This is a genomic window from Pantoea sp. EKM20T (assembly GCF_011800485.1).
GTDB classification, from domain to species: Bacteria; Pseudomonadota; Gammaproteobacteria; order Enterobacterales; family Enterobacteriaceae; genus Pantoea; species Pantoea agglomerans.
On the sequence record NZ_JAALFW010000013.1, the window covers coordinates 56,940 to 114,296 of the forward strand.

Below are 57,357 nucleotides of genomic sequence, written 5' to 3' on the forward strand. Positions count from 1 at the left end.
AACTTGGTGCCATCCTTCAGATTATCCACCACCAGAATGTCGGTGTGACCGCGATCGTTCAGCGCTTTGACGATGTTGCTGCCAATCATTCCTGCGCCGCCAGTTACGATAATCATGTTGTTACCTTCAACGTTGTGGGGTGAAACAGGAGGTTTCACACACGAATACCTCACATCATAACATTTCATCAGGGTGCAGACAGCCAGATGACTCTGTAACGCTTTGTGCGTACATCCTTGTGGCGTGAACTATGCTGCAAAAATGACATTCTGTTGGGCGATTTATCGTGAAGAAGCGGCCTGTTCAGTAAGATATGCCAGATTTTTGCCATCTGAGGAGAGCAATGATGCCTGCGCAATTTTATCAACAACTTCGTCAGCAACTTGATGATGCACGTCAGGAAGGACTGTTTAAACAGGAGCGGATCATCACCTCTGCCCAGCAGACGGAGATCGCGGTTGGCGGCGCTCCGGCGGTGATTAACTTCTGTGCCAATAACTACTTAGGTTTAGCGAACCATCCGGCGCTGATTCAGGCGGCGAAAGAGGGGATGGATTCGCATGGTTTTGGTATGGCGTCGGTGCGCTTTATTTGCGGCACGCAGGATAGTCATAAGCAGCTGGAAAAGCGGCTGGCAGACTTTCTCGGCATGGAGGATGCCATTCTTTACTCCTCCTGTTTCGATGCCAATGGCGGCCTGTTTGAAACCCTGCTTGATGCGCAGGATGCCGTCATCTCTGATGCGCTGAACCACGCTTCCATTATCGATGGCGTCCGGCTGTGCAAAGCGCAGCGTTACCGCTATGCCAATAACGATATGGCGCAGCTGCGCGCCTGCTTGCAGGAAGCGCGCGCTAAAGGCGCGCGTCATATTCTGATCGCCACCGATGGGGTCTTCTCAATGGATGGGGTGATTGCGAATCTGCCCGCTATCTGCGATCTGGCCGACGAGTTCTCTGCGCTGGTGATGGTGGATGATTCCCATGCGGTGGGCTTTGTCGGGAACGCCGGACGCGGAACCCATGAATATTGCGACGTCATGGGCCGGGTCGACATCATTACCGGCACGCTGGGTAAAGCGCTGGGTGGCGCCTCCGGTGGCTACACCGCAGCAAAAGCAGAAGTGGTGGAGTGGCTGCGCCAGCGTTCCCGTCCCTATCTGTTCTCTAACTCGCTGGCCCCGGCCATTGTTGCCGCCTCGCTGCGGGTGCTGGATCTGCTCAGCGAAGGCGACGGGCTGCGTCAGCGTCTGTGGGACAACGCCCGTTACTTTCGGGAGCAGATGACGGCGGCGGGCTTTACGCTGGCGGGAGCCGATCACGCCATTATCCCGGTGATGCTGGGTGAAGCCAGCGTCGCCCAGGAGTTCGCCCGCCTGCTGCAACAGGAAGGCATCTACGTTACCGGCTTCTTCTATCCGGTGGTGCCAAAAGGTCAGGCACGCATTCGCACCCAAATCTCTGCGGCGCATACCCAGCAACAGCTGGAACGTGCGGTGGCGGCCTTTACCCGTATCGGCAAACAACTGGGCGTTATCGCCTGAGGAGTCCGTCATGAAAGCACTCGCCAAACTGAAGAAGGAAACGGGCATCTGGATGGTGACCGATGCGCCGGTTCCGGAGCCGGGCCACAACGATTTGCTGATTAAGATTCGCAAAACCGCTATCTGCGGTACCGATGTCCATATCTACAACTGGGATGACTGGTCGCGCAAAACCATTCCGGTACCGATGATTGTCGGTCATGAATATGTGGGGGAAGTGGTTGCGATAGGACAGGAAGTGAAAGGCTTTACGATTGGCGATCGGGTCTCGGGCGAGGGGCACATTACCTGCGGACATTGCCGCAATTGCCGTGCCGGGCGAACGCATTTATGCCGTAACACAATGGGTGTAGGCGTTAACCGCCAGGGCTGCTTTGCGGAGTATCTGGTTATCCCGGCCTTCAATGCGTTCAAAATTCCCGACAACATTTCCGATGAGCTGGCGGCAATCTTTGATCCATTCGGCAACGCCGTGCATACCGCGCTATCGTTCGATCTGGTGGGTGAGGATGTGCTGATCTCCGGCGCGGGTCCTATCGGCATCATGGCCGCCGCGGTCTGTCGCCATGTCGGCGCACGTAACGTGGTGATCACGGACATCAATGAGTATCGTCTGTCACTGGCGCGCAAAATGGGCGTCACGCGCGCGGTCAATGTGGCGAATGAGGATCTGCGAGACGTGATGCACTCGCTGGGCATGACGGAGGGATTTGATGTCGGACTGGAGATGTCTGGTGCACCGCCTGCCTTCCGTTCATTGCTGGAGGTAATGAACCACGGAGGGCGGATTGCACTGCTGGGCATCCCGCCGGGTGAAATGGCGATCGACTGGAATCAGGTAATCTTCAAAGGGCTTTTTATAAAGGGCATTTATGGCCGGGAGATGTTTGAAACCTGGTATAAAATGGCGGCGCTGATCCAGTCCGGGCTTGATTTAACGCCGGTTATTACCCATCGCTATGGAATCGACGATTTCCAGCAGGGCTTTGATGAGATGCGTTCAGGACGCTCGGGAAAAGTGATACTGAGCTGGGATTAAAACAACGGCCGCCAGGGCGGCCGCATGATTAGCTTTGTTTTTTCTCTTCATCGGTCAGGTAGCGCACTTTGCGCGTGTAGTCCTGACCTTTAAAGTTCAGCGGCTGTTGCGGATCGGCGAGGTATTTTTGCCATTCCGACAGCGGAAAGCCGCCATGTGCACCTACCACTTCAGGCGGGATCACCGCCGACTGACCGCCAATTTTCTTTGAGACCGGCCAGTTAGCCCATTCGCCCAGATTGACGGTTTTAATATCCAGCATGTCCAGCAACACCGCGAGCGGCAGCTGGTCAGTAGGCGGCTGGCTGTCGTTCATTAAATTCCAGGTATCATTAAACAGCGTCAGCCACAGCGGCGAAATGCGCTGCCAGACTTCACGGGTGGCAGCCAGGTAAGCCCCATTCACGTGATCCACCAGCCAGGGCCGGATACTGTGCGGGTAGTAGGCGGGAATCGCCTCTTCCGGCGCATCAGCCAGCTTGGCAATCATTTTCCCCTGACGAAAACTGGAATAGAGATGGCCGGGCTTCATCATAATCTCCGGCATCTTAAGCAGATTGAGGTCGGAATCGATCATCAGAATGCCGTCGCCTTTTGCCTGTAAGGGCGCCTGCAATTTAATCAAACGACTGCGATAGATCTGCTTGTAGCGATAGCTCTCTTCCCGATGCGGGACATCCAGCGTCGCGACGCGGGTTTTTACTGGCAGGCTGCCAAAGGCGTGAGCCGGCTGATCGCTGACAATTACGATCTCTTCAGCCTCTGTCGCAAAGCGCGCTGCAAAATCGGCACTGAGCAGGGCTTCTTCGATATAGTCCGCGCCGGTGCAGGGGATCACGACAGAAGTGACCGGTACAGTGCCCTGAACCTCTTTATGCGAATAAGGCAGGTTATGACTCGCCCTGATATGGCGATAACGGGGATTTAAAAAATTAAGCATGAGGTTTCTTTTTCACGACGCTTTGCAAAATATTCTCGACGCCGCTGATATAAGTTTCAATAGCGTACTGTTCACGTACGCGTTTCGCTGCCGCATTGATCAGGCGTTGACGTAAATCCGCATCCTGCCACAGCGCGGTCAGATGCTGGGTCAGTTGCACCACGTTGCCATAATCAAACAGCAGCCCGGTTTCGTCATGACTGATCAATTCGGCAGTGCCGACCACGCGGGATCCCACTACGGCGGTATTCACCAGCATCGCCTCCAGCACAACCCTTGGTAATCCCTCACTGCGTGAGGCAAGAATAAACGCATCAAAGGCGGTGAGGTAATCCAGCGCGTTGTTCTGAAAGCCCGTAAAGACCACATGCTGCTGGATGTTCTCTGCGGTAGCGAGTTGCAGCAGATGCTGAAGTTCCGGACCCGCTCCGACCACCACCATCTTCCAGTCGGCATCGGGATTAGCACGTTTAAAACGGCCCAGTGCCTGCAGAATATGGTGATTAGATTTACGCAATATCAGCGAGCCGATCGTGCCGAACACAAAGGTCGAAGGGGAGAGTTTAAAGCGCTGGCGTACTTCAAGGCGGTCGGGCAGAGGCTGGTGGATGTCGATAGCATTATTGACGGTAAAACAGCGTTCCGCATCAACACCGTGGCTGCGCAGGGTGTTATTCACGCCCTGCGACACCGCAATGATCGCCTGGCAATCCTGATTAACCATGCTGACCAGCCGCGGTTCCAGAACCGGATCGATACGGCAGTGTTGCACTACCGCAACATCCAGGCTGCGCGCCGCCAGATAACCTTCCACATTGGTGCTGGGCTGGTTATTCATATAGAGCGTGTCAAACTTCCCCAGCTGCAGCAGTGAATTGATTTTGCTGGCATTGGGCATAATGCGCCAGTGTGTATCAATCTGATCGATGGCGCGCTTCTTGAGCTTTTTATTAAAAAACAGCAGTGCCCGCGCGACTTCTTTAACAAACTTTGCCCAGCGTGGCTGCCTGATTTGCGGAATAAAAAAGACCGGGATAGCCAGCGCATTCAGCGTGGCCTCAATGGTTTCGTCGTTGCCACGGCTGTAGTTGTGATAGAAGCAGCAGGTGATATCAAACTTTTGACGATCGATACGCTTCAACAGCTCCAGCATACTGTTGGTGCCGCCGCCCCACTCTCTGCCGTTATCCAGCAGCAGGATTTTTTGTTTAATAATCGTCATCCCTATCACTGTTCCCGCACAGCACGTTATCGCCCGACCCAGGATTATAGTAATTTCTGCGTATAAATGAACGCTAAGCTGAACACTTAGCATTCATAGCAAATTCAGAACAGATTTTTTAGCGTGTTAAACAGCGGGCTGTTATTCACACTTTCAGCTATTACCGTTAAGGCTCGGGTGGCAGGAACCGGCGCCAGCGGCTGTTTCGGTTTACACAGGTCTGCAGGCTGGAAGCGCGGTGTCACCGGTTTTGCCGGCGCCACAGGCGGCCGTGAGCCGCTGTGCAGTGATTCGTTCAGCAGCTGACTGGGACGAACCAGCGTAACGTCGGCTGGCAATGTGGGTAACATCTGCTGCAGCACCCGCACTGTGTTAGGGTGGGGATGACCAATGGCAATGGCGTAACCGTCGCGCTGCGCCAGTTTCACCGCCCGACTGAACTGCTGGCGGATGGCATTAATATCCTGGCTGTCATCCAGAAATACCCGACGTTTTAATACCCTGACCTGGGTGCCCTGCGCGGCAGGAACAGCCTGACTGTTAGCGATGGTCATGCTATCCAGAAAGTAGAGATTGTAGTGGTTCAGCGCCTGCATCACTTTCTGCATGCCGGGCAGGCTGGAGGTCATCCTGCTGCCCATATGGTTGTTCAGACCTACGGCATAAGGCACGTTGTTAACCGCATTGCGCATGATGCGGGTAACTTCTTCGCTGCTCATATCCGGCGTTAAGGTATCTTTTTCCAGCGGCTGTTTGCTCAGCGGTGCCATGGGCAGATGGATCAACACTTCGTGACCACTCTGGTGCGCTTTGGTGGCCATTTCACGGGCATGTGGCGCGTTGGGCAAAACCGCCACTGAAATGGCCTGCGGCATCTGCAGGACCTTGTTCTCTTCGGCAGGGCGATAGCCTACGTCATCGATGACAATGGCCAGTTTGCCCGCCTGCGCAGCGTAGCTGAACAGCAGGGCGCTCAACAGAACGGGGATTTTTCGAAGTTGCAGCAAAACCTATTTTCCTAACCACGGGAGTGGATTGACGGCCTGTCCCTGACGTCGGATTTCAAAATAGAGCGACGGAGTACCGCGGCCACCACTGGTGCCCACCAGTGCGATAGGCTGTCCTGCCTTCACCTGCGTACCCACGCTCACCAGCGCACTTTGGTTGTAGCCATACAGGCTCATATCGCCTTTACCATGTTCCAGCACGACCACCAGGCCGTAGCCCTGTAACCAGTCGGCCATCAGCACGCGGCCATCGGCGATAGCTTTCACCTCGGTACCTTCGCGCGCATCAATCACCAGTCCTTTCCAGCGCAGTTCACCCTGCAGCTGTTCACCAAAGCGATGTTCAATGCGTCCGCGTACCGGCCACAAGGCCTGCCCGCCCGCGCGACCGAGTCCACCGGTGCGCGCCACCAGTTCGCGTTCGCTCTGGGTCGGCTGATAGCTGGAGCCTTTGGCTTTCGCCTGCGCCTGACGCTGACGCACTTTTTCCGCCTCACGCGCTTCACGGGCGGCGCGCTCGCGCGCCTCGCGTTCCGCACGGGCGATCTTATCCTGCAGACGGCTTTCGTTCTGACGCATCTCGACCAGATCGGCCTGATCTTTTTCCAGCGCGCTTTCCAGTGTCGTCAGGGTTTTTTTCCGCGCTTCGCTCGCCTGTTGCAGCTTCTGCTGCTGGCCCTGCTGCTGCGCTAATAATCCTTTCTGCTGCTGTTGCTTCTGCTCCAGCGTGGCGCGTTGCTGAGCTAAGTCCTGACGCGTCTGTTGCAGCGATTCGATACTTTTCTGGCGCGCCGCATTCAGATAGCCGAAATAGGCCAGAATACGCTCGCTGCGCTGGCTCTCTTCACCGCCCATCAACAGCTGTACACCGTTGTGCTTACCCTGACGAAACGCCGCATCAAGCTGCTCTGAAAGCAGGTTTTCCTGTTGGGTTTGCTGTTTTTCAAGGCGGGCGATGGAGGTGGCAAGCTGTTTGATTTCGTCATTCAGGGCGTTGAGGCTATTGCGGGTGTCACGCAACTGACGGCTCGCCTGAGCGATGATTTTTTCCTGGCTCTGCAACTGATCCAGTAATTTGCTGCGCTGCAACTTTTGCGCTTTAACGCTTTTCTCTTTTTCAGCGATGTTTTGCTGAATAGATTGCAGCTGAGATTTGCTGTCTTCTGCACTAACGGCGGCGGCAGGCAATAACAGTGCCCCCGCACAAAGCAGGCTAAGGGAGAGGCTGGACAAGTGTGTGAACAACGGCAGGTTATCGCCGTTGGGACGGGTCCTTGTGTGCGAAACGGTTGTTTTTCCCTTCATAGGCCAATGATTATTCCACGATGAACCGCCGCTTACCAGTGCTCCCCACTGGCATTTGCTTTTCCAGTTATGTCCACTTTCACAATGACATGGATTAAGCCTTACGCCATTTTTGCTATTCAGCCACTTTTTTTGGAAAATGAAGCACAAATCGATACTCTGGCCGCATAGCATCTGTACATGCGAAGTGGCGCAGGTATACTCAGAACCCTTGTTTTAGCTTATTAGCCCGGTCTGGAGTCGTTACCCCTCATGCAAGAAATTATGCAGTTTGCAAGCAATCACCCCATCCTGAGTCTGGCATGGGTCGTTTTACTCGTTCTGGTGATTGTGACTACCGTTAAAGGAATGTTCTCTAAGGTAAAAACGATCAGTCGCGGTGAAGCAACCCGCCTGATTAACAAAGAGGACGCGGTAGTTGTAGACGTGCGTTCGCGCGACGATTTCCGCAGAGGCCATATTTCAGGTGCGCTGAATGTCGCAGCCGCTGAGATTAAAAAAGGCAACATCGACGAACTGGCAAAGCATAAAGCGCAGCCCATAATTGTGGTGTGTGCAACCGGACAAAGCGCGGGTGATTCTGCTGCGCATCTCAGCGCGGCCGGCTTTGAGCGGGTTTCAGTGCTGAAAGATGGTATCAGTGGCTGGAGCGGCGAAAATCTGCCGTTAGTTCGCGGCAAATAATCTTACAGAGGTGCTGATCATGGCAAATGTTGAAGTTTATACCAAGGCGACCTGTCCTTACTGCCATCGGGCGAAGGCGCTGTTAACGCAAAAAGGCGTATCGTTTCAGGAGATCCCCATTGATGGAGACATGGCGAAACGCGAAGAGATGATCAAGCGTAGCGGCCGCACCACCGTGCCTCAGATTTTTATTGATGCGCAGCACATTGGTGGCTGCGACGACTTATTCGCACTCGATAATCGCGAAGGTTTAGATCCCTTACTGCAGGCGTAATTTTACGCCGGACAATCTCATACATAGGATTTGGTCACATGTCAGAACATAACACCAACGAAATGCAATTCCAGATTCAGCGCGTATTCACCAAAGACATCTCTTTTGAAGCGCCAAATGCACCACAGGTTTTCCAGAAAGAGTGGGAACCGGACGTTAAACTGGATCTGGACACTGCATCTTCTCAGCTGGCTGACGAAGTTTACGAAGTGGTACTTCGTGTGACTGTAACCGCCACCGTGGGCGAAGAAACCGCTTTCCTGTGTGAAGTTCAGCAGGCCGGTATTTTCACCATCAGCGGTATCGAAGGAACGCAGATGGCACATTGCCTGGGCGCATACTGCCCGAACATCCTGTTCCCGTACGCACGCGAATGCATTACCAGCCTGGTATCACGTGGTACCTTCCCGCAGCTGAACCTGGCACCGGTTAACTTTGATGCGCTGTTCATGAACTACCTGCAGCAGCAGCAAGGTGAAGAAGGTGCTGAACCACATCAGGATGCCTGATGACAACTCACGCTTCGATTAGCGTCATCGGTGCCGGTTCATACGGCACCGCTTTGGCGATTACGCTGGCCCGCAACGGCCATCCGGTGCTGTTGTGGGGACATAACCCGGCGCATCTGGCGCAGCTTCAGAGTGACCGTTGCAACACCGCTTTCCTGCCTGATGTCCCGTTCCCCGACCATCTTTCTCTTGAACCTGATCTGACCAAAGCTATTGCTGCCAGCCGCGATTTATTAGTTGTGGTGCCGAGTCATGTCTTTGGCGAGGTGCTGCAGCAGATCAAGCCTCATTTGCGGTCCGACTCGCGTATTGTCTGGGCGACTAAAGGGCTGGAAAAAGAGACCGGACGTCTGCTGCAGGATGTGGCGCGGGAAATTGTCGGCGATGCTATTCCGCTGGCCGTGATCTCCGGGCCGACCTTTGCGAAAGAGCTGGCTGCCGGATTACCGACGGCTATCGCGCTGGCCGCAACGGATGCGCAGTTTGCTGAGGATCTGCAGCAGAAGCTGCACTGCGGTAAGAGCTTCCGCGTTTATAACAACCCTGACTTCATCGGCGTACAGCTGGGCGGTGCGGTAAAAAACGTGATTGCTATCGGTGCCGGGATCTCTGACGGGATTGGTTTTGGCGCGAATGCGCGTACCGCACTGATCACCCGCGGTCTGGCTGAAATGAGCCGGCTGGGCGCCGCGCTGGGTGCCGATCCCACCACCTTTATGGGGATGGCGGGTCTGGGCGATCTGGTGCTGACCTGTACCGATAATCAGTCGCGTAACCGTCGTTTTGGCATGATGCTGGGCCAGGGCGAGGATGTAGATAGCGCGCAACGCATTATCGGACAAGTTGTAGAAGGCTACAGAAACACCAAAGAAGTCAAAGCATTGGCAGCCCGTTTTGGTGTGGAAATGCCGATCACCGAGCAGATTTATCAGGTGCTGTATTGCGAAAAGCCGGCGAGAGATGCAGCATTGAGTCTGCTGGGACGAACAAGGAAGGACGAAAACAGCACTGGCTAACGCAGGACGCGTAGCATCATCACCTGCAGCGCCCATTCAGGCGCTTTTTTTATCGGGAGAAAACAGCAATGTCGTCTGATGAGTTAGAACTGGTCTGGAATAATATCAAAGCAGAAGCGCGCGCCCTGGCTGATTGTGAGCCGATGCTGGCCAGCTTCTTCCACGCGACATTGCTCAAGCATGAAAATCTCGGTAGCGCACTGAGTTATATGCTGGCCAACAAGCTGGCTAACCCGATTATGCCCGCCATCGCCATTCGTGAAATCGTTGAAGAAGCCTACCGTGAAGATCCGTCGATGATTATGTCAGCGGCGTACGATATTCAGGCGGTGCGCCAGCGTGACCCGGCAGTCGATAAATACTCCACGCCGCTGCTCTACCTCAAAGGTTTTCACGCCTTACAGGCCTACCGCATTGGCCACTGGCTGTGGAATGAAGGCCGGCGCGCGCTGGCGGTTTATCTGCAGAATGAAATCTCCGTCTCCTTTGCCGTCGATATTCATCCCGCCGCCAACATCGGCCACGGCATCATGCTCGACCATGCCACAGGCATTGTGATTGGTGAAACCGCTGTGGTTGAGAATGATGTCTCGATCCTGCAATCGGTTACGCTGGGCGGAACCGGCAAAACCAGCGGCGATCGTCACCCGAAAATCCGTGAAGGGGTGATGATTGGTGCCGGTGCGAAAGTCCTGGGCAATATTGAAGTTGGCAAGGGAGCCAAAATCGGTGCCGGTTCCGTGGTATTACAGCCCGTGCCGCCGCACACCACTGCAGCAGGCGTACCCGCGCGAATCGTTGGTAAGCCAGGCAGTGAAAAGCCGTCGATGGATATGGATCAGCACTTTAATGGCAGCCTGGCGGGTTTTCAGTTTGGCGACGGCATCTAGTCTTTAATCAGCGCGCCCGCATAATCAAGCTGGCGCCACGCTTCATAGACCACCACCGAGACGGCGTTCGACAAATTCATACTGCGGCTTTCCGCTTTCATCGGGATACGGATTTTCTGCTGAGCCGGTAACGCCGCTAAGATCTCAGCCGGAAGTCCACGGCTCTCCGGGCCAAACAGCAGATAATCGCCAGCCTGATACGCTACGGCACTGTGTGCGGGCGTACCTTTGGTCGTCAGCGCAAACAGACGCTCAGGCGACTCTGAGGCGATAAACGCCTGATAGTCGGCGTGGAATTTAATGGCAGTAAATTCGTGGTAATCCAGCCCGGCGCGGCGTAAACGCTTGTCATCCCAGGCAAAACCAAGCGGCTGAATCAGATGAAGCTGAAAGCCAGTATTGGCACACAGGCGGATGATATTGCCGGTATTCGGCGGAATTTCTGGTTCAAACAAGACGATGTTAAGCATAAGGCCCCCGATGACAGGGGCCGAAGCATAACAAATTATTGACGAGCGGAGGAGTAGAGCGGCAACCAGAGGGTCAGACGCAGGCCGCCCAATGGGCTGTCATCCGCTTTAACCCAGCCGCGATGTTGCTGCACTGCCGTTTCAACAATTGCCAGGCCAAGACCGGTGCCGCCGGATTCGCGATCGCGTGCTTCATCGGTACGGTAGAACGGCCGGAAAATCTGTTCACGATCTTCCGGACTCACGCCAGGACCATCGTCATCAACGTGTACCGTGATACCGGAAATATCCACGGAGAAGCTGACGCTGATATGGGTGTGTGAATAGCGCAGCGCATTGCGTACGATATTTTCCAGCGCACTCTCCAGCGCATGGGGGTTACCATAAAGCGGCCACGGGCCAGGCGGATAGGGAATATCCATCTTCTTGCCCATCTGCTCCGCTTCGAAGCGGGCATCTTCCAGCACCCCATTCCACAACTGATTCGCCTTCATCGCTTCGCTGACCAGCGCATTTTTATGCTGGGTGCGCGACAGCACCAGCAGATCGTTAATCATGCCATCAAGACGCTGTGCTTCCATCTCAATGCGGCCCAGCTCTTTGCCTTCACCCTGGCGCCGACGCAGCAGCGCGGTAGCCAGTTGCAGACGGGTGAGCGGGGTACGAAGCTCATGGCTGATATCTGATAACAGACGTTGCTGACCGGTCATCATCCGCTCCAGCGCACTGACCATCTGGTTAAAGCTGGAACCCGCCGCCAGAAACTCCTGTGGGCCCGATTCCAGTTCCGGATGCTGACGCAGGTTTCCGCTTGCGACTTCGTCGGCAGCATATTTCAGCTTACGAGCCGGACGAGCCAGGCTCCAGGCGAGCCAGAGCAGCAGCGGGGAGCTGATGAGCATGGTGACGATAAGCAGTAACAGGGGACGGTCAAACAGCAGATTCACGAAATCGAGCTGGGAACTGTTGGCGGGACGAATCATGTAAAGCTGGTAGTTATCTTCGCCATCCCGAACGGCGAAAGGCCCTACCAGCTCAACACGACCATATTTCTTCTTCTGCGGATGATCGGCATTGTCAGACTGGCCGATAAAATTGCGGATAACCTGCATTTCGTTATGTTGCGCGCCGATCACCCGACCTTCACTCGTCACTAACAGCAGCCGCTGACCCGGCGGTGCCCACTTTTCCACTGCCCGAAACAGACGACGCCACCACATCAGATCGTTAGGGGGATCCTGTGACAGCTCTGCTTCGACGTGTTGCTCAATCATGATGCCCTGCCGCTGTTCACTTTCCAGCAGCGAGGTCATCTGTCGTGAATCGAGCTTGGGCACCATTAGCACCAGCATCAACACCAGCGCCAGCGTCAACCAGAAGATGGCGAAGATACGGGTGGTCAGACTTCCAATCATGATGCCGAAACCATCAGATAGCCGCGGCCACGTAAAGTTTTGAACCAGGGATGACCGTCACGGCGTTCAGGCAGCTTGCGACGCAGATTGGAGATATGCATATCAATAGCGCGGTCAAAAGGCGTCAGGCGTTTGCCCAGCACTTCCTGACTCAGGTGCTCACGCGACACCACCTGGCCCAGATGCTGCGCCAGCAGATAGAGCAGGGTGAACTCCGTGCCGGTCAAATCCAGCGTGACATCATCAAAACTGGCCTCCTGACGGCCGGGATTGAGACGCAGGCAGTCCACTTCCAGCGTAGGCGAGCTATTGTCGTGTTGCTGCTGCTGTTCACTCCAGTTTGAGCGCCGCAGAATAGCGCGGATACGCGCCACCAGTTCACGATCGTTAAACGGCTTAGGCAGATAGTCATCTGCGCCCAGTTCGAGGCCCAGTACGCGATCCAGCTCGCTGCCGCGCGCCGTTAGCATGATGACGGGGGTTTGATGTTGCTGACGCAGTTCTTTCAGGGTGTCGATACCGTTTTTCTTCGGCATCATGACATCCAGTAAAAGCAGATCAATTGAGTTATCGAGCAGGTTCAGCGCTTGTTCACCATCGCTGGCTACCACCACTTCAAACCCTTCCATTTCTAACAGTTCTTTTAAAAGCGAAGTTAATTCGCGATCGTCATCTACCAACAGGATTTTATTCATTTTTGTAGCCCTCCGCAGGCAAAATACCGTGTTCCTGGCGCACCTATCCATCGCTTTACGTAGTTTTACACCCCCTGACGGATGTTTGCAGCTGTCGCCGTACACTGGCTCTCGTTGAATCGCAAAACGGAACGAACTGGAGTACACGATGCGCAAATTAACCGCCGTCGTCCTTGCCTCAGCGATGGCTCTGAGTGTCGCCAGCGCAGGTGCTAAAGATGCGACGACGATTGACGAGATGCATCATGGCGGATTGCCGACAGGCAGTATGACGCAAAATCCGCAAAGCCACATGTTCGATGGCATCGAGCTGACTGAAGAGCAACGTCAGCAGATGCGTGACCTGATGCAACAGGCCCGACATGAGCGCCCGGTCGTCCATATTGACGATATCGCAGCACTACATGAGTTAGTGACTGCAGACCAGTTTAACGAAGCGGCCATCCGCGAGAAGGCGGAAGTGATCGCCAGAGTTCAGGTTGAACAGCAGGTCGAGATGGCGCGGGTACAGAATCAAATGTTCCAGCTGCTAACGCCAGCCCAGCAGTCGGCGTTACAGCAGAATTACCAGCGGCGACTTAATGAGCTGCGACAGTTTTCGAATTTGCAGTCAGCGTCATCGCTGCAGGCAGTGAGTAGTACCAGCAGTAACCAGTAACATAGTATCCCTGTTTTCCTTGCCATAGACACATCCCTGTCTTCCCCCGCCATGATGGTGGGGGTTTTTTTTATCTTTTTTTCACTTTTTTTATTTTGACTGGAATCATCACCCCGCAATAAAACCCCTGTTTGATTATCGCTTGTTGAGCTTTTATGGGTAAGTCTCATCGATTTCTTACTATTCAGGTCATGACTTAAATTTAAGCGTACCGGTAAGGGTTTTACCGCCTGTTAAATATTATAACTCACTGAAAGTGAATGAATTACAGGCAGGCATAGAAAACTTTAATTATATTTTTCAATGAGATAAATCCCCCGCGTTACGCTTGCCGGTTCAGGCGCACCCTCTACACTTAATCCTGTCACTGCAGGGAAGTTAAGTGTCTTTGCGAAGTCTCAGGGAGCAGCAACCACATTATGTAGTCCTGAATGAATCTATTAACGGAGTAAGTTATGGCAGAGCATCGTGGTGGTTCAGGTAATTTCGCAGATAATCCGCAAAAAGCGTCTGAAGCCGGTAAGAAAGGCGGCCAGAGTAGCGGCGGCGGAAATTTCAAAAACGATCGTGAAAAAGCATCAGAAGCCGGGAAAAAAGGCGGCAAAAAGTAGTCGCCGCCTCTTTCTCAGCCCAGACCTGGGCCTGAATGTGGCCTGGTACTGATGTGTATGACACTTTGCCCCGTCCTCCCACAGAGGCCGGGGCTTGTTTTTTTGTACCTGTCGCGCCTTCCCAAAAAAGCCTGATCCGTTGATCGACCCGCTAAGCAGTGCCCGTCTCACGATGTTAAACTTGAGCCATTCATTCATTTTGGTGCGCATCATCACTGATGCCGCACAGGGAACCTGGCATGCAACCCTCTTATGGCCGACTGGTAAAGCGTGCTGCGCTCGGCGCGACCATTCTTGCGTCTGTGCTGTTGCTCGTGAAAATTTTTGCCTGGTGGTACACCGGTTCGGTGAGTTTACTGGCCTCTCTGGTGGATTCACTGGTGGATATCGCCGCCTCGCTGACCAATCTGCTGGTGGTGCGTTATGCACTGCAGCCCGCTGACGAAGATCATACTTTCGGGCACGGCAAAGCGGAGTCGCTGGCAGCGCTGGCGCAAAGTATGTTTATTTCCGGGTCGGCGCTGTTTCTGTTTCTGACCGGCCTGCAGCATCTGGCGACGCCCAATGAGTTGCGGGCGCCCGGCGTCGGTATTGTAGTGACCGTGGTGGCGCTGAGCTCAACGCTGGTGCTGGTGGCCTTTCAGCGCTGGGTGGTTCGTAAAACCCGCAGCCAGGCGATCCGGGCTGACATGCTGCACTATCAGTCCGACGTCATCATGAATGGCGCTATTTTGATTGCGCTGGTGCTGAGCAGCTATGGCTTTGCCCGGGCGGATGCCTTGTTTGCGCTGGGCATTGGTATTTTTATTCTCTACAGCGCACTGCGTATGGGCTACGAGGCGGTTCAGTCATTGCTGGATCGCGCGTTACCGGAAGAGGAACGGCAGCAAATCCTGACGCTTGCGACAAACTGGCCGCAGGTGCAGGGCGTTCACGATCTGCGAACCCGTCAGTCCGGGCCGACCAAATTTATTCAGCTGCATCTGGAACTGGAAGATCAGCTGCCACTGGTGCAGGCGCATCGGGTAGCCGATCAGGTTGAGAAGGCGTTACGCAAAGAATTTCCCGGGTCAGACGTAATTATCCATCAGGATCCCTGTTCTGTGGTACCGTTCGAGAGAGAGGATTCTTTAGGTTTTTAACTTAAATGAATCAAATCGATACGGCAGGGATGACGTAACGCTAACATTGCTGCAAAAAATAGTGAAAAGTTGTCTGACCTGAATCAATTCAGCAGCAAGCCTTTGATATACTATCTGCCATCACGTGTCGCGCGAGTCGTAAAATGAGCTTCAGCAGCGATCGACAGGCAGGATTAACCCTTAGTTTTGAACAATCCAGAGGTTGTCATGATCAAAAAAATTGGTGTATTAACCAGCGGCGGTGACGCCCCAGGCATGAACGCAGCTATTCGTGGCGTGGTGCGTTCCGCGCTGAGTGAAGGACTGGAAGTTTTTGGGATCTATGACGGTTACCTGGGATTGTACGAAGATCGCATGATCAATCTTGATCGCTACAGCGTTTCCGACATGATTAACCGCGGCGGCACTTTCCTGGGCTCAGCACGCTTCCCTGAATTCCGTAATGAAGATGTGCGTCAGGTTGCCATTGAGAACATGAAAAAGCGCGGCATTGATGCGCTGGTTGTTATTGGTGGTGACGGTTCCTACATGGGGGCTAAGCGCCTGACTGAAATGGGCTTCCCGTGCATTGGTCTGCCAGGCACCATCGATAACGACGTTGCCGGAACGGATTACACTATCGGTTATTTCACTGCGCTGGAAACCGTGGTTGAAGCGATTGACCGCCTGCGTGATACCTCTTCATCGCATCAGCGTATTTCGATTGTGGAAGTGATGGGTCGCTACTGTGGCGATCTGACACTGGCGGCCGCCATTGCGGGTGGCTGTGAGTTCATCGTACTGCCGGAGTTCCCGTATACCCGTGAAGAGCTGGTAGCGGAAATCAAAGCGGGCATCGCCAAAGGTAAAAAGCACGCTATCGTGGCGATTACCGAGCACATCTGCGATATCGACGATCTGGCGCGTTTCATCGAAACAGAAACCAAGCGTGAAACCCGTTCTACCGTTCTGGGCCACATTCAGCGTGGCGGTGCACCTTGTGCGTATGACCGTATTCTGGCCTCACGCATGGGGGCCTACTCCATTGAACTGCTGATGCAGGGTTACGGCGGCCGTTGCGTCGGTATTCAGAACGAGAAGATGGTGCATCACGACATCGTCGACGCCATTGAAAATATGAAGCGTCCGTTCAAACGCGACTGGCTCGACACCGCGAAAAAACTCTATTAATTCCTCTGCGGGGTGTGCGACCTGGTGCGCCCCGGCATCCCGCCTCTATATTCCCCATGGTTATAACAGCTTATTTTTAATTCTTTTAGCTCTGTATTGGTTTATGTCACGCTTAGCTCATAACGACATTGGGAGAGTGCGTAATGAACAAGTGGAGTATCGGCGTTACCCTGTTGCTGGCCTCAACCAGCGTTCTGGCGAAAGACATTCAGCTGTTAAACGTTTCCTACGATCCAACGCGAGAGCTGTACGAACAGTACAATAAAGCGTTCAGTGCGCACTACAAACAGGAAACCGGCGATAATGTCGTGGTCCGTCAGTCGCATGGCGGTTCCGGTAAGCAGGCGACCTCCGTGATTAACGGCATTCGGGCGGATGTGGTCACACTGGCGTTGCAATCGGATGTTGATGCCATTGCAGAACGCGGTCGTATTGATAAAAACTGGATTCAGCGTCTGCCGGACAACTCTGCGCCCTACACCTCGACCATTGTCTTCCTGGTTCGTAAAGATAACCCTAAAGGCATCCATGACTGGAGCGACCTGACGAAGCCAGGCGTATCTGTTATTACCCCTAACCCGAAAACGTCCGGCGGCGCACGCTGGAACTATCTGGCGGCCTGGGGCTGGGCGCTGGATCATAACAACGGCGATCAGGCTAAAGCGCTGGCTTACGTCAGAGCGCTGTTTAAAAACGTTGAAGTGCAGGATTCCGGCGCACGCGGCGCAACCAACACCTTCGTTGAACGCGGGATTGGTGATGTGCTGATCGCCTGGGAAAACGAAGCCTATCTGGCGGTTAACAAGCTGGGCAAAGACAAGTTCGAGATTGTCACTCCGAGCGAATCGATTCTGGCGGAACCGACCGTGTCGGTGGTCGATAAAGTGGTAGATGAAAAGGGGACGCGTAAAGTCGCCGACGCTTATCTGAAATACCTCTACTCGCCAGAAGGCCAGACTATCGCTGCACAGAACTACTACCGTCCGCGTGATGCTGAAGTCGCGAAGAAATTCGCCAGCACCTTTGCGCCAGTGAAGCTGTTTACCATTCAGGACAAGTTTGGTGGCTGGACACAGGCTCAGAAAGCCCACTTCGCCGATGGCGGCAGCTATGACCAGGTCATGAAACCGTAATGCGCTGCGGTCAGCGCATCCCTGCGCTGACCGCTTATCCTCCACAACCACGCCTTTTCTCCTTCTCCGCCCAGCCGCTGGGTTATCTGCCAGAATTCCCCGTGACATTTTTTTCTCGCCAGGCGAGGATGCAGGCTGCTAAGCCATTCAGGAAGCGTTGTTATGCCGACACATCGTCGTGCAACCCGCCTGGTTGCGGTTCTGCTGGTACTGGTCATTGCGGGGATGCTCGCTGCCGCACTGCATTTCAAAAAGAACAGTGATGCGTTGTGGCAGATCGTCAGCGAGAAATGTCTGCCTCACCAGCAGAGTGGTGGAGAACCTGCGCCCTGTCAGCGCGTCGATCAGCGGCATCGCTATGCCATGCTGAAAGATATGCACGGGCCGTTGCAGTATCTGCTGATCCCGCTCGACAGGATCACCGGCATCGAAAGCCCGCGGTTACTGCAATCCGCTACGCCCAACTACTTTGCCCTTGCCTGGGATGAGCGAACTCTGCTTGCGCAGCGACGCGGCTCACCTATTGATGATCGGGTCCTGTCACTGGCTATCAATTCACAGTATGGCCGCACGCAGAATCAGCTCCATATTCATATCTCCTGCCTGCGACCCGATGTGCGTCAGCAGCTTGATCAGTTGACGCCGCAGCTTAGCGGGCGGTGGCAGAGCATCACGCTGCGTAAGCACCGCTACTGGCTGCGTGCATTGACCCCGGACGAGCTGACCCGGCAGAGTGCGTTTATCCGACTGGCCAATGAGCGGCCACAGGCACGCAGCGAGATGGGGAAATATGGGCTGGCACTGGCTGAATTAAGTGATGGACGACTGGTGCTGATGGCGATAGAGCGAAACTGGCTGCTGCTGAACAGCGGTTCGGCGGAGGAGGTACAGGATCACGCCTGTCAGCTGATAGCGCCCATAAAAAAGGCGGCTTAAGCCGCCTTTAATCGGTACGTTTACTGCTTAGGCGCTTTTTGCAGCCGCTGCAGCTTTAACGATCACAGCGAAAGCGTCCGCTTTCAGTGAGGCACCGCCAACCAGCGCGCCATCGATGTCAGGCTGGGTGAAGAGCTCAGCCGCATTTTTATCGTTAACTGAGCCGCCGTACTGGATGATGACCTGTTCTGCGATAGCCGCATCTTTCTTCGCGATATGGTCACGAATGAATTTGTGAACGGCCTGAGCCTGAGCAGGGGTGGCAGATTTGCCGGTACCGATGGCCCAGACTGGCTCATACGCGATGACCGCATCTTTAAACGCTTCGGCGCCCTGAGTTTCCAGAACGGCATCCAGCTGACGAGCGCAGACTTCTTCGGTTTTACCCGCTTCGTTTTCCGCTTCGGTTTCACCAATGCACAGCACCGGTACCAGGCCCACTGACTTCAGCACCGCGTATTTCTTCGCGATGAATTCGTCGCTCTCTTTGTGGTAAGTGCGGCGCTCTGAGTGACCGATAATGATATATTTCGCGCCGATATCTTTCAGCATCTCTGCGGAAACTTCACCGGTAAACGCACCAGACAGGTTAACGTCTACGTTCTGCGCACCCAGTGCGATGTGGCTACCGGAGATGGCGTGTTTTGCCTGCTCGAGATAGAGAGCTGGCGGTGCAATGGCGACGCCACAACCCTCAACGCCAGACAGTTCCTTGCGCAGACCGGCGATCAGTTCAGCTGTGATCTGCTTGCTGCCATTCAACTTCCAGTTACCCATAACCAGTGGATGTCGCATTCTATCCTCCGCATAAAGCGATACATGAAAAATCGCTGCCAGCTGGCAGCGTTGTCTGCCAGACAGTATAGAGATCAAATGTAGCGATGGCTTTGCTTTTCGTCATTTTCGGCCTCATCATCAGGGGCTGGCGAGCGCCAGTTTGACCGGCTCAACGGCGAAGGTCAGCCCCTTGTCGCCGTTGTCAGCCACCACAAAACGCAACGCGCCCTCGACCTGCGCAAAGTAGGGTAAATCCTTACCTTGCTTCAGCAAACCCTCCAGCTTTTTACGTCCCTCATCGGCGCTCAGTCCCGGTACAAAGAAGCGCAACATGGCGGTCATGTAGGCCAGCGCTTTTTGCTGTGAGGCGTTCTGATCCGGGCCTGGCAACGGTAGCCAGGTAATCTGCAGCGTCTTAATTTTGCCGGTACCGGGCTCCAGCGCGGTAGACGCATAGAGAGTTTCATTGATTTTGCTGGCGGCGCGCGTCAGGGTGCTTTTGTCACCCCGATTATCAATGGCGCGATATTCCGGCAGCATCAGCGCCCCGTTGGCCTGATTATACTTTTCGCGGAACTGGCCGATAGTCATATCAAAGGTGGGAGCGCCCGCCAGCAGATAGGGGGCGGTGGGCAACGCATCGGCCCGATCCTGCGGTGGCGGATCGGCGGCAAAGACCGGAACCGTCAGCGCAAACGATAACAGCAGTGCGCCAGGCAAATTCTTCATTTTGTCGATCCTAACCCGTAAACTCAGGCGCAAATTAAAACGGTTTTTATCCGCGAGGTCAAAACCGCAGCGGTTCTCTTCTCTCTGGATGATAATGCATGACGTTACAACAATGGTGTTTTTCCTGGCGCGGCCGGCTGGGACGACGTGATTTCTGGATCTGGCAGGCGGTCTGGTTGCTGACAACAACCCTGTTATTCGCGTTAGCGGCTAACGACTGGCTTGATACTCAGATGGCGGCCTTTGGCGTGGTCTGCCTGCTGTGGCCCGCCAGCGCGGTTATCGTTAAACGGTTGCACGATCGTAATCGCCGTGGCTACTGGGGATTTCTGGTGATTGTTGCCTGGCTGCTGGTGGCAGGGAACTGGAGCATGCTGGACGGCATACTGCCCTGGCTGTTGGGTCGCGCCATTCCGTTTGTGTTACTGGCTGGCCTGCTGCTCGATCTCGGTCTCTTTCGCGGTACCCCCGGCGCTAACCGGTTTGGTACCGCGACTCAACCGGTGAGATACCGGCAAACGGCTCACCAGTAATGTTCGCTGGTGATATGGCCCGGCTTACGCTTCAGGTGCTTGCGCATCTCGCGCGTCTCTTTCAGTAATTGCTGGGTATCACGCACCATCTGCGGGTTGCCGCACAGCATCACATGGCTGCTGTCGGCATCCAGGCTTAACCCGGTGGCGCGCTCCAGCTCACCGTTTTCGATCAACGCCGGGACCCGGCCAGTCAGCGAACCGGCGATCTCTTCGCGACTCACCACCGTCTGGATGTGCAGCTTGCCTTGATAATGTTGTTGCAGTTGCTGCATCAGCGGCAAAAAGCTCAGATCGGCCGCATAGCGTGCAGCATGGACCAGCACGATGTTTTCAAAGCGATCCAGCCCTTCGCCCTGCTGTAGCATCGACAGGTAGGGGCCAATAGCGGTGCCGGTTGCCAGCATCCATAAGGTTTTGCATTCAGGGACCTCATCCAGCACAAAGAATCCTGCCGCTTCTTTGGTGACCATCACCTGATCGCCAGGCCGAAGTGCCTGCAGATGCGGACTCAGTTTGCCCTCTGGCACGGTGACCAGGTAAAACTCCAGCAGATCATCTTTCGGCGCATTGACGTAAGAGTAAGCGCGCTGTACCCGCTCACCGTCGATTTCCAGTGCCAGCTTGGCAAATTGCCCGGCGATAAAGGGATCGATGGGCGCTTTTACCCGGAGACTGAACAGCGCATCCGTCCAGTTTTTCACTTCCTTTACTTCAGCATTGACCCACTCAGCCATAATCACTCCCTGGTTGTTGATTATTCAGGCAGGTCACTATTTTCGCGGCTGCCCGGTGAGATTGCCAGCCTGCGCCGGGGCAAAGGCTCTAATCGACAAACTGTTACTTTGTCTTTACAGGCTGGCCCATAAACTTGACAGGCGCAAGCCGGGACCTTTTCGCTTACCTCTCGCTTTGTCATCTAATCCTGATATTTTGCCCGCCATAACAAGATGACTGGCGGGTGAACCGCTGTTTTAACCTCCTTTCACAGAAAGAAATTTTGCATAATCATGATGACTAAACTCGAAAATCGCCCGCTGCTGGTGATGCTCATTGTGCTGGTGGCAGTAGGGCAGATGGCACAGACTATCTACGTCCCGGCGATGTCGGTGATGGCGGATGCTCTGAATGTGCGGGATGGCGCGCTGCAGCGTGTGATGGCGGCCTATCTGATGACCTATGGCGGATCCCAGCTGATCTATGGCCCGCTGTCAGACAGCATCGGTCGTCGTCCGGTGATCCTGGCGGGCATGATGATCTTTATGATCGGCGCAATTACGGCACTGATGGCGACGTCGCTCGATATGCTGGTGTTCGGCAGCGCTGTTCAGGGACTGGGCACCGGCGTAGCTGGCGTGATGGCCCGCACCATGCCGCGCGATCTCTACGAGGGGCACGCACTGCGCCGCGCTAACAGCCTGCTTAATATGGGCATTCTGGTCAGCCCGCTGCTGGCGCCAGTGATTGGTGCACTGCTGACGCAGCTCTTTGGCTGGCACGCCTGCTTTGCCTTTCTGCTGCTGCTTTGTCTGGCGGTAACCGTCTCAATGGCACGCTGGCTGCCGGAGACCCGACCGCAGAGTGCGGAAGTGACCCCTTTCTTTAAACGCTACGCCCGCCTGCTCAGCGACGCGAATTTCGTTCGCTACATTGTGCTGCTGATTGGCGCGCTGGCCGGGATTGCGGTATTTGAGTCGAGCTGTGGCGTTCTGCTGGGCGGCGTGCTCGGCCTGCACAGCCTGACCGTCAGCATCCTGTTCATCCTGCCGATTCCGGCAGCGTTTTTTGGTGCCTGGTTTGCAGGTCGCGAGCAGGGTTCATGGCACAGTCTGATGTGGTGGGGCGTAAATAGCTGCCTGCTGGCGGGCATCCTGATGTGGATCCCGGCATGGTTCGGCGTGATGAATATCTGGACGCTGCTGGTCCCGGCTGCGCTGTTCTTCTTTGGGGCTGGCATGCTGTTCCCGCTGGCGACTTCAGGCGCGATGGAGCCTTATGCCTGGCTGGCGGGTAGCGCGGGCGCGCTGATTGGCGGGATGCAGAACCTGGGATCGGGCCTGGTGGCGTGGCTGTCAGCCATGATGCCGCAGCGCGATCAGTTCAGCCTTGGCATGCTGATGTTCTTCACGGCGCTGGTGATGCTGCTCTGCTGGTTGCCGCTCTCACGTCAGCCGGAGCGCGGCAACCAGCCGGTTACAGGATAAAGGGATGAAGCGCCGGATCTTTACGGTCGAGATAGTGAATCGACTGAATACGGCGGATGGTGCGTGATTTACCGCGAATCAGCAGGGTCTCGCTGGTGGCGATATTGCCCTGACGCGTAATGCCTTTCAGTAGTTCGCCACTGGTAATGCCGGTGGCGGCAAACACCACGTTGTCATTGCGTGCCATCTCATTCAGCATCAGCTTTTTGCCCGCTTCAATCCCCATCTCTGCGCAGCGCTGCAGCTCCTGCTCACCCAGCAGACGGTTTTCAGCGCTGTCGCCTTTCACGTGGTGACGCGCCAGTAACCGGCCCTGCATATCCCCATCCAGCGCGCGGATCACCGCCGCAGAGACCACGCCTTCCGGTGCGCCGCCGATGCCATACATCACATCCACTTCGCTGTCCGGCATGCAGGTCAGAATGGAGGCGGCGACATCGCCATCCGGGAAGGTAAACACCCGCACGCCCAGTTGCTGCAACTGACTGATCACTGCGTCATGACGCGGCTTTGCCAGAATCGACACGGTTAGCTGCGACAGCGGCTTATTCATCGCGATGGCGATGTTACGCAGGTTGGTTTCCAGCGGCAGGTCAAGATCGATCTCTCCACGCGCTGCGGGGCCAACAATCAGTTTTTCCATGTACATGTCGGGTGCGTGCAGAAAGCTGCCCTTATCGCCTACGGCCATCACCGCCAGCGCGTTAGCCTGGCCAAGCGCCGTCATGCGGGTGCCTTCAATCGGATCGACCGCAATGTCGACCGCATCGCCGCGGCCGGTACCGACTTTTTCACCGATATAGAGCATCGGAGCTTCGTCGATTTCGCCTTCACCGATCACAATCTGACCGTCGATTTCAATGGAGTTCAGGACATGACGCATGGCATGGACAGCCGCGCCGTCAGCCGCATTTTTGTCGCCGCGTCCTAACCAGTGATAGCCTGCCAGGGCGGCAGCTTCGGTTACGCGGGAAAATTCAATGGCAAGTTCTCGTTTCATGGCATCTACCTGACAAAAAACAGGCGGGCAGTGTAACACAGCGAGGCAGTGGAGCGGGGAAAAGGCCCGCGACAGCAAGGGTCGCGGGCATTGATATTACTCTTGTTCTTCCCACGCCTGGGCGCGGGCTACGGCTTTTTTCCAGCCAGCATAACGGAAGTTACGCTCGGTGGTTTCCAGGCTTGGACGGAATTCACGCTCAATAACCGCTTTAGAGCGGACTTCATCCAGATCCTGCCAGAAGCCGACGGCCAGACCTGCCAGATAAGCAGAACCCAGCGCGGTGACTTCACGCACTTCCGGACGCTCAACACGGGTGCCGAGGATGTCTGACTGGAACTGCATCAGGAAGTTGTTGGAAACCGCGCCACCATCCACACGCAGCGCCTGCAGGCGGGTGTTGGCATCGTTCTGCATCGCTTCCAGCACGTCGCGCGTCTGATAAGCGATAGACTCCAGCGTCGCACGGATGATGTGGTTAGCATTAGCACCACGGGTCAGGCCGAAGATAGCACCACGGGCATACGGGTCCCAGTAAGGAGCGCCCAGGCCGGTGAAAGCAGGCACCATGTAAACGCCGTTGGTGTCTTTCACTTTCATCGCAAAGTATTCAGAGTCAGCAGCTTCACTGATCAGCTTCATCTCATCGCGCAGCCACTGAATAGAGGCGCCACCGATAAACACAGCCCCTTCCAGTGCATAGTTCACTTCACCGCGCGGGCCACAGGCGATAGTGGTCAGCAGGCCGTGCGTCGAGGTTACCGCTTCAGTACCGGTGTTCATCAGCATAAAGCAGCCGGTGCCGTAGGTGTTTTTCGCCATGCCAGGCTGAACACAGAGCTGGCCATACAGCGCAGCCTGCTGGTCACCGGCAATACCGGCGATTGGAATACGTGTACCGCCTTTACCACCGATGTTGGTCTGACCATAGACTTCAGAAGAGGACTTCACTTCTGGCAGCATTTCACGCGGGATATCCAGGATATCCAGCATACGCTGATCCCACTCCAGCTTATGGATGTTAAACATCATGGTACGGGAGGCGTTGGTATAGTCGGTGATATGCACGCGGCCCTGGGTCATTTTCCAGACCAGCCAGGTATCGACGGTACCAAACAGCAGCTCGCCACGTTTTGCACGCTCACGTGAGCCTTCAACGTGATCCAGAATCCACTTCACTTTGGTTCCGGAGAAGTAAGGGTTAATCACCAGACCGGTGGTGTGCTGGATATACTCTTCCAGACCCTCTTTCTTCAGTTTGTGACAGTAGTCGGCGGTGCGGGGATCCTGCCAGACGATGGCGTTGTAGATCGGCTTACCGGTCTCTTTTTCCCAGACGATAGCGGTTTCGCGCTGGTTGGTGATACCGATTGCCGCAATCTCATCAGAGCGGATGTCGGCATGGGCCAGCACTTCAACCAGCGTTGAGCTTTGTGAAGCCCAGATATCCATTGGATCATGTTCAACCCAGCCCGCTTTCGGGTAGATCTGGGTGAATTCGCGCTGTGATACCGCGACGATATTAGAGTCGTGGTCGAGAATGACGGCGCGGGAGCTGGTTGTGCCCTGATCGAGCGCGACAATATATTTTTTATCTGTGGTAGTCATAAATTCTGTCCTGATGATAAAAGGTGAAACTTACGCTTTACGCTGCTGAGCGCGTGCAACCGGTTTGTCTGCTGGAACGCTTGCAGGTTCCTGGGCGGTACCTGGCAGGTAGCGACCAATCAGTGTGCGATAACCTACTGCACCCAGGCAGGCACCGACCAGCGGGCCAAAAATCGGCACGAGGAAGTAAGGGATGTCACGACCACCGGTAAAGGCAACGTTACCCCAGCCTGCCAGCCATGCGAAGATCTTCGGTCCGAAATCACGAGCCGGGTTAAGGGCGAAGCCGGTCAGAGGACCCATTGAGCCACCGATAACCGCAACCAGCAGGCCAATCAGCAGTGGAGCCAGTGGGCCACGTGGAATGCCGTTGCCGTCATCCGTCAGACCCATAATGACCGCCATTAATACTGCAGTGATGACCATCTCAACCAGGAAGGCCTGGCCGACACCGATATGTGGATTAGGGTAGGTTGAGAAGATGCCTGCCAGGTCGAGACTTTCAACCGTGCCGCGCACCATCTGGTGGCTCTGCTCATAATCAAAAAACAGGCTGTAGTAGAGACCGTATACCAGCGCCGCGGCACAAAAGGCACCGGCAATCTGCGATACGATATAAGGCAGAACTTTACGTCCTTCAAAATTAGCAAACAGGCAGAGTGCAACGGTGATTGCCGGGTTCAGGTGCGCGCCCGAAATGCCTGCGGTAAGGTAGGCGGCCATGGAAACGCCAAGACCCCAGATGATGCAGATTTCCCACTGACCGAAGGCGGCACCGGCGAGTTTCAGTGCAGCCACACAGCCTGCGCCAAAGAAAATAATCAAGCCTGTCCCCAGAAATTCGGCAATACACTGACCTTTGAGCGTGTTAGTTGTCTGACTCATAATAGTGGTTCCTGAAGCGAGGTTAAATTTTATCAGTTTTTGTTCTCATTCCATGAGGCACCCAGCTTTAATGTAGGGCTGGTGTGAATTTATCGTTAACGAACATAAACGAGAAATAGCGAAATCGTTTTTTGTGTACTGTGTCATAAAAATGCGCGTTTTCGCGTATTCTGGCTTTCCTTAGCCAATATTCGCGCCTGATGACGGGGATAACGGACCCGTACCAGAAAGCCGTCGCAGTAAGCGCAGCGTAAATTCAGGGATTGGCTGAAAAGTGTTACAGACTACGCCCGCAGCGGCCGCGTTGCTGGACTTGCGGGGTGAGGCTACATACAATCGGGACAACGTTGCTGGCTTAAGCTGGCATCATCAACGCCTTGCAGGAATTTAGGAGAGGTCAGAAAGATGTCATTTGAAGTGTTTGAGAAACTGGAAGCGAAAGTACAGCAGGCGATTGATACCATCACCCTGTTGCAGATGGAAATCGAAGAGCTGAAAGAGCAGAACAACTCACTGCGTAACGATGCGCAACAAGTCGCGGGCAACCACGATGCGCTGATGCGTGAAAATCAGCACCTGAAAGAAGAGCAACACGTGTGGCAGGAACGTCTGCGTGCATTGCTGGGAAAAATGGAAGAGGTTTGAAGCCTCAGCTGATGTGAAAAACGGGTGCTCAGGCACCCGTTTTCATGTCTGGCCTATTCGAGGTCCAGCGCATCCTCTGACAGAATGATACCGGTGTTGTCGGCATAGAGATGGTCGCCGGAGAAGAAGGTGACGCCGCCGAAATTGACGCGCACATCGCTTTCGCCAATCCCTTCACCCGCAGCGCCTGCCGGAATCGCGGCAATCGCCTGAATGCCAATCTCCAGCTCTTCCAGCTCATCAACCTGGCGTACCGAACCGTAAATCACCAGACCTTCCCACTCGTTGGTTGCCGCCAGACGTGCCAGCTGCGCATCCACCAGTGCACGGCGCACTGAGCCGCCGCCATCAATCACCAGTACCCGACCCCTGCCATTCTCTTCCAGCAGATCGTAAAGCAAGCCGTTGTCTTCAAAGCATTTCACTGTGGTAATCTGACCACCGAATGAAGTGCGCCCACCAAAATTTGAAAAAAGCGGTTCAACAACATTCACTTCTTCATGGTAGATATCGCAGAGTTCAGATGTATCGTATTTCATAAGGGTTTCGTCTGTTTGCCACAGGAAGGGTAAGTATATCGCTATATACAGATTGTTGGCAAAATCATCAGTATGAAAAAAGCATCGTTCGATCAAGAACATGCATAAAAAAGCCCAGCCGGGTGGGCTGGGCTTCTGAAAAGCGCTGAATCAGTGGATCAGAGAATGAAGCGGCTAAGGTCTTCGTCAGCCACCAGTTCATCCAGATGTTTACCGACATAGTCAGCATCGATGGTAACGGATTCACCATGACGATCGCTGGCGTCATACGAAATATCTTCCATCAGACGCTCCAGCACAGTATGCAGACGGCGCGCACCGATGTTTTCGGTGGTTTCGTTGACCTGCCATGCGGCTTCAGCGATCCGGCGAATACCCTCTTCGGTGAACTCAATGTTCACGCCCTCGGTATTCATCAGCGCTTTGTACTGCACGGTAATCGAGGCATTTGGCTCGGTCAGGATGCGCTGGAAATCGTTCACGGTCAGCGCCTGCAGCTCAACACGGATGGGCAGACGACCCTGCAGTTCCGGGATCAGATCGGATGGGCTGGCAACCTGGAACGCGCCTGAGGCGATAAACAGAATGTGGTCCGTTTTCACCATACCATGCTTGGTGGAGACGGTGCAGCCTTCCACCAGCGGCAGCAGGTCGCGCTGAACGCCTTCGCGTGAGACATCCGGGCCGCCGGCATTCTGGCCGCCGCGCTTACAGATTTTGTCGATCTCATCGATAAACACGATACCGTGCTGCTCAACGGCATCAATCGCGTCCTGCTTAAGCTCTTCCGGGTTAACCAGTTTGGCCGCTTCTTCTTCGATCAGCAGCTTCATCGCTTCTTTGATCTTCAGCTTGCGGGCTTTCTGCTTCTGGCCGCCGAGGTTCTGGAACATCGACTGCAGCTGGCTGGTCATCTCTTCCATGCCCGGAGGGGCCATGATTTCGACGCCAGGGCTGCTGGCGGCCAGGTCGATCTCAATCTCTTTATCGTCCAGCTGGCCTTCGCGCAGCTTCTTGCGGAACGACTGGCGTGCTGCAGAGGGTTCAGCGCTCTGCTCTGACTGGCCCCAGTTGTTTTTTGCTGGTGGAATCAGCACATCAAGAATGCGCTCTTCCGCCATCTCTTCGGCACGATATTTGTTCTTTTCAATCGCCTGACTGCGCACCATCTTAATGGCCGAATCGGTCAGGTCACGAATGATAGAGTCCACTTCCTTACCGACATAACCGACTTCGGTAAATTTGGTCGCCTCTACTTTGATAAACGGCGCATTGGCCAGCTTAGCCAGACGACGCGCGATCTCGGTTTTACCGACACCGGTCGGACCGATCATCAGGATATTTTTAGGGGTCACTTCATGGCGCAGCTCTTCGTCGAGCTGCATGCGGCGCCAGCGGTTACGCAGTGCAATAGCCACGGCGCGCTTAGCGCTCTCCTGGCCGATGATAAAGCGGTTCAGTTCGCTGACGATTTCGCGAGGAGTCATCTCAGACATATTTATACCCTTACGACTTAGACGTTAATTCTTCGAAATTAACGTTGTGGTTAGTGTAGATGCAGATATCACCCGCGATATTCAGCGACTTTTCGACGATGTCGCGTGCGTCCATCTCGGTATTCTCCAGCAGCGCACGTGCCGCTGCCTGGGCGAAAGGCCCACCGGAGCCGATGGCGATCAGATCGTTTTCAGGCTGGATAACGTCACCGTTACCGCTGATGATCAGTGAAGCTGATTCATCCGCGACGGCCAGTAAGGCTTCAAGGCGACGCAGCATACGGTCAGTACGCCAGTCTTTGGCGAGTTCCACCGCAGCTTTCACCAGATGGCCCTGATGCATTTCCAGTTTACGTTCGAAAAGTTCAAACAGGGTGAAGGCGTCTGCGGTGCCGCCAGCAAATCCGGCAATCACTTTATCGTTGTATAAACGACGCACTTTTTTAACGTTGCCTTTCATCACGGTATTGCCGAGCGTAGCCTGGCCATCACCGCCAATCACTACCTGGCCGTTGCGTCGTACACTTACTATTGTTGTCACGGGCAGACCCCTTGTTGCAGTCGGAAAAGGACTCCGCGCACCGGGCGCGGAGTATCATGCAACAGATATGGGGCGGGTTTGACGGGTTTCAACCCCCGACGGAGAGCGGAATACAGCTGGAGTGTCCGGAACTGCGCAGGCGCTTCAGAGTGCTGTCAGCGGAGGCGCGGTCTTTATAAGGACCGATAACCACACGATTCCAGCCGCCACCGGTGGTAATACGGCTTTCAAATCCTTCAAAGGCTAAGCCTGCGCGCACCGATTCAGCCTGGTCAGTGCCTTTAAACGAACCACACTGCACCATCCAGCGCTGCGAAGAGGCTTTCTCCGCCGGTTTCGCTTTCGCGGTCTCCTGCGGTTTTGGCTGCACTTCCGGTTCACGCGTAACAGGTGCAGGCTGCGTCTGGCGCTGTACGTTTTGCTGCTGCTGCTGCTGCTGCTGACGTTGCTGTTGTTGTAATTGCTGCTGTTGCTGGCGCTGTTGTTGTTGCTGCAACTGCTGCTGGCGTTGCTGTTGCTGCTGAGCCTGCAACTGCTGACGTTGCTGCTGAACCTGTTGCTGCTGCTGTTGTTGCTGAACCTGCTGCTGCTGACGTTGCAGTTGTTGCAACTGCTGCTGATGCTGCAGTGTCTGCTGACGTTGCGCCGGCGTCTGTTCGTTCCACGGCACTTCGTTGAGCTGCGTCGGCTGCTGACGCATATCCGCCTGCATCTGCTCAAGCAACTGGCGCTGCTCGTCGGTCAGCTGTGTCTGCGACTTCACTTCGCCACCCGAAGAGGGTTCGATAGGTGTCGGCACAGTGACCTGACGGTTTTCCAGCTCTTTAATATATTTCCAGCGCTCTTCGGGCTTCGGCGGCAGGCCATTGCCGTTGGCTTTATGATCCGTAATGACCGGCACGTCCTCTTTTTTGTGATGCGCCAGGAACCATAAACCACCGGCAAAGGTCACCAGCACTGCGACCGCCAGTACAATCATCAATTTAGATGTTCCCGAACCGCCTTTGCTCTTCTTGCCACGGCTGGGGCTTTTTTTGCGACGCGTCCCTGTTGAACGCCCGCGGCCTACGTAATCTTTTTGTGCCACTCTCGTTCTTATACCCTTCAAAAATAGTGCCAGATGGGCGAAATGATGATTTTTACGCGCCCGGCAAGGAGTCCGCCATGTTACTTAAGGGTCGGAACTTTGACCAGCAGTGTTCGCCTTAAGAATCTACTGAAAAAATCAGACAAATACGCTTATTCTTCACGCTTTTTTGCTCGCGCCGTGCTGCCACGAATGGTTAAACCGGCATCCAGCAGCCGCGATCCGCTGATGACCCGTTTGCCATTTAACTCATCCAGTAGCAGAAGCATCGCTTCCCGGCCTATCTGGTAACGTGGCTGCGTGACCGTGGTCAGCGGCGGCTCGCAGTAACGTGATAGCTCAATGTCATCAAATCCGACCACAGAGAGGTCCTCCGGTATCCGCAGTCCGCAGCGCCGGGCCTGATTCATCGCCCCAAGTGCCATAATATCGCTGTGGCAGAAGAGCGCGCGCGGCGGTTGCGGCAGGGTCATCAGCTGATTCATAGCGGCAACGCCCGCTTCAAATGTGAAGTCACCGCGCACAATATAGGTGGGATCGACCGTCAGCCCGCTGCGACGCATCGCCTGGACATACCCCTGCAAACGATACTGGCAGAGCGGCATCTCTTCCGGCCCGGCGATACAGGCGATATGTGTGTGACCCAACTGCAGTAAATGATTTACCGCTTCAAATGCGGCGGTCAGGTTATCGATGTGGACAGTGGGCAGTGACATTTCCGGCGCAAACTCATTCGCCATTACCATAGGCGGCAAGTTGCGTTGCTCATCAATGCTGGCATCAAAAGGCAACTTTGAGCCGAGCAGCACCATGCCATCGATCTGTCGCGTCACCATCAGGTTGAGAAAAGTTCTCTCCTGCTGATTCTGATGCGCGCAGTCACCAATCAGCACCAGATAGCCCTCTTCGGCTGCCGTAACTTCAACGCCTCGGATGATTTCACTAAAGAAGGGATCGCAGATGTCAGGGACAATGACCAGGATGGTACGCGTCTCATTACGACGGGCGTTGCGCGTGGGGCCATGTGCCGCGTAGCCGACGGCGGCAACCGCCTGCTCGACTTTCTGGCGGGTGGCCGCAGAAACCTTCTCCGGATTCATCAGCGCACGCGATACGGTGGCGGTTGAGACGCCCGCATGTTCCGCAACATCTTTCATCGTGGCGGCGGGCGGTTGTTGATTCTGCTCCAACACATGCTCCTGACGCGTTATGGCGCGTTCAATTCTGTTTCTGCCTGACCTGAAGGCAAACCGGGCAACATTGTTAACGATTGCCCGGCTGGTTGTTACTTAATTTGCATAAAAATTGTGACTTATGCGACATTTTTCGATCTGGCTCGCAGTGTCAGCTTAAATCAGCTCTCGGTAGGGTCGATATCCAGCGTCCATTTCACTTTGCGCGCCGCGGGCAGTGTTGAAACCAGCGGCAACGAACTGCTCAGCAACTGTTGCAGACGCTGCCGGGAGGGATGCTGCAGCAGCAGTTGCCAGCGCCAGCGTCCACTGCGTTTTGGCTGCAGTGCAGGCAACGGACCCATAAACCACATCGCCTTATCGTTCAGCGGGCTTGCCTCCAGCAAATTACGGAGTTGTTGCAGGAATTCCGCTGCCTGCTGGTTATCCATATCTTCAGCGCGGAACAGCGCATGGCGGCTCCAGGGCGGCAGATGGACTGCCTGTCGCTCCAGCAAGGCCTGCTGGGCGAACGCCGAATAGCCCTGGTGCAACAGCGTCTGCAGCAGCGGATGTTCCGGATGGTGAGTCTGCAGCAACACCTCGCCCTGTTTGCCGGCACGGCCAGCACGACCGGCGACCTGGGTGTAGAGCTGAGCAAAGCGTTCCGCCGCACGAAAATCGGCTGAGAACAGCGCACCATCGACATCCAGCAGCGACACCAGCGTAACATCGGGGAAGTGGTGGCCTTTGGCCAGCATCTGGGTGCCGACAAGGATTCGTGCACCGCCGCGATGAACGTCAGCCAGATGCTGCTCCAGCGCACCTTTGCGGCTGGTGGTATCACGATCGATTCGCGACACCGGCACGCCAGGGAAAAGTGTGCCGAGCTGCTGCTCCAGTTGCTCAGTCCCGACGCCTACCGGCAGCAAATGGGTTGAACCACACTGCGGGCATTGATTAGGCAGCGGACGCTGGCTGTCGCAATGGTGGCAGCGTAGCTGGCGATGGTGCTGATGCAGCGTGTAGTAGCGGTCACAGCGGGTACACTCAGCAATCCAGCCGCAATCATGACAGAGCAGGGCGGGCGAAAAGCCGCGGCGGTTAAGAAACAACAGCACCTGATTATCGGCCTGCAGATGCTGGCGCATTTTACCAATCAGGCCCGGTGCCAGACCGCCGATCAGCTGCACACCTTTTAAGTCGATAAGCTGTTGCAGTGCCGGTCTGGCATTGCCGGCGCGTTTTGTCAGGTCGAGCTGGCGATACTTGCCGCTGCGGACATTGTGCAGCGTCTCCAGAGCGGGCGTCGCCGATCCCATAACAATCGGGATATTCTCTTCATGTGCGCGGAAGACGGCCAGATCGCGCGCCTGATAGCGCCAGCCTTCCTGCTGTTTATAGGAGCTGTCATGCTCTTCATCGATAATAATTACGCCAGGACGGGCCAGCGGCGTAAACAGCGCCGATCGGGTGCCAATCACAATCGCCGTTTCGCCGCGCCGCGCACGTAACCAGACCGCCAGCCGCTCACTGTCATTTAATGCGGAGTGCAGCACATCAATGGGCGCATCAAAACGTTCGCGAAAACGGGCGATAGTTTGCGGGGTCAGGCCAATCTCCGGTACCAGCACCAGCGCCTGTTTACCGCGTGCCAGCACATTTTCCAGCACGCTGAGGTAAACCTCGGTTTTGCCTGAACCCGTGATGCCCGCCAGCAGCCAGGCTGCATAATGTTCATCATCTGCCCGAATCGCACCCACGGCCATCGCCTGATCGGTATTCAGCCGCAGACGTTCGCCTTTTACGGCATAAGTGGTACGCCAGTCGTGCATCTGCGGCTGATGCTCATGCAGTTCGCATAACCCTTTGGCACGTAGCGCCTGCAGCGTCGCATCCGTGAGGTCATGTTCACTGACCTGATGACGATAGAGCGGTTGCTGCCGCAGTGCAGCCAGCGCCTGCTGCTGTTTCGGTGCCCGCTTTAAACTTTCCGGCGCAGTCGCCCGACCCTGCTCGGTGATTTCCCAGCGCCATAAGGGATTGTCCTGCGCCGCTTTGCCCTGACGCAGCAGTACCGGAATAGCGTGACTCAGTACCTCTCCCTGCGGCGAATGATAATAGCTGGCGGCCCAGTTAAGGATGCGCCACAGCGACGCTGGATAGAGGGATTCACTATCCAGTACCTCGATCACGCGCTTGAGTTGTGCTTCCGGCAGATCGCTACTCTCACGAAAGGCGACCACAATCCCGATCATCCTGCGATTGCCAAAGGGCACACTCACGCGACCACCAATGACCGGCTGCGCGCCCTGTGGCGGCAGATAATCAAACAGGCGGGGCAAGGGGACGGGCAGGGCGACCTGGACTACGGGCATAACTCTCTCTTTCCGGCTCAATGATCGGGGAAGCTAGTGTACACGCTGTACCCTGATGGCGGGTATCTCAGCAGATATTTGCAGCAATCGAAACTTACCTGTATAATATGCCGCCTTCGGTGAGAAATATCTGGCCGGAGTACACCCTATAATGTTCAATCGCGTGTGGTGCTGTGCAGGTTAAAGCCTGGCACGGAGAGCGACACGGCCTTCAATGAGGTTTCCCATGAAACAAGGTATTCACCCGAAATACGAAGCAGTTACTATCAAATGTACCTGCGGCAACGAGATCCACACCCGTTCAACACTGACTCACGAACTGAACCTGGACGTTTGTGGCAAATGCCACCCGTTCTATACCGGTAAGCAGCGTGAAGTGGCAACTGGTGGCCGTGTTGACCGCTTTAACAAGCGTTTCAGCGTGCCAGGCGCTAAAAAATAAGATTAAAAGGCACCTGAACCTGCGGGTTCGGCGGCAAGAAAAAACCCAGCTTCGGCTGGGTTTTTTTATGGCTGAAAGATCAATACTCCCAGGTATCCGGATCGACACCCATCTGGCGCATGATTGCTTTTGCTTCTTCCGGAATCTCATCACTACGCTCTTTGCGCAGGTCGACGTCATCCGGCAGCGGTTGGCCCGTAAAGGCATGTAAAAAGGCTTCGCAAAGCAGCTCGCTGTTGGTGGCGTGACGCAGGTTGTTCACCTGACGACGGGTACGCTCATCCGTTAAAATCTTCAGCACGCTCAATGGGATTGATACTGTGATCTTCTTGACCTGCTCGCTCTTCTTACCGTGCTCAGCGTACGGGCTGATATATTCGCCGTTCCATTCAGCCATGGGTTACCTTAATTAATAAACGTTAAATGTTAGGAAATCAGCGGATTATGCCTGATTTTTTCCTGCCTGACCCCTGATATGGCGGGTTTTCTTCGCTCACTGCCTCTGTCTGACAGAGGGGAACGCCAGGCGATGACGCATAATTTTAGCGGTTATTGCGGTTTTGCTCAATCTATACGCAAAGACATTTAGATGTCCAGATGTATTGACGTCTAATTAGAGGGTGATATCCTGTGGCCTACATTTTATTCACTCTTCAGGAACAATTCGCTCATGACGCGTAAACCGGCAACCATCGCAGTGCGCAGCGGTTTGAATGATGACGAGCAATATGGCTGCGTTGTCCCGCCAATCCACCTCTCTACCACCTATAACTTCCTGGATTTCAATGAGCCTCGTGCGCATGACTACTCCCGTCGTGGCAACCCCACTCGTGATGTCGTACAGCGTACCCTGGCAGAACTGGAAGGGGGAGCGGGCGCGGTATTAACCAATACCGGGATGTCGGCGATTCACCTGGTCACGACGGTGTTTCTGAAGCCTGGCGATCTGCTGGTCGCGCCACATGACTGTTATGGCGGCAGCTATCGGCTGTTTGACAGCCTGAGCAAGCGCGGCGCCTATCGGGTGAAATTTGTCGATCAGGGTGATCCGGTAGCGCTGCAGGCCGCTCTGGATGAAAACCCAAAACTGGTGCTGATTGAAAGCCCCAGCAATCCGCTGCTGCGCGTGGTAGATATCAGCGCGATTTGCGCCGCTGCGCGTGCTGCGGGTGCCATCAGCGTGGTGGACAACACCTTTATGAGTCCGGCGCTGCAGAATCCTCTGGCGCTGGGTGCGGACCTGGTGATCCACTCCTGTACCAAATACCTCAATGGCCACTCCGATGTCGTGGCGGGCGCGGTCATCGCCAAAGATCCGCAACTCGCTACCGACCTGGCCTGGTGGGCAAATAACATTGGTGTGACAGGAGCAGCGTTTGACAGTTATCTGCTGCTGCGCGGAATCCGTACGCTTTCACCGCGGATTGCAGCCGCACAACGCAACGCACTCGCGATTGTAGAGTATCTGAAGCAGCAGAAACTGGTGAAAAAGTTGTATCATCCTTCGCTGCCGGAAAACGCCGGACACGAACATGCCGTACGTCAGCAGCGCGGCTTTGGCGCGATGCTGAGTTTCGAGGTCGACGGTGATGAGGCGCTGCTGCGTCGCTTCCTGAAAGCACTGCAGCTATTTACGCTGGCGGAATCGCTGGGCGGAGTAGAGAGTCTGATCTCCCATACCGCCACCATGACGCACGCGGGGATGTCGGCAGAAGCACGCGCGGCAGCGGGCATTTCCGATACGCTGCTGCGGGTTTCTGTCGGTATTGAAGATCACGAAGATTTAATTGCCGATCTGGATAATGCATTCCGGGTCGCAGCCGAGGGTTAAGCATGACGATTTCAGCAGGCGCGGGAACGCCGAACATCAGGCAGTTGCATAAGTTTGGCGGCAGCAGCCTGGCCGATGCGCGCTGCTATCAGCGCGTTGCCGGTATTATGGCGGACTACAGCCAGCCGGGCGACCTGATGGTGGTCTCTGCGGCAGGCTCAACCACCAACCAGCTGATTAGCTGGCTGAAGCTGAGCCAGAGCGATCGGCTCTCTGCGCATCAGGTGCAACAGGCCTTACGGCGCTACCAGAGCGAACTGATCAGTGCGCTGCTGCCTGCTGAGGTCGCAGAACCTTTAATCACCGCGTTTATCCGTGATCTGGAAAAGCTCGCCGCACTGCTGGATGCGCCGATCACCGATGCGGTCTATGCCGAAGTGGTCGGTCACGGTGAAGTCTGGTCGGCACGCCTGATGTCAGCGGTACTGAGCCAGCGTGACCTTCAGGCCTGCTGGCTGGATGCGCGTGAGTTTCTGCGCGCTGAACGTGCCGCACAACCGCAGGTAGATGAAGGGAAGTCCTGGCCACTGCTACAGACTCTACTGGCGCAACATCCGCACAAGCGCATTGTGGTGACCGGATTTATCAGCCGCAACGACGCCGGTGAAACCGTCCTGCTTGGCCGCAACGGCTCCGACTATTCTGCCACGCAGATTGGCGCACTGGCGGGTGTGGGGCGGGTGACCATCTGGAGCGATGTGGCGGGTGTCTACAGTGCCGATCCCCGCAAAGTCTCTGATGCCTGTTTGTTGCCGCTGTTAAGGCTGGATGAAGCCAGCGAGCTGGCGCGCCTGGCTGCACCGGTTCTCCACACCCGTACTCTGCAGCCGGTTTCAGGCAGCGATATCGACCTGCAACTGCGCTGCAGTTATCAGCCGGAGCAGGGCTCAACCCGCATTGAGCGCGTGCTGGCCTCCGGGACGGGCGCGCGTATCGTCACCAGCCATGATGATGTTTGCCTGATTGAGATTCAGCTGCCAGAGCAGCATGACTTCGCCATCCTGCACAAAGAGATAGACCTGTTGCTGAAGCGCGCGCAGCTGCGTCCGCTGGCGTTTGGCGTTCATCCCGATCGTCAATTGCTGCAGCTCTGTTACACCGCCGAAGTGGTAAACAGCGCCTTTACGCTGCTACAGGATGCCGGTTTACCGGGCCATCTGCAGCTGCGCGACGGCCTGGCGCTGGTGGCGCTGGTTGGCGCAGGCGTTACCCGCAATCCGCTGCATACCCATCGCTTCTGGCAGCAGTTAAAGGATCAGCCAATTGAGTTCATCTGGCAGTCAGAAGAGCACATCAGCGTGGTCGCAGTGCTGCGCGTCGGCCCGACTCAGCATCTGATTCAGGGATTGCATCAGTCGCTGTTCCGGGCAGAAAAGCGCATCGGTCTGATGCTGTTTGGCAAAGGCAATATTGGTTCACGCTGGCTGGAGCTGTTTGCCCGCGATCAGGAAACGCTGTCAGCGCGTACCGGCTTTGAATTTGTGCTGGCGGGCGTCGCGGACAGCCGTCGCAGCCTGCTGAGCTATGACGGGCTGGAAGCCAGCCGGGCACTCGCCTTCTTTGATGATGAAGCGGTAGAGCGCGATGAAGAGTCGCTGTTCCTGTGGATGCGTGCTCACCCGTTTGATGACCTGGTGGTGCTGGATGTCACTGCCAGCACACCGCTGGCGCAGCAGTATCTCGACTTCGCCAGTCACGGTTTTCACGTTATCAGCGCCAATAAAGTCGCGGGAGCGTCTGACAGTCAGACCTGGCGCCAGATCCGCGATGCCTTTACCAAAACCGGACGTCACTGGCTCTATAACGCCACCGTTGGCGCAGGTTTGCCGATCAACTATACGGTGCGCGATCTGCGCGACAGCGGCGATACCATCCTGGCGATCAGCGGGATCTTCTCCGGCACGCTGTCTTGGCTGTTCCTGCAGTTTGATGGCACGGTGCCCTTTACCGAGCTGGTGGATCAGGCCTGGCAGCAGGGTTTAACCGAGCCCGACCCGCGCGCCGATCTCTCGGGTCAGGATGTGATGCGCAAGCTGGTTATCCTGGCGCGTGAGGCAGGCTACAACATCGAGCCGGATCAGGTGCGGGTGGAATCGCTGGTGCCCAGTAACTGTCAGCAGGGATCTGTCGACCACTTCTTTGAAAATGGCGAAGAGCTGAATGAGCAGATGCTGCAGCGGCTCGAAGCGGCGCAGGAGATGGACCTGGTGCTGCGTTACGTTGCCCGGTTTGATGCTAACGGCAAGGCGCGCGTGGGTGTTGAAGCGGTGCGTCCGGAACATCCGCTGGCCTCACTGCTGCCGTGCGACAACGTCTTTGCGATTGAGAGCCGCTGGTACCGCGATAATCCGCTGGTGATCCGCGGACCGGGCGCAGGCCGGGATGTCACCGCAGGCGCTATCCAGTCAGATATTAATCGCCTCGCACAACTGCTGTAACTCCTCCTCCTCAGGCGCTTCGGCGCCTGTTTTCAATGCGTTATCGCTCCCCTGTTGAATCTCCTTCATGTTGATTGAAAATTGATCACGACTGTCGACCATTTTTAAGTTGACGGCACAGTCAGATTACGTCATTTTGAACATCTGGACGTCTAAACGTGTAGATGTTCACAGGCCGATTGTTAATCGATGAGGGTGCAGGATGAGTTTCTTTCATGCCAATCAGCGCGAAGCGCTAAACCAGAGCCTGGCTGAGCTGAACGGGCAAATTAATGTTTCATTTGAGTTCTTCCCGCCTCGTACCAGCGACATGGAAGAGACCCTGTGGACCTCTATCGATCGCCTGAGCAGTCTGAAACCGAAATTCGTTTCTGTGACCTACGGTGCGAACTCAGGTGAACGTGATCGCACCCATAGCATTATCAAAGGCATTAAAGATCGCACCGGTCTGGAAGCTGCTCCCCATCTGACCTGTGTCGATGCCACGCGCGATGAACTGCGTACCATCGCTCAGGATTACTGGAACAACGGCATCCGTCACATTGTGGCGCTGCGCGGCGATCTGCCCCCAGGCAGCGGTAAGCCAGAAATGTACGGCAGCGATCTGGTTTCGCTGCTGAAAGAGGTGGGTGATTTTGATATTTCGGTTGCGGCCTATCCGGAAGTCCATCCCGAAGCGAAAAGCGCCCAGGCCGATCTGATTAACCTGAAGCGAAAAATCGATGCAGGTGCCAACCGGGCTATTACCCAGTTTTTCTTCGACGTTGAAAGTTATCTGCGTTTCCGCGATCGCTGTGTCGCGACCGGCATTGACGTGGAAATTGTGCCGGGCATTCTGCCGGTCTCTAACTTTAAACAGCTGCAACGCTTTGCCACGCTGACCAATGTGCGTGTGCCGGGCTGGATGAGCGCGATGTTCGCCGGTCTGGATGATGATCCGGAAACGCGGAAAATGGTGGGAGCCAATATCGCGATGGATATGGTGAAAATCCTGTCACGCGAAGGGGTGAAGGATTTCCATTTCTACACGCTGAACCGTGCCGAAATGAGTTACGCCATTTGTCACACCCTGGGCGTGCGTCCTGCTGCTGCTGCGGCTTAACCGCTCTGCTTCAGCCAATAAAAAAGTCGGGAGAGTCCCGACTTTTTTGTTTTTACTGCACCACCATTAACCGGTATTGCGCATGCCTGCCGCGACACCGGCAATGGTCACCATCAGCGCCTGCTCAACGCGGGCATCCGGTTCATCGCCATTCGCTTCCCGCGCGCGCGAACGATGCAGCAGTTCGGCCTGGAGTACGTTGAGCGGATCGGTATAGACGTTACGCAGTGCAATTGACTCGGCAATCCACGGCTGATCGGCCATCAGGTGTGAGTCATTGGCAATGGTCAGTACCGCTTTGATATCCGCATCAAGCTGATCGCGCAGCTGTTTGCCCAGCGGCCAGAGTGATTTCTCGACCAGACGCTGATCGTAATATTCCGCCAGCCACAGGTCCGCTTTTGAGAATACCATCTCCAGCATACCCAGACGGGTAGAGAAGAATGGCCAGTCGCGGCACATCGCTTCCAGCTGATCCTGATGACCGGCGGCCATCGCCTGTTGCAGGGCCGCACCGGCACCCAGCCACGCAGGCAGCATCAGACGGTTCTGCGTCCAGGCGAAAATCCATGGAATCGCACGCAGCGACTCTACGCCGCCGGTAGGTCGGCGCTTGGCGGGACGTGAGCCCAGCGGTAATTTACCCAGCTCCTGCTCCGGCGTCGCTGAGCGGAAATAGGGCACGAAGTCAGCATTTTCACGCACATAACCGCGATACATCGCACAGGAGTCGGCGGAGAGCTGATCCATAATGTCGCGCCATTCGCGTTTTGGCTCCGGCGGCGGCATCAGGTTCGCTTCCAGAATTGCGCCGGTGTAGAGCGACAGGCTGGCGATGGTGACGGCGGGTAAACCATATTTAAAGCGGATCATCTCGCCCTGTTCGGTCACGCGCAGACCGCCGCGCAGGCTGCCTGGTGGTTGCGACAGCAGCGCTGCATGGGCGGGTGCGCCACCACGGCCAATACTGCCGCCGCGTCCGTGGAACAGCGTCAGTGAAATCCCGGCCTTCTCACAGGTTTTAATCAGGGCATCCTGTGCCTGATATTGCGCCCAGCTGGCGGCCATCACACCGGCATCTTTCGCCGAGTCAGAATAGCCAATCATCACCATCTGTTTGCCCTGAATTAAGCCGCGATACCAGTCGATGCTCAGCAGCTGGCTCATCACGTCATTGGCGTTATTCAGGTCATCAAGCGTTTCAAACAGCGGTGCAACCGGCATGGCATAGCCGATGCCTGCTTCTTTCAGCAGCAGATGCACGGCCAGCACGTCAGAAGGGGTTTTCGCCATGGAAATAACATAGGCGGCGATAGAACCCTGTGGCGCTTCAGCCGCGACGCGACAGGTCTCCAGCACTTCACGCGTTTCATCGCTGGGCTCCCAGCTGCGAGGCAGCAGCGGACGCTTGGAGTTCAGTTCACGGATCAGGAAGGCCTGCTTGTCCGCTTCGGACCAGCTTTCATAATCGCCGAGGCCCAGATAGCGGGTCACTTCAGCAATCGCTTCGGTGTGACGGGTACTCTCCTGACGCAGATCGATACGCACCAGCGGCACGCCGAAACATTTCACGCGGCGCAGCGTATCAAGCAACTGACCGTTGGCGATAATGCCCATGCCGCACTTTTGCAGTGACTGATAGATGGCAAACAGCGGATCCCACAGCTGATCGTTGGAGACCAGCAGATCGGCCGGGCGCGGCAGACGTTCACCTTTCAGGCGGCGTTCCAGGAATGACTGGGTAGTCATTAACTGGCTGCGCAGGCGTTTCAGGATCATACGATAAGGTTCAAGTGCTTCCGGATCGCCGCTGAGTTCCCGGATCTCTTCAGTGCACTCTGACATCGACAACTCAGAGATCAGTACGCCGATATCGCGCAGGAACAGATCAGTGGCTTTCCAGCGACTCAGCTGCATAACGTGGCGGGTAATCGCCGCAGTAACGTTAGGGTTACCGTCGCGGTCGCCACCCATCCATGAGGTGAACTGAACCGGCACGAAATCGACCGGCAGCTTAATGCCGAACGCCTCTTCTACCTGCTCGTTCAGCTCACGCAGGAAAGCGGGTACGCCTTCCCACAGGCTGTTTTCCACCACGGCAAAGCCCCATTTGGCTTCGTCGATAGGGGTCGGACGATATTTGCGAATCTCATCGGTGTGCCACGCCTGTGCCACCAGCTGACGCAGACGGCGCATAATCTGGTTACGTTCGTAGTCGGAGACGTCGCTGTGATCGAGCTGTTTCAGGCAGCTGTTAACTTCGACCAGCTTGTGAATCAGCGTACGGCGGGTGATTTCAGTCGGGTGAGCCGTCAGCACCAGTTCCAGCGACAGCGACTCAATGGCCGCAAGGATGTCGCTTTCGCTGATATCTTTCTGCTGCTTCAGGGTATCAAAGGTCTTTTTCAGCAGTTCGGGATGGTTCTCACCCTCGCCACTTTGCGAGATGGTCTGATACTGCTCAGCCACGTTGGTGAGGTTCAGAAACTGGCTAAAAGCGCGTGCAACCGGCAGAAGCTCCTCATTGGAGAGGTTCTGCAGCGTATTGAGCAGTTCTTTACGATGAGTGTCATTTCCTGCACGGGATGACTTGGAGAGCTTACGGATGGTTTCCACCTGGTCGAGGATGTTCTCTCCCAGTGCATCCTTAATCGTATCCCCGAGCAGTTTGCCGAGCATACTGACATTACTTCGCATTGCGGAATATTGTTCGTTCATTGGACCCTGACACCCTTATCGTCTTGAAAAACTTCTACACCCGACCTTTCAGGCAGCAGAAAAATCAGCAACGCCATGTTCCCCCTAATCTACAGGGAACCGGCTCCGTTGCCGCCTGTCCACATTCTGAAACGCTCTGGATAATCACCCGGTGGGCATAACATCGTCTTTTATCTAGCCACGTAATGTTGCGTTCGTCAAATGCGTTAAAGTGTGCTGAAGATGTGGCTAAATAACGGAAATTCGTAGAATTTATCGGGAACAAAGCGGGATAAGTTATTCTTATTGCTAAATCCCGCAGAATGAAGGGGCATTTTACTGTTAATGCAGTGAAATGCCCCATTTGCTGTTAATCAGTGGCAAAAATGCTGCACAACCTGACTGATAAGCGCCCTTGTCGGCTTAATAAATGCAGTATCAATAAATTCGTCTGGCTGATGTGCCTGCTCAATCGACCCCGGGCCCAGTACCAGCGTTGGGCAGAGCTGCTGAATAAAAGGCGCTTCGGTGCAGTAGTTCACCACCTCAGTGGGTATACCCAGCAATTTCTCGACCACACTAACCAGTTCATGATCTGCCGGACACTCGTAGCCAGGAATCGGCGGATGCAACTCGGCAACCGTGACACGGCCCGGCCAGCGCGCACTGACCGGTGCCAGCGCCTCGTTCAGTAGCCCATCGAGATCGTTCAGCGACAGACCCGGCAGCGGACGGATATCCATATGCAGTTCACAGCAGGCGCAGATACGGTTAGCGGCGTCACCGCCATGAATATGGCCGAAGTTCATGGTGGGATAGGGGATGGCAAAGCCGTCATGGTGATAACGCTCCTGCAGCGTATTGCGCAGTTGCATCAGATGGGTGATCGACTCATGCATCAGTTCAATGGCGTTAACGCCACGTGCGGGATCGCTGGAGTGGCCCGATTTTCCCTCGATTCGGATCACATTCGACAGGTGACCTTTGTGCGCACGCACCGGTTTAAGCGAGGTTGGTTCTCCGATGATGGCGCAGTCGGGACGCAGCTGCGTCGATTCAGAAAAATATTTGGCGCCAGCCATGGTGGTCTCTTCATCGGCCGTAGCGAGGATATAGAGCGGCTTGCTCAGCGTGCTGACATCCACATCGCGCAGCGTATCGAGAATAAAGGCGAAGAAGCCTTTCATGTCTGCCGTGCCCAGGCCATAGAGCTTGTTGTCGTGCTCGGTCAGGGTAAAGGGATCGCGTGTCCAGCGGCCATCGTCAAAAGGAACGGTATCGGTATGACCTGCTAGCAGCAGGCCGCCCGCACCGCTTCCGGTACGCGCCAGCATATTAAATTTATTGCGGGTGCCGGGCACCGGCTGCACTTCAACGCTGAAGCCGAGGTCGCGGAACCAGCCGGCCAGCAAATTGATTAAAGTTTCATTACTCTGATCCAGTGCGGCATCGGTTGCGCTGATCGACGGTGTGGCGATTAACTGGCGGTACAGTTCAATAAAAGGCGGTAATTTTGTCTTCACTGTTGGCGGTCCTTGGGTTAGGATGTATCCATATTCATGCAGTAATAGTGAATAAAAATACATTAACGTCCTCTGCAAGGGAACCTTAAATCACTGCAGATGACAGGGCGGGTAACGGGGCAAGGCCGCGACCCGGAACGTGCGACTGTAAAAAGGGTTACAGCCTGATGTTGAATACGCTGATCGTTGGTGCCAGTGGTTATGCTGGTACAGAGCTTGCCACCTTCCTGAATCGCCATCCACATATCAACATAACCGCTTTGGCGGTTTCGGCGCAAAGCCCTGATGCCGGCAAGCGCCTCTCCGATCTCCATCCGCAGCTGAAAGGTGTGGTGGATTTGCCGCTGCAGCCGCTGAGCAGCGCGGCCGAGTGGGCAGACAAGGTGGATGTGGTGTTCCTGGCGACGGCCCACGAAGTCAGCCACGATCTGGCGCCGGAATTTCTCAAGGCTGGCTGTGTGGTGTTCGACCTGTCGGGTGCGTTCCGCGTTAATGACGCTGATTTTTATACCCGCTTTTATGGCTTCACCCATCAGCATAGCGACTGGCTGGACAAAGCCGTTTACGGCCTTGCCGAATATCAGCATGAGAAAATCCAGCAGGCGCAGCTGGTGGCTGTGCCAGGTTGCTATCCGACCGCTGCGCAGCTGGCGCTGAAGCCCCTTGTGGATGCCGGACTGTTAAACGAGGCGCAGTGGCCGGTAATCAACGCCACCAGCGGCGTGAGCGGTGCCGGACGTAAAGCCAATGTCGGCACCAGCTTCTGCGAAGTGAGCCTGCAGCCTTACGGCCTGTTCAATCATCGTCATCACCCGGAAATCGTCGCGCACCTTGGTACGCCGGTGATCTTCACTCCGCATCTGGGTAATTTCCCGCGCGGTATCCTGGCGACGATTACCTGCCGTCTGAAAGCAGGTGTCAGCCGTGAAGATATCGCCGCAGTTTTCCATCGCGCCTATGACAACAAGCCACTGGTGCGGCTCTACGAGCAGGGCGTACCGGCGCTGAAAGCCGTTGTGGGTCTGCCTTACTGCGATATCGGTTTTGAAGTGCAGGGCGAGCATCTGATTGTCGTGGCAGCCGAAGATAATCTGCTGAAAGGCGCGGCATCGCAGGCGGTACAGTGCCTGAACATCCGGTTCGGCTTCCCTGAAACGCAGTCACTGATTTAACGGACAAATATACCATGACCAATCCATTGATTATCAAGCTGGGCGGTGTGTTGTTAGACAGCGAAGAAGCGCTGGCCCGCCTGTTTGAAGCGCTGCTGACCTACCGCAGCGCCCATCAGCGTCCGCTGATTATTGTCCACGGCGGCGGTTGCCTGGTGGATGAACTGATGAAAAAGCTGGCGCTGCCGGTGAAGAAGAAAAATGGCCTGCGTGTCACGCCAGCCGATCAGATCGACATTATTACCGGTGCGCTGGCGGGAACCGCGAATAAAACGCTGCTGGCCTGGGCAAAAAAATCGGGCATCAACGCGGTAGGCCTCTGCCTGGGCGATGCGGGCATCGTGAATGTCACACCGTTTGATGAAGAACTCGGCCACGTTGGCCACGCAATGCCGGGCGATCCGGCATTGCTGAACATCCTGCTGGCGGCCGGCTATATGCCGGTGGTGAGCTCAATTGGTATAACTGACAGCGGCGACCTGATGAACGTCAACGCTGACCAGGCGGCGACCGCACTGGCCTCGACGCTGGGCGCTGATCTGGTCCTGTTGTCAGACGTCAGTGGTATTCTCGACGGCAAAGGTCAGCGCATCGAAGAGATGACCGCCGACAAAGCTGAGCAGCTGATTACCCAGGGCATTATTACCGACGGCATGATTGTGAAAGTGCACGCTGCGCTTGATGCAGCGCGTACCCTGGGCCGCCCGGTGGATATTGCCAGCTGGCGTCACGCTGAGCGGCTGCCTGACCTGTTTAACGGCGTGTCGATTGGCACCCGGATTCTCGCTTAACGACTCTGATTCAAGGATTACGAAATGCAAACGCAAAACATCAAAAAAATCGTTCTGGCTTACTCCGGTGGTCTTGATACTTCGGCCATCATTCCATGGCTGAAAGAGAACTACGGCGGCTGTGAAGTCGTCGCTTTTGTCGCAGATATCGGTCAGGAGCGCGGCGATCTGGAAGGTGTAGAGAAGAAAGCCCTGCAGTCCGGCGCATCTGAATGCCACGTGGTTGACCTGCGTGAACAGTTCATCAGCGACTATGTCTATCCGGTGCTGCAGACTGGCGCCCTCTATGAAGGCACTTATCTGCTGGGCACTTCAATGGCACGTCCTATCATCGCTAAAGCACAGGTTGAGCTGGCGCTGAAAGTGGGTGCGGATGCGCTGTGTCACGGCGCTACCGGTAAAGGGAATGACCAGGTGCGTTTCGAAACCACCTACACCGCGCTGGCACCGCAGCTGAAAGTGGTGGCACCGTGGCGTGAATGGAACCTGCGTTCACGTGAAGCGCTGCTGGACTACCTGAAAGAGCGCAACATTCCGACCACCGCGTCACTGGAGAAAATCTACAGCCGCGACGAAAACGCCTGGCACATCTCTACCGAAGGTGGCGTGCTGGAAAGCCCGGCCAATGCACCGAATAAAGATTGCTGGGTCTGGACTGTCGATCCGCTTGAAGCGCCTGACCAGCCTGAAGAAGTGACTGTAACCGTTGAAAAAGGTCGGGTCGTGGCGGTTAACGGCGAAAAACTGAGTCCGTTCCAGTGCCTGGAAAAACTTAACGTGCTGGGCGCAAAACATGGCGTCGGCCGTATCGATATCGTTGAAAACCGTCTGGTAGGGATTAAATCGCGCGGCTGCTACGAAACCCCTGGCGGCACCATCATGGTCAATGCGCTGCGTGCGGTTGAGCAGCTGGTGCTGGATCGCGATAGCTTCAAATGGCGTGAGCAGCTCGGCCACGAGATGTCCTATGTGGTTTATGACGGTCGCTGGTTCGCCCCGCTGCGTAAGTCGATTCAGGCCGCTGCCGAATCGCTGGCGGAAGAGGTTAACGGTGAAGTGGTGCTGCAGCTCTACAAAGGCCAGGCGACAGCCACCCAGAAGCGTTCCGCGAACAGCCTCTACTCGGAAGAGTTCGCCACCTTCGGTGAAGATGAAGTGTACGATCACCGTCATGCGGGCGGCTTTATCCGTCTGTTCTCGCTCTCTTCGCGTATCCGCGCCCTGAACGAGCAGAAGAAGTAATTTTCAGGCGAGGTGCGCCTCGCCTCACAGTTTCATTTCAGGGGCGGCATTTATGCCGCCCCTTGTTTAACGATTCAGAGGAGTTTTCACATGGCACTTTGGGGTGGACGGTTTACTCAGGCAGCGGATCAACGTTTTAAACAGTTCAATGACTCGCTGCGCTTCGATTACCGCCTGGCAGAGCAGGACATCATTGGCTCTGTTGCCTGGTCCAAAGCGCTGGTGACGGTAAATGTCCTGACTCAGGATGAGCAGCAGCAGCTGGAAGCAGCCCTGAATACGTTACTGGATGAAGTCCGTGAGGATCCTGAGCAGATTCTGCAGAGTGACGCCGAAGATATCCACAGCTGGGTTGAAGGCCAGCTGATCGACAAGGTGGGCGCGCTGGGCAAAAAACTGCACACCGGACGTAGCCGTAACGATCAGGTCGCGACCGATCTTAAGCTGTGGTGCAAGGTGCAGATTGAGGCGCTGCTGGGTGCCACCCGAGATCTGCAGCAGGCGCTGGTGGTCACCGCTGAAGCCAATCAGGATGCGGTGATGCCGGGCTACACGCATCTGCAGCGTGCGCAGCCGGTGACGTTTGCGCACTGGTGCCTGGCCTACGTTGAAATGCTGGCGCGTGACGAGAGCCGTCTGCAGGATACGCTGAAGCGGCTCGATGTCAGCCCGCTGGGCTGTGGCGCACTGGCCGGTACCGCGTATGAGATCGATCGTCAGCAGCTGGCAGGCTGGCTGGGCTTTGCTTCTGCCACGCGCAACAGTCTGGATACCGTATCAGACCGCGATCACGTGCTGGAGCTGCTTTCTGACGCTGCCATCGGCATGGTGCATCTGTCGCGCTTCGCCGAAGATATGATCTTCTTCAACACGGGTGAAGCGGGCTTTATCGAACTGTCAGATAAAGTGACCTCCGGCTCATCGCTGATGCCGCAGAAGAAAAATCCGGATGCGCTGGAGCTGATTCGCGGCAAGTGTGGCCGGGTGCAGGGCGCGCTGACCGGCATGATGATGACGCTGAAAGGTCTGCCGCTGGCCTACAACAAAGATATGCAGGAAGACAAAGAGGGGCTGTTTGACGCGCTCGACACCTGGCTCGACTGTCTGCATATGTCAGTTCTGGTGCTGGATGGCCTGCAGGTTAAACGCCCGCGCTGCCAGGAAGCGGCTGAACAGGGTTACGCAAACTCCACTGAACTGGCTGACTATCTGGTCGCCAAAGGCGTGCCGTTCCGTGAAGCACACCATATCGTCGGGGAAGTAGTGGTTGCCGCCATCGGGCAGGGCGTGGCGCTGGAAGCGCTGTCGCTGGCACAGCTGCAGCAGTTCAGTGCGGTGATTGGCGAGGATGTCTATCCCATTCTGGCGCTGCAATCCTGTCTGGATAAGCGTAATGCGCAGGGCGGCGTCTCGCCACAGCAGGTTGCGCGTGCCATCGGTGACGCAAAGCAGCGTCTGGCGTAATTAACAGGTAAAAAAAAGCGGGCACATTAAATGCCCGCCAACCTCTAGCTTCAGAATTACTCATTTTTATAGGCACATCATCAAAGCGCCTGCTCTCCCGGCCGACGCTCAGATTCTCTTACGCTGACAGCAGATATTGCTGCAGATCCTCACTGCCGCCAATGTGACGACCTCCCATGAAGATCTGCGGTACCGTCGCCCGGCCTGAAACGGCGCGCAGACTCACGGTTGTTGCATCCTGTCCCAGCACGATCTCTTCGTACTGAATACCATGATCCATCAGCATCTGTTTTGCCTGGGTGCAGAAGGTGCAGCCAGGTTTAGTGAAGATTGAGACCGACTCCTGAGCTTTACACTCGGGCGCCAGATAGCGCAGCATGGTGTCGGCATCAGAGACCTCAAATGGGTCGCCTGGCTTGTTTGGCTCAACAAACATTTTCTCTACCACGCCGTTACGCACCAGCATCGAGTAGCGCCATGAACGTGGGCCAAAGCCGAGATCGGCTTTCTCAACCAGCATCTCCATGCCGCGGGTAAACTCGCCGTTGCCATCAGGAATAAAGGTAATGTTGTCTGCGCGCTGTTCTGCTTTCCAGGCGTTCATCACAAACGTGTCATTCACCGAGACGCACAGAATGCTGTCCACACCCTGCTGGGCAAACAGACCCGCTAATTCGTTGTAACGCGGCAGATGGCTGGAGGAGCAGGTCGGTGTGAATGCGCCCGGCAGTGAAAAAACGATGACCGTTTTGTCTTTAAACAGCGCTTCAGTGGTGACATCGACCCAGCGATCGCCCTGACGTGTGTGAAAAGTCACTGACGGAATAGCTTTACCTTCCTGACTTGCAAACATTTTTTTCTCCTGACATACCGCGTTCCATTTGATGTGCGCATTATTCCCAACCACCCTTGATAGGGCCAATCGTTCATTGCTATTCTATCTATCGCCACGGTCTATCGTGGCTTGGAGGGTAATAATGAATATTCGTGATCTTGAATATCTGGTTTCGCTTGCTGAACACCGTCATTTCCGCCGTGCTGCGGATGCGTGTCATGTCAGTCAGCCGACGTTAAGCGGGCAGATCCGTAAGCTGGAAGATGAGCTGGGTGTGATGCTGCTGGAGCGCACCAGCCGTAAAGTGCTGTTCACCCAGGCAGGTTTGCTGCTGGTGGATCAGGCGCGTACGGTGCTGCGTGAAGTGAAAGTGCTGAAAGAGATGGCCAGTCAGCAAGGGGAAGCGATGTCAGGTCCGCTGCATATCGGCCTCATCCCGACTACCGCGCCCTACTTATTGCCACAGATTATCCCGACGCTGCACCAGACATTCCCGAAACTGGAGATGTATCTGCACGAAGCGCAGACGCAGCAACTGCTGGCACAGCTCGATAGCGGCAAGCTGGACTGCGCGATTATCGCGCTGGTCAAAGAGAGTCAGGCCTTTATCGAAGTGCCGTTGTTTGATGAGCCGATGAAGCTGGCAGTCTATGCCGATCATCCCTGGTGCGATCGCGACCGGGTACCTATGTCCGATCTGGCAGGCGAGAAATTGCTGATGCTGGAAGATGGGCACTGTCTGCGTGACCAGGCGATGGGGTTCTGCTTTGAGGCGGGCGCCGATGAAGATACCCATTTCCGTGCGACCAGTCTTGAGACGCTGCGCAATATGGTGGCGGCAGGCAGCGGGATTACGCTGTTACCGGCGCTGGCAGTCCCACCGGAGCGTATCCGCGATGGCGTCTGCTATCTCACCTGCTACAAACCGGTGCCACAGCGTACAATTGCGCTGGTCTATCGTCCGGGTTCACCTCTGCGCAGCCGTTATGAACAGCTGGCAGAGGCGATTAAAACCCACATGCAGCACTATTTCGACGCTGCGTTAAAACAGGCGGTTTAAGCCGTTTAACGCCGCAACGCGATAGGCTTCGGCCATGGTCGGATAGTTAAAGGTGGTATTCACGAAGTACTCAATCGTGTTGCCACCGTTTTTCTGCTCCATGATCGCCTGACCGATGTGAATAATCTCGGCGGCACGTTCACCAAAGCAGTGAATTCCCAGAATCTCTTTGGTTTCCCGATGGAACAGAATCTTCAGGCTGCCAACGTTCATGCCAACGATCTGCGCTCGCGCCAGATGTTTGAACTGCGCGCGGCCCACTTCGTAAGGCACCTTCATTGCCGTCAGCTGCTGCTCGGTTTTACCCACGGAGCTGATTTCCGGAATGGTGTAAATCCCGGTTGGGATATCTTCAATCAGGTGCGCTGACGCTTCCCCTTTGATAATCGCCTGAGCGGCAATACGGCCCTGATCGTAGGCGGCCGAGGCCAGGCTTGGATAGCCAATCACGTCTCCGACGGCATAAATGTGCGGCTGAGCCGTCTGATACATGCTGTTCACTTTCAGCAGGCCACGACCATCCGCTTCCAGACCCACATTTTCCAGCGACAGCGAATCGGTGTTGCCGGTACGGCCGTTGGCGTAAAGCAGACAGTCGGCTTTTACTTTCTTACCCGACTTCAGATGCATGATGACGCCATCTTCCACCCCTTCGATCTTCTCAAACTCTTCGTTGTGACGAATCACCACGCCGCTGTTCCAGAAGTGGTAAGAGAGAGAGTCAGACATCTCCTGATCAAGAAACGCCAGCAGGCGATCGCGGGTGTTAATCAGGTCAACTTTGACGTTCAGTCCACGGAAAATCGACGCATATTCACAGCCAATCACGCCCGCGCCATAAATAATAACGTGGCCCGGTTCGTGGTGCAGATTGAGAATAGAGTCGGAGTCATAAACGCGTGGATGAGTAAAGTCGACATTGTCAGGATGGTAAGGTCGTGAACCACAGGCGATAACAAACTTCTCTGCCGTCAGCGTCTCACGCGTGCCATCCGGTTGCTCAATCTCAATGGTGTTGGCATCAACAAAATGCGCATCGCCCTGATAAAGTTCACAACGGTTACGCTCGTAGAAGCCCTGACGCATGGCTGTCTGCTGGCTGATCACGTTTTCAGTGTGATTGAGAATGTCGGCAAAAGAGGAGCGAAGCAGTCGGGTATGATCGCTGTAGAGCGGATTTTGGTTGAATTCAATAATGCGACTGACGGCGTGGCGAAGGGCTTTAGAAGGGATGGTGCCCCAGTGCGTACAACCGCCGCCGATGTTGTGGTAGCGTTCGATCACGGCGATGCGCGCTCCCTGTTTTACCAGCCCCATCGCCGCCCCTTCACCGCCGGGCCCTGAGCCAATCACAATGGCATCGTAATCGTAAGACTTTTGCATACCGATACGTCCTATTATTTATACATTTTTACAACGAGATTCTAACATCTCGTCGCGCACTTCTGAATTCTATCAGCGATTTTCATCACATTTTGACAAAGAGTGAGGTTCACAGGCGGTGACAAAGATTGCCAATCTGTACGCTGAAAATTTTGATATAGTGCCTGCTTAACACCGCTAAAGGCAGAGAGAATGGGCGTCAGAGCGCAACAAAAAGAACGTACACGACGTACACTGATTGAAGCCGCCTTCAGTCAGCTCAGCGCCGAGCGCAGTTTTGCCAGTCTGAGTTTGCGGGAGGTTGCCCGTGAAGCAGGGATTGCACCTACCTCCTTTTATCGTCATTTCAAGGATGTTGATGAGCTTGGCCTGACGATGGTAGATGAAAGCGGGCTGATGTTGCGACAGCTGATGCGCCAGGCGCGCCAGCGTATTGCCAAAGGCGGCAGCATCATTAAAACGTCGGTGTCGACCTTTATGGAGTTTATCGGCAACAATCCCAACGCTTTCCGCCTGTTACTGCGTGAACGTTCCGGCACCTCTGCCGCTTTTCGTGCCGCCGTGGCGCGTGAAATTCAGCACTTTATCGCTGAACTGGCCGATTATCTTGAGGTCGAAAATCGCATGCCGCGCAGTTTTACCGAAGCGCAGGCTGAAGCGATGGTGACCATTGTTTTCAGCGCCGGTGCAGAAGCACTGGATGTTGATGCTGAGCAGCGACGTAAGCTTGAGGATCGGCTGGTGTTACAGCTGCGTATGATCGCCAAAGGCGCTTATTACTGGTACCGCCGGGAGCAAGAGCGACTGGCGGCCACCCTGGAAAAACCCGAAGAGCAATGAGTAAGGATCAGTCCATGACCCACCCAGGTACTCGCGATAAAAGCACACTGGTACTGGCTTTTATTACCGGCTTAGCAATTAACGGCTCGTTTTCTGTGCTGTTCAGCGCCTTTGTTCCATTTTCGATTTTTCCGCTGATTGCGCTGGGTCTGGCGGCCTGGTGTCTGCATCAGCGCTACCTCAACACCAATATGCCGGACGGTATGCCAGGACTGGCAGCGGCGTTTTTCCTGCTGGGGATTCTGGTTTATAGCGCGCTGGTGCGGGCAGAATATCCGGATATTGGCTCCAACTTCGTTCCCACCGTTCTGATGGTAGCGCTGGTGTTCTGGATTGCGACGCGTTTTAAGCGCAAGCGTAATCAGTAGTGATAAAAAAAACGGGAACCTCAGGGTTCCCGTTTTTGTTTACGCTTTACGTGTCAGCAGGACACCGCATTCCATATGGTGGGTATAGGGGAACTGATCAAACAGCGCCAGCCGCGTCACATCGTGCGTTTCCGCCAGCGTCTGCAGATTGTCGCTGAGGGTCTGCGGATTGCAGGAGATATAAAGGATGCGCGGATACGCCTGCACCATTTTCACCGTCTCTTCATCCAGTCCGCTGCGCGGCGGATCGACAAAAATCGTCTCGCATTCGTAGCTGGTCAGGTCAATTCCTTCCAGACGATTAAAGCTGCGCACGCCATTCATCGCCTGGGTAAACTCTTCCGCCGCCATACGAATGATCTGCACGTTATCAATCTGGTTCACGGCAATATTGTATTGTGCTGACGCAACAGAGGGCTTGGCGATCTCAGTCGCCAGAACGCGGCGGAAATTGCGTGCCAGCGCCAGCGAGAAGTTGCCATTACCGCAGTAGAGTTCCAGCAGGTCGCCCTGTGAATCCTGCGTCACATCCAGCGCCCACTCCAGCATCTGAATATTCATCGCCGCATTAGGCTGTGTAAAACTGTTTTCGACCTGACGATAGATAATCTCGCGACCCGCTACCGGCAGACACTCATCAACGTAGTCGCGATCCAGACAGATTTTGGTTTTGGTGGCGCGTCCAATCAGCTGCACATCCAGCCCTTCCGCGCGAAGCTGGTCACGCAGCGCCACGGCTGCCTGCTGCCATTCATCATCCAGTTTGCGGTGATAGAGCAGCGAAATCACAATCTGATTGCTCAGGGTCGACAGATAGTCGATCTGGAACAGTTTATGACGCAGGGTACGGTTATCACGGATCGCGGCGATCATCTTTGGCATCAGCTGATTGATCAGCTGGCTGGCCGCCGGGAACTGATCAACACGGATCCGCTCGCGTGTCTGCTGATCAAAGATGATGTGATAGATATCATCGCCGTCGTGCCACAGGCGGAATTCGGCGCGCATCCGATAGTGGCTGACCGGTGAACGGAACACCTCCACGTCGGGCGCAGCAAACGGTGTCATCATCGTCTCTAAACGACTGACTTTTTCCGCCAGCTGTGCGTCATAGTCTTCAATGGGGAGATGTTCGGGTGTCATGAGCAATCCTGATTAATAGCTTACCAGCGGGCGATTGTAGGCATTCACTTGCTGATGTCCAGTCCTGCAGCGAGAAGATGTTTAGCAGTCTGGACTTCCGTATCTCCACTCCGTAGACTGCAGACGCCGGCCTCAAGCCCGAGTTAATAGGGAATCCAGTGTGAATCTGGAGCTGACGCGCAGCGGTAAGGAATGTCGTGATGAGTGCAATTGCAGACACTGTCCTGTGGGATGGGAAGTCATCATCACTTATGGTTCCCAGCCCGAAGACCTGCCGGTGTAACGTCGCTACTCGTACAATCATCGCGTGCTATTGATTGTCGGCCTGCGGCATCCTGCTTCGTCTTATGGATGCGATAAAAATGACAAAAAAAACTGCTTCGCTGTTCGCTCTGAGCGCAACGGCGATTTCTCTCTGGGCGCAATACGGTTTTGCTCAGGGGAATGATGATACGCAAATAGTCACCGCCAACCGTTTTGCTGAACCTGTTTCAGGTGTGCTGGCACCCACCACCGTCGTCACACGTGATGAGATTGATCGCTGGCAGGCCAAAAGCCTGACCGATGTGATGCGCCGCCTGCCGGGTGTCGATGTCGCGCAAAGTGGCGGGTTAGGGCAGCAGAGTTCGCTGTTTATTCGGGGCACCGAATCGAGACATGTACTGATCCTGATTGATGGTATCCGGCTTAATCAGGCGGGCATCACTGGTTCGTCTGACCTCAGCCAGATCCCGCTGTCACTGGTGCAGCGCATCGAATATATTCGCGGCGCGCGTTCTGCAGTCTACGGTTCCGATGCGATTGGCGGCGTGGTGAATATCATTACGGGCCGATCGCAACCTGGCACCACGCTGACGGCGGGTGTCGGGTCCAACGGCTATCAATCCTACGACGGCTCAACCCAGCAGATGCTGGGCGATGCGACAAAGCTCACCCTGGCAGGCAACTACACCTATACCAAAGGGTATGACGTGGTGGCGGGTTATCCCAATGACTTTAGCCCGGCGCAGCACGATCGCGACGGCTTCATGAGCAAAACCCTGTATGGCAACCTTGAGCATCAGTTCAGCGATGAGCTCAGTGGTTTTGTGCGCGGCTACGGGTTTGATAACCGCACCGCCTACGACGGTTCATATACCTACGATAATAATTTCAATATTATTGGGCTGGCGGATACCCGCCAGCTCTACAGCCAGACCTGGGACACCGGGTTACGCTTCAATCGTGACTTCTACTCTACCCAGCTCATCGCCAGTTATGGCCATACCAAAGACATCAACTACGATCCGCGCAATGGTCGCTACGGTGCCGCGTCCACCTTTGATGATGTCACCCAGTACAATCTGCAGTGGGGCAACACCGTGCAGGTGGGGCAGGGGGCGATCAGCGCGGGTGTCGACTGGCAGAAAGAGACGACCGAGCCGGGCACGAACTATTTGTCAGATGGCTATGAGCAGCGTAATACCGGTCTCTACCTGACCGGCCAGCAGCAGTTTGGCAGCGTCACCCTTGAAGGTGCGGTACGCGGTGACGACAACAATCAGTTTGGCTGGCATAACACCTGGCAGACGGCGGCCTCATGGGAGTTTATCTCTGGCTATCGCGCGTTCGCCTCTTATGGCACCGCTTTTAAAGCGCCCAATCTGTCGCAGGTTTACAGCCCGTTTTATGGCAACCGTGACCTCGATCCTGAAAAAAGTAAGCAGTGGGAAGGCGGCTTTGAAGGGCTGAGCGGACCGGTGAACTGGCGTGTTTCAGGTTATCGCAACGACATCGATAATCTGATTGATAGTGATCCGGCGACTTTCCGTTACTACAACATTAAGCAGGCCCGCATTAAAGGCGTTGAAGCGACCGCAGGATTCGACACCGGGTCGCTGGCGCATCAGCTCTCTTATGATTATGTCGACGCACGGGATGGCAGCACCGATCAGCCGCTCGTACGCCGGGCTAAGCAGCAGGTGAAATACCAGCTCGACTGGACGCTGTATGAGTTTGACTGGTCAGTCACCTACCATTATCTGGGTGACCGTTATGATACGGACTTTAACAGCTCTCCCAGCCGTCGCGTGAAGTTAGGGGGCGTCAGCCTGTGGGATCTCGCCGTCTCATATCCTGTCACTTTACAACTCACGGTTCGTGGTAGAATTGCCAACCTGTTCGATAAAGATTACGAGACAGTGTATGGCTATCAGACACCAGGACGAGAGTATTACCTCAGCGGCAGCTATAACTTCTGATTTGCGTCCCACCGTGCTGGTGTTTGATTCCGGCGTCGGTGGGCTTTCTGTCTATGATGAGGTCCGTCAGCTGTTGCCGGATCTTCATTATCTTTACGCCTTCGATAACGCTGGCTTCCCTTACGGTGAGAAAAGCGAGACTTTCATTGTGGATCGGGTAGTCGCTATCGTTGAGGCCATTACCCGCAGCTATCCTCTCTCATTAGTCATCATCGCCTGTAATACGGCCAGCACCGTTTCATTGCCCGCTTTACGTGAACGTTTTGCCTTTCCTGTCGTGGGGGTGGTTCCGGCGATTAAACCGGCCGCGCGCCTGACGCGAAATGGCGTAGTGGGCTTGCTGGCGACGCGTGCCACGGTGCGCCGTCCTTATACCCATGAGCTGGTGTCGCAGTTTGCCGGTTCCTGCAAGATAGAGATGCTGGGATCAGCGGAGCTGGTTGAACTGGCAGAAGCGAAGCTCCATGGTGCGGAAGTTGCTCTGGATGAAGTGCGCCATATTGTTCAGCCGTGGCTGCGGATGGCGGAGCCAC

General features: G+C 55.3%; 55 protein-coding genes and 1 riboswitch (2 of these 56 running past the window's edge). Of the genes, 29 read left to right on the forward strand and 26 right to left on the reverse strand.

The genetic code is table 11. The features are described from left to right. A protein-coding gene (rfaD, locus tag HFD94_RS19135; protein WP_010258257.1) for an ADP-glyceromanno-heptose 6-epimerase crosses the window boundary here: on the reverse strand, positions 1–116 show its 5' end (the start). Its footprint begins 817 nt before the window's first position; the window shows 116 of its 933 coding nt (coding positions 1–116); it begins with the start codon at positions 114–116; its stop codon lies off the left edge, out of view. 230 nt (positions 117–346) lie between these two features. On the opposite strand from rfaD, the gene HFD94_RS19140 reads away from it, so the two are divergent. Together HFD94_RS19140 and tdh are read left to right on the forward strand one after the other, a co-directional pair. Further along, on the forward strand, positions 347–1,543 hold the full coding sequence (locus HFD94_RS19140; RefSeq protein ID WP_122889945.1) for a glycine C-acetyltransferase: 1,197 nt from the start codon (positions 347–349) through the stop codon (positions 1,541–1,543). Between the two features lie 10 nt (positions 1,544–1,553). Next, positions 1,554–2,582, forward strand: coding sequence for an L-threonine 3-dehydrogenase (gene tdh / locus HFD94_RS19145; protein ID WP_010258251.1), 1,029 nt, complete (start codon positions 1,554–1,556; stop codon positions 2,580–2,582). 28 nt (positions 2,583–2,610) lie between these two features. Here tdh and HFD94_RS19150 read toward each other — a convergent pair whose 3' ends face one another. From HFD94_RS19150 to envC, 4 genes are all read right to left on the reverse strand, one after another. Beyond that, positions 2,611–3,522 carry a hypothetical protein gene (locus HFD94_RS19150; protein ID WP_039387216.1) on the reverse strand — a complete coding sequence of 304 codons (912 nt, stop codon included), beginning with the start codon at positions 3,520–3,522 and terminating at the stop codon, positions 2,611–2,613. Further along, positions 3,515–4,744, reverse strand: a complete 1,230-nt coding sequence (locus HFD94_RS19155) for a glycosyltransferase (protein WP_010258244.1) — start codon at positions 4,742–4,744, stop codon at positions 3,515–3,517. Before HFD94_RS19155 ends, HFD94_RS19150 begins: the two co-directional genes overlap by 8 nt. Before the next feature lie 104 nt (positions 4,745–4,848). Further along, positions 4,849–5,751, reverse strand: a complete 903-nt coding sequence (locus tag HFD94_RS19160) for a divergent polysaccharide deacetylase family protein (RefSeq protein ID WP_167433385.1) — start codon at positions 5,749–5,751, stop codon at positions 4,849–4,851. A gap of 3 nt (positions 5,752–5,754) precedes the next feature. Beyond that, on the reverse strand, positions 5,755–7,056 hold the full coding sequence (gene envC / locus HFD94_RS19165) for a murein hydrolase activator EnvC (RefSeq protein WP_029519509.1): 1,302 nt from the start codon (positions 7,054–7,056) through the stop codon (positions 5,755–5,757). 252 nt (positions 7,057–7,308) lie between these two features. Between envC and HFD94_RS19170 the strand changes: the two genes are divergently transcribed. From HFD94_RS19170 to cysE, 5 genes are all read left to right on the forward strand, one after another. Beyond that, a complete protein-coding gene (locus tag HFD94_RS19170; protein WP_010258234.1) occupies positions 7,309–7,740 on the forward strand; it encodes a rhodanese-like domain-containing protein in 432 nt (143 codons plus the stop codon). A gap of 19 nt (positions 7,741–7,759) precedes the next feature. Beyond that, positions 7,760–8,014: a glutaredoxin 3 gene (grxC, locus tag HFD94_RS19175; protein ID WP_010258231.1), complete on the forward strand. Its 255-nt coding sequence runs from the start codon at positions 7,760–7,762 to the stop codon at positions 8,012–8,014. Positions 8,015–8,052: 38 nt separating this feature from the next. Then, entirely contained in the window at positions 8,053–8,523 is a 471-nt protein-coding gene (gene secB / locus HFD94_RS19180) for a protein-export chaperone SecB (RefSeq protein ID WP_010258229.1), read from the forward strand. After that, the gene (gene gpsA / locus HFD94_RS19185) at positions 8,523–9,539 is read left to right on the forward strand and encodes an NAD(P)H-dependent glycerol-3-phosphate dehydrogenase (RefSeq protein ID WP_181955368.1); all 1,017 of its coding nucleotides are present in this window, start codon (positions 8,523–8,525) and stop codon (positions 9,537–9,539) included. The genes secB and gpsA overlap by 1 nt, the downstream gene beginning before the upstream one ends. Positions 9,540–9,607: 68 nt before the next feature. Continuing rightward, complete coding sequence (gene cysE / locus HFD94_RS19190) at positions 9,608–10,429, forward strand: serine O-acetyltransferase (RefSeq protein WP_010258225.1); 822 nt, start codon at positions 9,608–9,610, stop codon at positions 10,427–10,429. On the opposite strand, the gene trmL is transcribed toward cysE, so the two are convergent. Genes trmL through cpxR form a run of 3 tightly spaced genes read right to left on the reverse strand, consistent with a single transcriptional unit; the run spans position 10,426 to position 13,009 of the window. Then, positions 10,426–10,899, reverse strand: a complete 474-nt coding sequence (gene trmL, locus HFD94_RS19195; RefSeq protein ID WP_010258223.1) for a tRNA (uridine(34)/cytosine(34)/5-carboxymethylaminomethyluridine(34)-2'-O)-methyltransferase TrmL — start codon at positions 10,897–10,899, stop codon at positions 10,426–10,428. The two genes, cysE and trmL, sit on opposite strands and share 4 nt — an antisense overlap. A gap of 35 nt (positions 10,900–10,934) precedes the next feature. Next, complete coding sequence (cpxA, locus tag HFD94_RS19200; RefSeq protein WP_010258221.1) at positions 10,935–12,314, reverse strand: envelope stress sensor histidine kinase CpxA; 1,380 nt, start codon at positions 12,312–12,314, stop codon at positions 10,935–10,937. Further along, a complete protein-coding gene (gene cpxR, locus HFD94_RS19205) occupies positions 12,311–13,009 on the reverse strand; it encodes an envelope stress response regulator transcription factor CpxR (protein WP_009088062.1) in 699 nt (232 codons plus the stop codon). Before cpxR ends, cpxA begins: the two co-directional genes overlap by 4 nt. Before the next feature lie 148 nt (positions 13,010–13,157). Here cpxR and cpxP point away from each other — a divergent pair, with 148 nt between their 5' ends. The 6 genes from cpxP (at position 13,158) to HFD94_RS19235 (ending at position 18,659) form a co-directional block, all read left to right on the forward strand. Further along, complete coding sequence (gene cpxP, locus HFD94_RS19210; protein WP_010258214.1) at positions 13,158–13,667, forward strand: cell-envelope stress modulator CpxP; 510 nt, start codon at positions 13,158–13,160, stop codon at positions 13,665–13,667. 455 nt (positions 13,668–14,122) lie between these two features. Next, positions 14,123–14,278 carry a general stress protein gene (locus HFD94_RS19215; RefSeq protein ID WP_010258211.1) on the forward strand — a complete coding sequence of 52 codons (156 nt, stop codon included), beginning with the start codon at positions 14,123–14,125 and terminating at the stop codon, positions 14,276–14,278. Positions 14,279–14,517: 239 nt separating this feature from the next. Next, on the forward strand, positions 14,518–15,420 hold the full coding sequence (gene fieF / locus HFD94_RS19220; protein WP_010672078.1) for a CDF family cation-efflux transporter FieF: 903 nt from the start codon (positions 14,518–14,520) through the stop codon (positions 15,418–15,420). Between the two features lie 207 nt (positions 15,421–15,627). Beyond that, the gene (pfkA, locus tag HFD94_RS19225; RefSeq protein ID WP_003851263.1) at positions 15,628–16,590 is read left to right on the forward strand and encodes a 6-phosphofructokinase; all 963 of its coding nucleotides are present in this window, start codon (positions 15,628–15,630) and stop codon (positions 16,588–16,590) included. Between the two features lie 143 nt (positions 16,591–16,733). Next, a complete protein-coding gene (locus tag HFD94_RS19230; RefSeq protein ID WP_010258203.1) occupies positions 16,734–17,723 on the forward strand; it encodes a sulfate ABC transporter substrate-binding protein in 990 nt (329 codons plus the stop codon). Positions 17,724–17,885: 162 nt separating this feature from the next. Next, entirely contained in the window at positions 17,886–18,659 is a 774-nt protein-coding gene (locus HFD94_RS19235) for a CDP-diacylglycerol diphosphatase (RefSeq protein WP_163640535.1), read from the forward strand. Between the two features lie 27 nt (positions 18,660–18,686). Here the strand turns inward: HFD94_RS19235 and tpiA are convergent, their stop codons facing one another. Then, positions 18,687–19,454 carry a triose-phosphate isomerase gene (tpiA, locus tag HFD94_RS19240; RefSeq protein ID WP_010258199.1) on the reverse strand — a complete coding sequence of 256 codons (768 nt, stop codon included), beginning with the start codon at positions 19,452–19,454 and terminating at the stop codon, positions 18,687–18,689. 120 nt (positions 19,455–19,574) lie between these two features. Continuing rightward, positions 19,575–20,165, reverse strand: a complete 591-nt coding sequence (locus HFD94_RS19245; RefSeq protein ID WP_022624917.1) for a DUF1454 family protein — start codon at positions 20,163–20,165, stop codon at positions 19,575–19,577. Positions 20,166–20,263: 98 nt separating this feature from the next. On the opposite strand from HFD94_RS19245, the gene HFD94_RS19250 reads away from it, so the two are divergent. Further along, the gene (locus HFD94_RS19250; protein WP_010258192.1) at positions 20,264–20,698 is read left to right on the forward strand and encodes a DUF805 domain-containing protein; all 435 of its coding nucleotides are present in this window, start codon (positions 20,264–20,266) and stop codon (positions 20,696–20,698) included. Here HFD94_RS19250 and fpr read toward each other — a convergent pair. Further along, positions 20,689–21,435, reverse strand: coding sequence for a ferredoxin--NADP(+) reductase (gene fpr / locus HFD94_RS19255; RefSeq protein ID WP_010258190.1), 747 nt, complete (start codon positions 21,433–21,435; stop codon positions 20,689–20,691). The genes HFD94_RS19250 and fpr overlap by 10 nt on opposite strands. Before the next feature lie 273 nt (positions 21,436–21,708). Here fpr and emrD point away from each other — a divergent pair, with 273 nt between their 5' ends. Then, positions 21,709–22,902, forward strand: coding sequence for a multidrug efflux MFS transporter EmrD (gene emrD, locus HFD94_RS19260; RefSeq protein WP_022624918.1), 1,194 nt, complete (start codon positions 21,709–21,711; stop codon positions 22,900–22,902). Here emrD and glpX read toward each other — a convergent pair. From glpX to HFD94_RS19275, 3 genes are all read right to left on the reverse strand, one after another. Continuing rightward, complete coding sequence (gene glpX, locus HFD94_RS19265) at positions 22,892–23,902, reverse strand: class II fructose-bisphosphatase (protein ID WP_010258186.1); 1,011 nt, start codon at positions 23,900–23,902, stop codon at positions 22,892–22,894. The genes emrD and glpX overlap by 11 nt on opposite strands. 96 nt (positions 23,903–23,998) lie before the next feature. Next, positions 23,999–25,510, reverse strand: a complete 1,512-nt coding sequence (gene glpK / locus HFD94_RS19270; RefSeq protein WP_010258184.1) for a glycerol kinase GlpK — start codon at positions 25,508–25,510, stop codon at positions 23,999–24,001. A gap of 30 nt (positions 25,511–25,540) precedes the next feature. Next, the gene (locus HFD94_RS19275; RefSeq protein ID WP_010258182.1) at positions 25,541–26,395 is read right to left on the reverse strand and encodes an MIP/aquaporin family protein; all 855 of its coding nucleotides are present in this window, start codon (positions 26,393–26,395) and stop codon (positions 25,541–25,543) included. Positions 26,396–26,800: 405 nt separating this feature from the next. On the opposite strand from HFD94_RS19275, the gene zapB reads away from it, so the two are divergent. Further along, complete coding sequence (zapB, locus tag HFD94_RS19280) at positions 26,801–27,040, forward strand: cell division protein ZapB (protein ID WP_003851242.1); 240 nt, start codon at positions 26,801–26,803, stop codon at positions 27,038–27,040. A gap of 53 nt (positions 27,041–27,093) precedes the next feature. On the opposite strand, the gene rraA is transcribed toward zapB, so the two are convergent. The 6 genes from rraA to priA all read right to left on the reverse strand — a co-directional run bounded on the left by rraA (position 27,094) and on the right by priA (position 34,253). Continuing rightward, a complete protein-coding gene (rraA, locus tag HFD94_RS19285) occupies positions 27,094–27,579 on the reverse strand; it encodes a ribonuclease E activity regulator RraA (protein WP_009088032.1) in 486 nt (161 codons plus the stop codon). A 158-nt stretch (positions 27,580–27,737) separates the two neighbouring features. Then, a complete protein-coding gene (gene hslU, locus HFD94_RS19290; protein WP_010258177.1) occupies positions 27,738–29,075 on the reverse strand; it encodes an HslU--HslV peptidase ATPase subunit in 1,338 nt (445 codons plus the stop codon). 10 nt (positions 29,076–29,085) lie between these two features. Next, positions 29,086–29,616 carry an ATP-dependent protease subunit HslV gene (gene hslV / locus HFD94_RS19295; protein ID WP_167433386.1) on the reverse strand — a complete coding sequence of 177 codons (531 nt, stop codon included), beginning with the start codon at positions 29,614–29,616 and terminating at the stop codon, positions 29,086–29,088. Positions 29,617–29,704: 88 nt separating this feature from the next. Next, positions 29,705–30,703, reverse strand: coding sequence for a cell division protein FtsN (ftsN, locus tag HFD94_RS19300; protein WP_033759196.1), 999 nt, complete (start codon positions 30,701–30,703; stop codon positions 29,705–29,707). A 152-nt stretch (positions 30,704–30,855) separates the two neighbouring features. Beyond that, positions 30,856–31,893: a DNA-binding transcriptional regulator CytR gene (cytR, locus tag HFD94_RS19305; protein ID WP_167433387.1), complete on the reverse strand. Its 1,038-nt coding sequence runs from the start codon at positions 31,891–31,893 to the stop codon at positions 30,856–30,858. Positions 31,894–32,057: 164 nt separating this feature from the next. Further along, entirely contained in the window at positions 32,058–34,253 is a 2,196-nt protein-coding gene (gene priA, locus HFD94_RS19310; RefSeq protein ID WP_122889933.1) for a primosomal protein N', read from the reverse strand. 226 nt (positions 34,254–34,479) lie between these two features. Here priA and rpmE point away from each other — a divergent pair, with 226 nt between their 5' ends. Next, entirely contained in the window at positions 34,480–34,695 is a 216-nt protein-coding gene (gene rpmE / locus HFD94_RS19315; protein ID WP_003851227.1) for a 50S ribosomal protein L31, read from the forward strand. 79 nt (positions 34,696–34,774) lie between these two features. Here rpmE and metJ read toward each other — a convergent pair whose 3' ends face one another. Further along, on the reverse strand, positions 34,775–35,092 hold the full coding sequence (gene metJ / locus HFD94_RS19320) for a met regulon transcriptional regulator MetJ (RefSeq protein WP_009088019.1): 318 nt from the start codon (positions 35,090–35,092) through the stop codon (positions 34,775–34,777). 273 nt (positions 35,093–35,365) lie between these two features. Here metJ and metB point away from each other — a divergent pair, with 273 nt between their 5' ends. The 3 genes from metB to metF all read left to right on the forward strand — a co-directional run bounded on the left by metB (position 35,366) and on the right by metF (position 40,066). Continuing rightward, entirely contained in the window at positions 35,366–36,526 is a 1,161-nt protein-coding gene (metB, locus tag HFD94_RS19325) for a cystathionine gamma-synthase (RefSeq protein ID WP_022624922.1), read from the forward strand. Between the two features lie 2 nt (positions 36,527–36,528). Continuing rightward, positions 36,529–38,964: a bifunctional aspartate kinase/homoserine dehydrogenase II gene (locus HFD94_RS19330; protein WP_010672066.1), complete on the forward strand. Its 2,436-nt coding sequence runs from the start codon at positions 36,529–36,531 to the stop codon at positions 38,962–38,964. 202 nt (positions 38,965–39,166) lie between these two features. Next, positions 39,167–40,066, forward strand: a complete 900-nt coding sequence (metF, locus tag HFD94_RS19335) for a methylenetetrahydrofolate reductase (protein WP_010258148.1) — start codon at positions 39,167–39,169, stop codon at positions 40,064–40,066. Positions 40,067–40,132: 66 nt separating this feature from the next. Here the strand turns inward: metF and ppc are convergent, their stop codons facing one another. Both ppc and argE read right to left on the reverse strand, forming a co-directional pair. Beyond that, positions 40,133–42,784, reverse strand: a complete 2,652-nt coding sequence (gene ppc, locus HFD94_RS19340; protein ID WP_122889932.1) for a phosphoenolpyruvate carboxylase — start codon at positions 42,782–42,784, stop codon at positions 40,133–40,135. A gap of 353 nt (positions 42,785–43,137) precedes the next feature. Then, positions 43,138–44,286: an acetylornithine deacetylase gene (gene argE, locus HFD94_RS19345; RefSeq protein ID WP_031292638.1), complete on the reverse strand. Its 1,149-nt coding sequence runs from the start codon at positions 44,284–44,286 to the stop codon at positions 43,138–43,140. Positions 44,287–44,453: 167 nt separating this feature from the next. Here argE and argC point away from each other — a divergent pair, with 167 nt between their 5' ends. The 4 genes from argC (at position 44,454) to argH (ending at position 48,955) form a co-directional block, all read left to right on the forward strand. After that, positions 44,454–45,458 (forward strand): N-acetyl-gamma-glutamyl-phosphate reductase, encoded by a 1,005-nt coding sequence (gene argC / locus HFD94_RS19350; protein WP_033773135.1) that lies wholly within the window; start codon positions 44,454–44,456, stop codon positions 45,456–45,458. 14 nt (positions 45,459–45,472) lie between these two features. Beyond that, a complete protein-coding gene (gene argB, locus HFD94_RS19355; RefSeq protein ID WP_122889931.1) occupies positions 45,473–46,249 on the forward strand; it encodes an acetylglutamate kinase in 777 nt (258 codons plus the stop codon). A 24-nt stretch (positions 46,250–46,273) separates the two neighbouring features. Continuing rightward, entirely contained in the window at positions 46,274–47,491 is a 1,218-nt protein-coding gene (locus HFD94_RS19360; protein ID WP_010672062.1) for an argininosuccinate synthase, read from the forward strand. Between the two features lie 90 nt (positions 47,492–47,581). Then, entirely contained in the window at positions 47,582–48,955 is a 1,374-nt protein-coding gene (gene argH, locus HFD94_RS19365; RefSeq protein WP_010672061.1) for an argininosuccinate lyase, read from the forward strand. A 118-nt stretch (positions 48,956–49,073) separates the two neighbouring features. Here argH and HFD94_RS19370 read toward each other — a convergent pair whose 3' ends face one another. After that, a complete protein-coding gene (locus HFD94_RS19370; RefSeq protein ID WP_010672060.1) occupies positions 49,074–49,808 on the reverse strand; it encodes a glutathione peroxidase in 735 nt (244 codons plus the stop codon). 124 nt (positions 49,809–49,932) lie between these two features. Here HFD94_RS19370 and oxyR point away from each other — a divergent pair, with 124 nt between their 5' ends. Beyond that, entirely contained in the window at positions 49,933–50,850 is a 918-nt protein-coding gene (gene oxyR / locus HFD94_RS19375; protein WP_010258132.1) for a DNA-binding transcriptional regulator OxyR, read from the forward strand. Here oxyR and sthA read toward each other — a convergent pair. Next, on the reverse strand, positions 50,833–52,233 hold the full coding sequence (gene sthA / locus HFD94_RS19380) for a Si-specific NAD(P)(+) transhydrogenase (RefSeq protein ID WP_010258130.1): 1,401 nt from the start codon (positions 52,231–52,233) through the stop codon (positions 50,833–50,835). The genes oxyR and sthA overlap by 18 nt on opposite strands. A 192-nt stretch (positions 52,234–52,425) precedes the next feature. Here sthA and fabR point away from each other — a divergent pair, with 192 nt between their 5' ends. Together fabR and HFD94_RS19390 are read left to right on the forward strand one after the other, a co-directional pair. Next, positions 52,426–53,073, forward strand: a complete 648-nt coding sequence (gene fabR, locus HFD94_RS19385) for an HTH-type transcriptional repressor FabR (RefSeq protein WP_010258128.1) — start codon at positions 52,426–52,428, stop codon at positions 53,071–53,073. Between the two features lie 14 nt (positions 53,074–53,087). Next, positions 53,088–53,441 (forward strand): YijD family membrane protein, encoded by a 354-nt coding sequence (locus HFD94_RS19390; RefSeq protein WP_010258126.1) that lies wholly within the window; start codon positions 53,088–53,090, stop codon positions 53,439–53,441. A gap of 39 nt (positions 53,442–53,480) precedes the next feature. On the opposite strand, the gene trmA is transcribed toward HFD94_RS19390, so the two are convergent. Next, on the reverse strand, positions 53,481–54,584 hold the full coding sequence (gene trmA / locus HFD94_RS19395) for a tRNA (uridine(54)-C5)-methyltransferase TrmA (RefSeq protein ID WP_010672059.1): 1,104 nt from the start codon (positions 54,582–54,584) through the stop codon (positions 53,481–53,483). 110 nt (positions 54,585–54,694) lie between these two features. Continuing rightward, positions 54,695–54,878, forward strand: a riboswitch (cobalamin riboswitch). Positions 54,879–54,946: 68 nt separating this feature from the next. Between trmA and btuB the strand changes: the two genes are divergently transcribed. Together btuB and murI are read left to right on the forward strand one after the other, a co-directional pair. Beyond that, entirely contained in the window at positions 54,947–56,824 is a 1,878-nt protein-coding gene (gene btuB, locus HFD94_RS19400; RefSeq protein ID WP_167433388.1) for a TonB-dependent vitamin B12 receptor BtuB, read from the forward strand. After that, on the forward strand, positions 56,769–57,357 hold the 5' portion of the coding sequence (gene murI / locus HFD94_RS19405; protein WP_167433389.1) for a glutamate racemase. It continues 263 nt past the right edge of the window; 589 of the gene's 852 nt are visible here — the first part of the coding sequence; the start codon lies at positions 56,769–56,771; its stop codon lies off the right edge, out of view. Before btuB ends, murI begins: the two co-directional genes overlap by 56 nt.

Bases quoted from the DNA above. Each gene is read 5' to 3' on its own strand.
- HFD94_RS19140 (WP_122889945.1), top strand. From the start codon at position 347: ATGCCTGCGCAATTTTATCAACAACTTCGTCAGCAACTTGATGATGCA.
- tdh (WP_010258251.1), top strand. From the start codon at position 1,554: ATGAAAGCACTCGCCAAACTGAAGAAGGAAACGGGCATCTGGATGGTG.
- HFD94_RS19150 (WP_039387216.1), bottom strand. From the start codon at position 3,522: ATGCTTAATTTTTTAAATCCCCGTTATCGCCATATCAGGGCGAGTCAT.
- HFD94_RS19155 (WP_010258244.1), bottom strand. From the start codon at position 4,744: ATGACGATTATTAAACAAAAAATCCTGCTGCTGGATAACGGCAGAGAG.
- envC (WP_029519509.1), bottom strand. From the start codon at position 7,056: ATGAAGGGAAAAACAACCGTTTCGCACACAAGGACCCGTCCCAACGGC.
- HFD94_RS19170 (WP_010258234.1), top strand. From the start codon at position 7,309: ATGCAAGAAATTATGCAGTTTGCAAGCAATCACCCCATCCTGAGTCTG.
- grxC (WP_010258231.1), top strand. From the start codon at position 7,760: ATGGCAAATGTTGAAGTTTATACCAAGGCGACCTGTCCTTACTGCCAT.
- secB (WP_010258229.1), top strand. From the start codon at position 8,053: ATGTCAGAACATAACACCAACGAAATGCAATTCCAGATTCAGCGCGTA.
- gpsA (WP_181955368.1), top strand. From the start codon at position 8,523: ATGACAACTCACGCTTCGATTAGCGTCATCGGTGCCGGTTCATACGGC.
- cysE (WP_010258225.1), top strand. From the start codon at position 9,608: ATGTCGTCTGATGAGTTAGAACTGGTCTGGAATAATATCAAAGCAGAA.
- trmL (WP_010258223.1), bottom strand. From the start codon at position 10,899: ATGCTTAACATCGTCTTGTTTGAACCAGAAATTCCGCCGAATACCGGC.
- cpxA (WP_010258221.1), bottom strand. From the start codon at position 12,314: ATGATTGGAAGTCTGACCACCCGTATCTTCGCCATCTTCTGGTTGACG.
- cpxR (WP_009088062.1), bottom strand. From the start codon at position 13,009: ATGAATAAAATCCTGTTGGTAGATGACGATCGCGAATTAACTTCGCTT.
- cpxP (WP_010258214.1), top strand. From the start codon at position 13,158: ATGCGCAAATTAACCGCCGTCGTCCTTGCCTCAGCGATGGCTCTGAGT.
- HFD94_RS19215 (WP_010258211.1), top strand. From the start codon at position 14,123: ATGGCAGAGCATCGTGGTGGTTCAGGTAATTTCGCAGATAATCCGCAA.
- fieF (WP_010672078.1), top strand. From the start codon at position 14,518: ATGCAACCCTCTTATGGCCGACTGGTAAAGCGTGCTGCGCTCGGCGCG.
- pfkA (WP_003851263.1), top strand. From the start codon at position 15,628: ATGATCAAAAAAATTGGTGTATTAACCAGCGGCGGTGACGCCCCAGGC.
- HFD94_RS19230 (WP_010258203.1), top strand. From the start codon at position 16,734: ATGAACAAGTGGAGTATCGGCGTTACCCTGTTGCTGGCCTCAACCAGC.
- HFD94_RS19235 (WP_163640535.1), top strand. From the start codon at position 17,886: ATGCCGACACATCGTCGTGCAACCCGCCTGGTTGCGGTTCTGCTGGTA.
- tpiA (WP_010258199.1), bottom strand. From the start codon at position 19,454: ATGCGACATCCACTGGTTATGGGTAACTGGAAGTTGAATGGCAGCAAG.
- HFD94_RS19245 (WP_022624917.1), bottom strand. From the start codon at position 20,165: ATGAAGAATTTGCCTGGCGCACTGCTGTTATCGTTTGCGCTGACGGTT.
- HFD94_RS19250 (WP_010258192.1), top strand. From the start codon at position 20,264: ATGACGTTACAACAATGGTGTTTTTCCTGGCGCGGCCGGCTGGGACGA.
- fpr (WP_010258190.1), bottom strand. From the start codon at position 21,435: ATGGCTGAGTGGGTCAATGCTGAAGTAAAGGAAGTGAAAAACTGGACG.
- emrD (WP_022624918.1), top strand. From the start codon at position 21,709: ATGATGACTAAACTCGAAAATCGCCCGCTGCTGGTGATGCTCATTGTG.
- glpX (WP_010258186.1), bottom strand. From the start codon at position 23,902: ATGAAACGAGAACTTGCCATTGAATTTTCCCGCGTAACCGAAGCTGCC.
- glpK (WP_010258184.1), bottom strand. From the start codon at position 25,510: ATGACTACCACAGATAAAAAATATATTGTCGCGCTCGATCAGGGCACA.
- HFD94_RS19275 (WP_010258182.1), bottom strand. From the start codon at position 26,395: ATGAGTCAGACAACTAACACGCTCAAAGGTCAGTGTATTGCCGAATTT.
- zapB (WP_003851242.1), top strand. From the start codon at position 26,801: ATGTCATTTGAAGTGTTTGAGAAACTGGAAGCGAAAGTACAGCAGGCG.
- rraA (WP_009088032.1), bottom strand. From the start codon at position 27,579: ATGAAATACGATACATCTGAACTCTGCGATATCTACCATGAAGAAGTG.
- hslU (WP_010258177.1), bottom strand. From the start codon at position 29,075: ATGTCTGAGATGACTCCTCGCGAAATCGTCAGCGAACTGAACCGCTTT.
- priA (WP_122889933.1), bottom strand. From the start codon at position 34,253: ATGCCCGTAGTCCAGGTCGCCCTGCCCGTCCCCTTGCCCCGCCTGTTT.
- rpmE (WP_003851227.1), top strand. From the start codon at position 34,480: ATGAAACAAGGTATTCACCCGAAATACGAAGCAGTTACTATCAAATGT.
- metJ (WP_009088019.1), bottom strand. From the start codon at position 35,092: ATGGCTGAATGGAACGGCGAATATATCAGCCCGTACGCTGAGCACGGT.
- metB (WP_022624922.1), top strand. From the start codon at position 35,366: ATGACGCGTAAACCGGCAACCATCGCAGTGCGCAGCGGTTTGAATGAT.
- HFD94_RS19330 (WP_010672066.1), top strand. From the start codon at position 36,529: ATGACGATTTCAGCAGGCGCGGGAACGCCGAACATCAGGCAGTTGCAT.
- metF (WP_010258148.1), top strand. From the start codon at position 39,167: ATGAGTTTCTTTCATGCCAATCAGCGCGAAGCGCTAAACCAGAGCCTG.
- ppc (WP_122889932.1), bottom strand. From the start codon at position 42,784: ATGAACGAACAATATTCCGCAATGCGAAGTAATGTCAGTATGCTCGGC.
- argC (WP_033773135.1), top strand. From the start codon at position 44,454: ATGTTGAATACGCTGATCGTTGGTGCCAGTGGTTATGCTGGTACAGAG.
- argB (WP_122889931.1), top strand. From the start codon at position 45,473: ATGACCAATCCATTGATTATCAAGCTGGGCGGTGTGTTGTTAGACAGC.
- HFD94_RS19360 (WP_010672062.1), top strand. From the start codon at position 46,274: ATGCAAACGCAAAACATCAAAAAAATCGTTCTGGCTTACTCCGGTGGT.
- argH (WP_010672061.1), top strand. From the start codon at position 47,582: ATGGCACTTTGGGGTGGACGGTTTACTCAGGCAGCGGATCAACGTTTT.
- HFD94_RS19370 (WP_010672060.1), bottom strand. From the start codon at position 49,808: ATGTTTGCAAGTCAGGAAGGTAAAGCTATTCCGTCAGTGACTTTTCAC.
- oxyR (WP_010258132.1), top strand. From the start codon at position 49,933: ATGAATATTCGTGATCTTGAATATCTGGTTTCGCTTGCTGAACACCGT.
- sthA (WP_010258130.1), bottom strand. From the start codon at position 52,233: ATGCAAAAGTCTTACGATTACGATGCCATTGTGATTGGCTCAGGGCCC.
- fabR (WP_010258128.1), top strand. From the start codon at position 52,426: ATGGGCGTCAGAGCGCAACAAAAAGAACGTACACGACGTACACTGATT.
- HFD94_RS19390 (WP_010258126.1), top strand. From the start codon at position 53,088: ATGACCCACCCAGGTACTCGCGATAAAAGCACACTGGTACTGGCTTTT.
- trmA (WP_010672059.1), bottom strand. From the start codon at position 54,584: ATGACACCCGAACATCTCCCCATTGAAGACTATGACGCACAGCTGGCG.
- btuB (WP_167433388.1), top strand. From the start codon at position 54,947: ATGACAAAAAAAACTGCTTCGCTGTTCGCTCTGAGCGCAACGGCGATT.